Raw genomic sequence first — 56,049 nt, forward strand, 5'->3', positions numbered from 1 at the left:
CCTTTTTTCATCGGGATCGGGACGATTCTTACTCTCGTTCGCCGCCGAAGATGCCCAGCAGGGCCAGCAGGCTCTGGAATACGTTGATGATGTCCAGGTACAAGGCCAGCGTGGCGCTGATGTAGTTGGTCTCACCGCCGTCGATGATCTGCTTGAGGTCGTACAGCATGTAGGCGCTGAAGATGCCGATGGCCGCCACCGAAATGGCCAGCATGCCGGCGCTCGAACCCACGAAGACGTTGATGAGGGAACCCACCATCAGCACCACGGCACCCACCATCAGCCATTTGCCCATGCCGGAAAGGTCGCGCTTGATGACGCTGGCCAGCGTGGCCATGACAAAAAACACGCCGGCGGTGCCGCCGAAGGCCGTCATCACCAGGTCGGTGCCGTTCTTGAAACCCAGCACCATGGCGATCAGGCGCGACAGCATCAGGCCCATGAAGAAGGTGAAACCCAGCAGCACGGGCACGCCGGCAGCCGAATTCTTGGTCTTCTCGATGGCGAAGATGAAACCGAAGGCGCCGGCCAGGAAGACGATCATGCCCAAACCGCCACTGAGCGATTGGGTGATGCCGGTGGCCACGCCCAGCCAGGCACCCAGCACGGTGGGAACCAGGCTCAAGGCCAGCAGCCAGTAGGTGTTGCGCAGCACCTTGTTGCGCTGCGCCTGCGACATCGCATAGCCGAAGCGGCCGGATGTCTCCAGGGTGTGGACTTGGTCGTTCATATCGGTCATCTCCTTCAAAAGCTGCCAACAGCAGATGCGGTCATTCTAGGATGATTCAAGCCGCAGCCTGCAAATCACCACGGTTCTTATGTATTTGGTCATGGCAGTTTTGCATCGTCCGGCCACGGTGGGCCGGTAACTGCCGCTATGCTTGCGGGTCTTGTCACATTCCACTTTCGGACTCCACCATGAAAAGCAAACCCGTGCTCCAACTCGCTGATGTCAAACTGATTGCCGCTGCGGCAGAGGCCGAAGCGCTGAAGAACAACTGGGCGGTCAGCATTGCCATCGTCGACGATGGCGGCCACCTGTTGTGGCAGCAGCGCCTGGACGGCGTGGCCCCCATTTCGGCCCAGATCGCTCCGGCCAAGGCACGCACAGCGGCCCTGGGCTGCCGTGAAAGCCGCATCTATGAGGAAATGATCAATGGCGGCCGCGTGTCCTTCCTCAGCGCACCTGGCCTGGACGGCCTGCTGGAGGGCGGCGTGCCGATCATGAAGGACGGCCAGTGCCTGGGCGCTGTTGGCGTCAGCGGTGTGAAGTCGTCGGAGGACGCCCAGATCGCCCGCGCCGGCATTGCCGCCATCGGCCTGTAAGAAAAAAGGCCAGCCGGGGGCATCCCTGGCTGGCAAAACGACCCTGGACAAACGTGCTTGCTCCAGGTCGCCCACGATAAAAAACACTATTTGGTCAGGATCAGCTTGCCCTGGCGCGTGGTCTGCAGCCGGTAGAGTTCACCGTTGTGGCTGATCGTGATCGATTTGCCACCCTGCAGCAGGGCTGCGCTGTTAATGGCGGCCACCGTCTGCGGCGCAGCCGCTCCCAGGTTGCTTGGGTCCGGCTCGCAGGGGCGCGCGGCTGTCGGCTGATGCACAGAGGGCGAGTTCATTCTGCACACCGCCCTTAGCGTACCGGTTCGGTGATGAAGCCGATCTTGCGCAAGCCGGCTTGCTGCGCCATGGCCATGGCCTGCGCCACGCGCTCATAACGCACGTTCTTGTCACCGCGGATGTGCAGGTCAGGTTGCGGGTTCTTGGCCGCTTCGGCCTGCAGCAGGGCCGGCAGGGCTTCGTCGCTGACCTTGTTCTCGTTGATGAAGTAGGCGCCGCTGGCGTCGACCGACAGCTTCACCGTTTCGGGCTTGACCTGCTCCTGCTGGCTGGTGGCCTGCGGCAGATCCACATTGACCGCGTGTTTCATCACCGGCACGGTGATGATGAAGATGATGAGCAGCACCAGCATGACGTCCACCAGCGGCGTCATGTTGATCTCGTTCATCACCTCGTCGGTGTCGTCCTGGGTTCCGAAAGCCATGGTGTGATCCTTCAGGCCTTTTTCATCGGGACGATCTTGGCATCGCCACCGCCGACACGGGCGCCGGTCACGAAGTAGGCATGCAGGTCGTGGGCGAAGCTGTTGAGTGTGCCCAGAATCGCCTTGTTGCCGCGCACCAGCGCGTTGTAGCCCAGCACAGCGGGAATGGCCACGGCCAGGCCCAGTGCCGTCATGATCAGTGCTTCGCCAATCGGTCCGGCGACCTTGTCGATCGTGGCCTGACCCGCCAGGCCGATGCTCATGAGGGCGTGGTAGATGCCCCAGACCGTGCCGAACAGGCCGACGAAGGGGGCGGTGGAGCCGACCGAGGCCAGGATGGCCAGGCCGGCCTGCAGGCGGGCGGTGCTGTGGTCGATGCTGTTGCGCAGGCAACGTGTCACCCAGTCGCTCACGTCCAGGCTGTCGTGCAGATGGGCCTTGGTATTGCGGTGGTGGGCTGCGGCCTCGCGTCCTTCTTCCGCCAGATCGCGGAAGGGGTTCTCGCTCTGCGGGCCGAGTTTGGCCAGACCTTCGGCAAAGTCGGCGCTGTGCCAGAAGGCCTCGGCCTGACGAGCCAGTTTCTTGTAGCGCACGATGTCCAGCGCCTTCAGCACGATCACCATCCACGACGCCAGGGACATGCCCAGCAGCAGCAGGGCGACGAAACGGGTGACCCAGTCACCCTGAGCCCAGACATTGAACAAACCGAATTGCGATTCCATAAACACTCCAGAGACTTCAAACAACTATTCAAGAACAAAATTGATCGGGACGTTGAACCACATGGCCTCGGGCACGCCGCCGCGTTTGCCCGGCACGTAACGCCACTTGAGCACGGTGGTGAGCGCCGCCTGGTCCAGCCGGTCATACCCGCTGGAGGTCCGGATTTCGGCTTGCTGGGCCGTGCCGTCGACGCCAATCAGCACCCGCACCACCACCTTGCCCTGTTCACCCAGGCGTTTGCTCAAAACCGGGTAAGACGGTTTCGGGTTGTTGAGGTAGGCGGCGTCGCTGGATGGCAACTCGACCCGGGAAGGTGCCGTCGGTGTGGCCGGCCCGGTGGCCGCCGGCGCAGCCATGACCGGTGCGGCCGGTTGCGCAGTGCTCTGGCCCATGGGGGCTGCAGGCGCTGGGGCGGGTTCCGGTGTGGCCACAGGCAGGGGGGCGGGTGGCGCTTGGCGCTTTTGCGGCTGTTGCACCTGCGGCTTGGGGGCCGAGGGTTGTGGCGTGTCGGTTTTGGGGGCAGGCGGGCTGATGAATTCGCTCAGCACTTCGGCCGGCACGATCACTTCCACCGCCCGCTTGAGCAGCCCGCTCTGCAAGGCCCAGAGTGCTGCGATATGGAACAGCACCACACTGGCGGCGATGGCAAGGCGTCGATTCATGTAAGGAGCGGGAGCGTGACGTTCAGACAAGGTCATATTTTGAGCGGCAGCCAAGCCAGCGGCCAGGCTTATTTTCGGAGGACCCAGCAGGCCGAGAGGGCGACCAGAATCAGACTGGCGATGGTGGTGAAAAACAGCATCATGCGAAAATTATAAATGAGAATAATTCGTATTCGTGATATGGTCGTTAAATAGTTTGTCTTTTCTGGCGTTGCGGATGTCAGGCCGCTGGCGAGTACAGCAGACTGGGATTTGCCTGGTCCAGGCGACTGCAGCCGCACAGCGCCATGGCAATTTCCAGCTCATCGCGCAGCAGGCGCAGCACATGGGCCACGCCCACGGCACCCGCATTGGCCAAGCCGTGAATATAGGGCCGTCCGAGCAGGACCGCATGGGCGCCCAGGGCCATGGCCTTGAGGACATCGGTGCCACGGCGGATGCCGCCATCCACCAGGACCGGCATGCTGCCGGCCAAGGCCTCGACGATGCGCGGCAGCAGATGCGCCGTGGCCGGGGCCGTATCCAGGGTGCGCCCGCCATGGTTGGAGACGATGACGCCGCCCAGGCCGAGCCGGGCCGCCTGGCGTGCGTCATCGTCATGCAGCACGCCTTTCAGCAGGATGGGCAGACGGGTCTGGGCCTGCAGCCATGCCACATCGTCCCAGGTCGGTGCATGACGCAGCAGGCTGTCAAACAGGGCGCTTTGGCCAGGGTCCAGCGTCACGGCGGGGGACGGGGGCAGGCCGTCCAGGTTGACGGCACGCACACCCGGCGGTACGCGGAAGCCGGCGCGGCGCTCGCGGTCGCGCGCACCGCTGGTGGGCGCGTCGACGGTGAGCACCAGTGCCTCGTAGCCGGCCGCCTCGGCACGCTGTACCAGTTCACGCGTGAAGCCGCGGTCGTGCTGGAGGTAGAGCTGGAACCACAGCGGGCCACGCCCGGGCTCCGACAGCATGGCGTGTGCCACGGTTTCCAGCGGCAGGCTTGCCTGCGTGCTGAGCACCAGACCGGCGCCCAGTGCGGCGGCGGCATGGGCCGTGGCCAGTTAACCATCCGGGTGAGCCATGACTTGGTAGGCCACCGGTGCCAGCAGGATGGGGTGGGCCAGCGTACGGCCCAGCAACTGCACCCGGGTGTGGCCACCGGCCAGTGGCTGCAGCACTCGCGGCAGCAGCTGCAAGGCATGCCACGCCTGCTGGTTGGCACGCAGCGTGATTTCGTCCGCGGCTCCGCCGCAGAAATAGGCCCAGGCGTTGTCGTCCAGGCGTGTGCGGGCGTGGGCTTCGTGGTCGGACAGACTGACCACGTGCTCGGGCAGACGGGCGAGGGCAGGCATGCTGCTCATGGCTTCAGGTATCAGCCCACATGCGCAGCAGGTTGTGGTAGGTGCCGGTCAACGCGGTGGTCTCGGCGCATTCGCCGTGGCGCTCACGCAGTCGCAGCAGGTTCATGTCCAGGTCAAAGAGCAGGCGCCGCTGCTCGTCGCTGCGCACCATGCTCTCGACCCAGAAAAAGCTGGCGAGGCGGTGGCCGCGGGTGACGGGCAGGACTTCGTGCAGGCTGGTGCTGGGGTAGAGCACCATGTCGCCGGCTGGCAACTTGACGCGCTGGCTGCCGTAGGTGTCGGCAATGGACAGTTCGCCGCCGTCGTATTCGTCGGGGGAGGCCAGGAACAGGGTACAACTCACATCGGAGCGCACGCGCTGGTCGTCGCTGCGCGAGTGCATGACCGCGCCGTCAATGTGTTGGCCGTAGTAGTTGGTCTCGCCGCCGTAACGGTTGAACAAGGGGTTGAAGATCTTCTTCGGCAGGGCGGCCGAAAAGAAGATCGCATGGCGGTTGAGGGCCTGCCGCACCAGCGTCTGCAGCGCGCGCGCTGCTTCACTGGTCTGTGGCAGTTGTTCGTTGTTCTTGGCTTGCACGGCCTGCGGCCCGGCCGTGGCGCGCCCATCCAGCCACGAGGCGGTATTGAGGACGGTACGTGCCTGGTGCAGCTCTTCGGGTGTGAGGACGTTTTTCAGATGGATCAGCATGGCGGCGGCTTTGCTGGAGGGCCGGCGCGGGCCAGCCCTCGGGCGCTTTCCTGGTTGGGTTAGAACTGCATTTTCAGGGTCATTTGCACGGACTGCGGCGCACCGGGGCTGTAGAAGCCGCGGTACAGCGAGTCAGCATACAACTCGTTGGTGACGTTGGTGACATTCAGCTTGAGTGAGGTCATGTCGGTGATCATGTACTCGGCCATCAGGTCCAGCGTAGTGAAGCTTTTGGCGCTGACGTGGCGCGCCCCTTCCGGATTCTGCTTGTCACGGTAGTTGAGGCCGCCGCCGACGCGCAGTTTCGGTGTCAGGCGGTAGGTGGTCCACAGGCTGGCACTGTGCAGTGGCGTCAGACCGGGACGATCGCCTTTACCCTGGGCGCCGGTGCCATTGGCAGGGATGACCACATTGCTCTCGTCAATCTTGGCCTCGGGGATCCAGGTCCAGGACAGGAAGGCATCCCACTTGGGCGTGATGCGCCCGGCAATGTCGATGTCCAGGCCGGCTGCGTGGCGCTTGCCGGACAGCAGCTGCTGCGTGGCGGCAGTGTCAGGGTCGGTGTTGCGCTCGTTGTACTTTTCCGAATAGAACAGCGAGGTCGCGAGCATGAGCCGGCGCTCGAAGAGATCGAACTTGCCGCCGACCTCGAGGTTGCGGCTTTCTTCGGGCGGGGTGTTGGCGTCCTTGGCGCTCGGTCCTTGGACGGCGTACTGGTAGACGTCACCCGAGGTGTTGAACGAGGTGCCGTAGGACACGTGGTAGGACGCCGTGTCGCTCGGCTGGTACAGCGCACCCAGGCGCGGGCTCCAGAGCGAATCGGAGCGTGCGTTGCTCGCACCGGCGGCCGTGTAGTAGCTGGCGTTGAAGTTGTCGTTGCGCAGGCCGGCGATCAGCTTGACGGTGGGCGTCAGCTCCATGGTGTCCTGCACATAGATACCCAAGGTGCGGGCGTTGAACTTGTTCATGGGCGCATCGCCGCGCAGGTCGGGCCGAGAGTCGCCATCGTTGGGCGTGCCGACCGTCGTGAAGAGACCGCTGGTAACGCCCGGGAAGTTGTTGTTGCGCAGGGCGTCTTCGTTGGACCAGTCCACCCCGGTGATGACCTTGTGCTTCTTGCCCAGCCAGTTGAAGTCGTTGCTGTAGTCGCTTTGCAGCAGGGTCGTCGTGCTGATGCCGATGCGTCCCTTCGGGTTGCGTTGCAGGCCCGTGCTGTCCGTGATGGCGGCAACTGTCGTGGGGGCCGGCGCCCGGAACACGACCTGGCTGGACCACAGGTCACGCTCATAACGCCCATGGCGCAAGGTGGTCTTGAGTTCGCCGCCGTCCGAGAAGCGGTGGACATGGTTCAGCGTGCCGTAAGTGGCTTTGCCCTTGTTGTAGTCGCTGGCCAGGCCGTAGAAGTTCTTGGCATCGAGCTTGGTCTGGATCTCCCCGTTGCTGAGGATCCAGGGATGGTTGTAGTTGGGGCGGTTGTTGTACTCGAGGTAGTACAGGCCGACCGAGAACTCGTCCGTCGTGCCAATGCCCCAACGGTAGGTCGGGGCGATGCCCTTCTTGCTGACCTTGGCGCCCCAGTTGTCGGCCTCATGCGTCATCACATTCATGCGCAGTGCCGCGTCGTCGCCGGTCTTGAGGTTGAAATCGCCCGTGACACGCAGTTCATTGCCGGTGCCGACCGTGGTCTTGATTTCATGCGAATCCATCAGGAAAGGCTTCTTGTTGACCTGGTTGACGACGCCGCCGGTGGAGCCGCGGCCGAACAGCATGGAGGCCGAGCCTTTCAGCACTTCCACCCGGTCGTAGTTGAAGGTGTCGCGCTCGTAGATCGAGGAGTCCCGCATGCCGTCCACATAGATGTCGCCAGCCTGGACCAGCGAGAAGCCGCGCAGGCGGATGTCCTCTTCGCCGGTTTCGCCAGCCTGGAAGGTCACGCCCGCCGTGCTGCGCAGCACTTCCTTGAAGTCGTCGAGATTGCGGTCGTCCATCAGGCGCTCCGTGATCACGGTGATGGATTGGGGAATGTCGCGCAGCTTTTGCTTGCCCTTGCCGATCTCCGTCTCGGTCGCCCGCAGCGAGGTCTTGGAGGCCGGCGTTTCGGCCGCTTCCTTCACTTCCACGGTGGCCAGCGTCTTGCCGCTGTCCGGCACAGCCTGCTGGGCGAATGCGTTCATGGAGCCGGCCAGCAGCATGGCGCCCAAGGGCAGCAGGGCGGGGGATGCTATTGGATGTATAGCGCTCGACGCTGTAAAGACGGGGCGCTGGGCCGATTGTTTGCTGTTCTTTTTTCGCTGTGACATGGTTGTATCGCCTGGGGTGGATGGACTGGCTGGCTACAACCGGCGCAATTGCAAGAACTGCGTGGCATGGCTTGCTGCGTGAAAAGTAAAGTAAAGAAATTATACACAAATACAAATCATTCTCATTATGTTTATCAGAAAGTTATGGGCAAATCGGAGCGGCGGGCTGTTTGTGCGGCTGTGGCTGGGCCTGGCGCAGGCCATTCGCTCTTGCCGGGTTGTGCTTGGATGAGGCCCGGCCGACAGGCTGCGGACTGGCGTGGTGATCTTCACCAGCGGCGTCTGCCGGGCGGGCTGGCGGACCACACCGTCAAGCGGCGATAGGCGCCCAGAGTGAGCCTGTTAGGGGGACGTCAGGGCGTGCGCCTGACGGGCTGCTGTCTCAGTAAGTCAGCCGCTCGGGGCGGATTTCCTGCAGGATGGTGGTGGCGATCTCTTCGATCGACTTGGTGGTGGTGGACAGCCAGCGGATGCCGGCGCGCCGCATCATGGCCTCGGCCTCGGCCACTTCGTTGCGGCAGTTTTGCAGGGATGCGTATTTGGAATTTGGTCGGCGCTCGTTGCGGATTTCGCTCAGTCGCTCGGGATTGATGGTCAGGCCAAAGATCTTGCTGCGGTGCGGTACCAGCGCCGGGGGGAGCTGGTGGCGCTCGAAATCCTCGGGAATCAGCGGGTAGTTGGAGGCCTTCAGCCCGTATTGCATCGCCAAGTAAAGCGAGGTCGGCGTCTTGCCGCTGCGGCTCACCCCGACCAGGATGACGTCGGAGCTGGCCAGGTCGCGGTTGGATTGGCCGTCATCGTGGGCCAGCGAGAAGTTGATCGCCTCGATCCGGTCATGGTAGGCCTGGCTCTTACTGACGTCGCTGAAGCGGCCGATGCGGTGGTGCGACTTCATGCCCAGCTCGATTTCCAGCGGGTTGACAAAGGTGCCAAACATGTCGAGCAGCATGCCTTTGCAGCCTTCGGTAATGACTTTGTGGACATCCTCGTTGGCAAGGGTGGTGAACACGATCGGCTTTTTGCCCTCGACTTCGCCCGTGTGGTTGATCTGCCGCACGGCCTGGTGGGCCTTGTCCACGGTGTCGACAAAGGGCAGGCGAATACGCCGCATCTCGGTCTCGAACTGGGCGAGGATGGCATTGCCAAAGGTTTCAGCGGTGATGCCGGTGCCGTCGGAGATGAAAAAAACTGTGCGATTGGACATGGATACGGGGCAGGCGGTGGTGGCCGGGGGCGGGTGGTTGGGCAGGACAAGCCGGCCGAAGTTTTACCTGACGGAGCTTACAATACCGGCAATCCACCCGAATTTTCCATGCACTGCAACGCCCGACGAGAACAAGAGCAAAGGCTAGCCGTTGGCATGGGCGCCTCCAGTTCCCCGGAAGGACTGGCGCCAGGCGCGAACTGGTTTTTAACTTCTGGAGCTTTCCCATGTCTGCACTTTTCAGCCCGACCGCCCTGGTCGTACCGTTTGAAAACCTGAGAATGACCGACGTCGAGGCGGTTGGCGGCAAGAACGCCAGCCTCGGCGAAATGATCTCGCAGCTGCCGCAGGGTGTGCGTGTGCCGACCGGCTTTGCCACCACGGCCCATGCCTTCCGCGAATTCCTGAAGCATGGCGGCCTGGCCGACCGCATCAACGCCAAGCTCGATGCCCTCGACACCGAAGACGTGCGTGCGCTCGCGACCGTGGGCGCCGAAATCCGTGCCATGGTCGAGGCCCAGCCGTTCCCGGCCGATCTCGAAAAAGCCATCCGTGACGACTTCGCCAAACTGAGCGCCGGCAACCCGCAGGCCACCTTTGCCGTGCGTTCTTCGGCCACCGCTGAAGACCTGCCCGACGCCTCTTTCGCCGGCCAGCAGGAGACCTTCCTGAACGTGCACGGCATCGAAGAGGTGCTGCACAAGATGAAGGAGGTCTTCGCCTCCCTCTACAACGACCGCGCCATCAGCTACCGCGTGCACAAGGGTTTTGCCCATGCTGACGTGGCCCTGTCGGCCGGTGTGCAGCGCATGGTGCGTTCCGACCTCGGCGCTGCCGGCGTGATGTTCACCATCGATACCGAATCCGGCTTCGAGGACGTGGTCTTCATCACCTCCAGCTACGGCCTGGGCGAGACGGTGGTGCAGGGCGCCGTGAACCCGGACGAGTTCTACGTCCACAAACCCATGCTCAAGGCCGGCAAGCGCGCCGTGGTGCGTCGCAACCTGGGCTCCAAGCTGATCCAGATGGTGTTCTCCACGCCGGAAGAGAAGAAGGCCGGCGGCAAGCTGGTCAAGACCATCGACGTGCCGACCGAACAGCGCAACCGCTACTCGCTGACCGATGCCGACGTCGAGCAACTGGCCCAGTACGCGCTGGTTATTGAAAAACACTATGGCCGTCCGATGGACATCGAGTGGGGCAAGGACGGCACCGACGGCCAGCTCTACATCCTGCAGGCCCGCCCCGAAACCGTGAAGAGCCAGGCCGGCGCCACCGCCGAGATGCGCTACAAGCTCAAGGGCCAGAGTGCGGTGCTGGCCGAAGGCCGTGCCATCGGCCAGAAGATCGGTACGGGCCCGGTGCGTCTGGTGCACAACATCAGCGAAATGGACAAGGTCCAGCCCGGCGACGTGCTGGTGACCGACATGACCGACCCGAACTGGGAGCCGGTGATGAAGCGCGCGTCCGCCATCGTGACCAACCGCGGCGGTCGTACCTGCCACGCGGCCATCATTGCCCGCGAGCTGGGCATTCCGGCCGTGGTCGGCTGTGGCGACGCCACTGAGACGTTGAAAGACGGCACGCTCGTCACGGTGAGCTGCGCCGAGGGCGACACCGGCCGCATCTACGACGGCCTGCTGGAGATGGAAGTGACCGAGGTGCAGCGCGGCGCCATGCCCGAGATCCCGGTCAAGATCACCATGAACATCGGCAACCCGCAGCTGGCGTTCGACTTTGCCCAGTTGCCCAATGCCGGCGTCGGTCTGGCGCGCCTGGAGTTCATCATCAACAACAACATTGGTGTGCACCCCAAGGCCATTCTGGACTACCCGAACATCGACGCCGACCTGAAGAAGGCGGTCGAGTCGGTGGCCCGCGGCCATGCCTCGCCGCGCGCCTTCTACGTCGACAAGGTGGCCGAAGGCGTGGCGACCATTGCAGCGGCCTTCTGGCCCAAGCCGGTGATCGTGCGCCTGTCGGACTTCAAGAGCAACGAATACCGCAAGCTCATTGGTGGCAGCCGCTACGAGCCCGAGGAAGAAAACCCGATGCTGGGCTTCCGCGGTGCCGCGCGTTACGTCAGCGCCGATTTCGGCGAGGCGTTCGCCATGGAGTGCGAGGCCATGCGCCGCGTGCGTGACGAGATGGGACTGACCAATGTCGAGCTCATGGTGCCGTTTGTCCGCACGCTGGGCCAGGCCAAGAAGGTCATTGATCTGCTGGGCCAACATGGCCTCAAGCGTGGTGAGAACGGCCTGAAGATCGTCATGATGTGCGAGGTCCCGAGCAATGCCATCCTGGCGGACCAGTTCCTGGAGCATTTCGACGGCTTCTCGATCGGCTCCAACGACCTGACCCAGCTCACGCTTGGCCTGGACCGCGACTCCGGACTGGAGCTGCTGGCGGCGGACTTCGATGAACGCGATCCGGCCGTGGAAGCGATGATCAGCCGCGCCATTGCCGCCTGCCGCAAGCAGGGCAAGTATGTCGGCATCTGTGGCCAGGGGCCCAGCGACCATCCCGACTTTGCCCGTTGGCTGGTGAAAGAGGGCATCACCTCGATCTCGCTGAACCCCGACACGGTGGTCGAGACCTGGCGCAATATCGCCAGCATGTAAGCAAGATCGCAGGCAAATGGCAACGCTGAAAGTGATTGCGCTGTCATGAGGCAACCGGGCCATCTCTGCCGGAGGGCACGATGACGCCCGGTCGCTTCTCCCTGCGGGGCCTGCTCTTGCTGGTGTGGTTGGTTGCCGCCTTTGGCGGCATTTACTTTGCCCGCGACCTGCAGACGGTAGTCATCGGGTGGCCGCTCGGCTTCTGGTTCGCCGCCCAGGGCGGCGTTCTGGTCTTCATTGCCATCGTTGCCGTGTTTGCCTGGCGCAGCAACCGGAGCGAGCGCCACGGTGCGGCTGCATTTGACGACCAGGCCTATGCCGTCTACCAACGTCGGCTGCACCGCAGCTTCGCCAAGTACGTTGTCAGCCTGCTCGGTTTTCTGCTGCTGCTCGCGCTGGCTGAGCAATTGGGCCTCTCCAAGCAATGGGTGGGGGCCATTTTCCTGGCCGCCACGGTTGCCCTTTATGCGGTGATCGGGATCTACAGCCGAACGGCCGATGCCGATGAGTACTACGTCGCAGGGCGGCGGATTCCCGCCTTCTACAACGGCATGGCGACGGCGGCCGACTGGATGAGCGCGGCGTCCTTCATCAGCATGGCGGGCGGACTGTACCTGCAAGGTTTTTCCGGCACGGGGTCGCAGCCCGGCGGCCTGGCCTATGTGCTGGGATGGACCGGCGGTTTTTGCCTGGTGGCGCTGCTGGTGGCGCCCCATCTGCGCAAACTGGGTCTCTACACGATTCCGGATTATTTTGCCGTCCGCTTCGGTGGCCATTGGCCGCGTCGTCTTGCCGCGATGGCGGCCGTCCTTTGCTCTTTCACCTACGTTGTGGCCCAGATCTATGGGGTGGGCCTGATCACGTCCCGGCTGACGGGCGTGCACTTCGAGATCGGGATTCTGCTGGGGCTCGGCGGGGTGCTGGTTTGCTCGTTCCTCGGCGGCATGCGGGCCGTGACCTGGACGCAGGTCACCCAGTATGTGGTCTTGATCCTGGCCTTTCTGATCCCCGTGTCATGGCTGGCCTACAAGCAGCTCGGGAATCCGCTGGCGCCCTGGGTCTATGGCCAGCAGCTGGAAAAGATCACCCAGCTGGAAAACCAGCTGGCGGCGTCGCCATCAGAGCAGCAGGTGATCCAGGAATATGCGCGGCGCGCGCGGGAGTTCGAGCTGAAGCTGCGCAATGTGGAGGAGGCCCTGGACTCCGAGCGCAAGTTGCTCAAGGAGCGCTTGCGTCTGCTCAGTGAAGAGCGTGCGGACGTTGAAGTCATTTTCGCGGCCCGGCGTGAACTGGCCCAGTTGCCCAAGGACCCCGTCTCTGCGCGGGAGACCTGGACCCGGGCCATGCAGGAAAACCTCAACCGGGCCAAGGCGCTGGGGGGCATGCCGCCCCATGCCCAGCCTTTTGCCGGGGATCCGGATGGCACACCCGAGGAGCGGCAAGCGTTTGAGCTGTCGCGCCGGAACTTCCTGGCGCTGATGTTCTGCCTGATGGTGGGCACAGCCGGCTTGCCGCACCTGCTGACGCGTTTTTTCACCACACCGTCGGTGGCCTAAACCCGGACATCGGTGGCCTGGTCATTGGTCTTCATCGCCTTGCTCTATCTCGCCGCGCCGGCATTGGCGGTGCTGGTGAAATACGAGGTCATGAGCAACCTGGCGGGGATGAACTTCGAATCCTTGCCGCCCTGGATGGCGCAATGGGCCAAGGTCGACAGTTCCCTGCTGTCCATCAATGATGTCAATGGCGACCATCGCCTGCAGTTCTCCGAGCTGAGGCTGGGGGCCGACCTCGTGATGCTGGCCACCCCCGAAATCGGCGGTTTGCCTTATGTGGTGTCTGGCCTGGTGGCAGCCGGTGGTCTGGCGGCGGCCCTGTCCACGGCCGACGGCCTTTTGCTGACCATTGGCAATGCGCTGGCCCATGACCTGTACTTTCAGGGGCAGAACGACCGGGCAAGTGTGATGCGGCGCGTGATGCTGTCCAAATTCGCCTTGCTGGTGGTGGCCCTGGCGGCGGCCTATGTTGCGGCACAAAAACCGGCCGACATCCTCAACCTGGTGTCGATGTCTTTTTCCCTGGCGGGGGCGGCATTCGTGCCGGCCATGGTGCTGGGCATCTTCTGGCACAAGACTTCCAGGGTCGGCGTGGTGGCGGGCATGTTGGCCGGGGTCGGTGTGACGGTCTATTACATGGCGATCAATGCCGCACCCGTACGGCAGCTGCTGGGGCTGCAGGGTTCGGGCCTGTGGTTCGGCATCCAGCCCATTTCTGCCGGGGTATTCGGCGTCCTGGCGGGGGTTGCCGTCACCGTGCTGCTCAGCCTGGTGACGCGTGGCGGCCGCCAGGATGGACCGGACCAGCAAAATCTCATATAATGGAGAGCTTCACCTTGCCGCACCCATCAGACGCTGGGGCGGCTTTTCTGCCCGTAGAGTGCGGGTCATCCACAAGGAGTATCAATGCGTCATTATGAAATCGTTCTGATGATCCACCCGGATCAGAGCGAGCAGGTTCCTGCCATGCTCGAACGTTACAAGGGCATGATCACCGCCGGCGGCGGCAAGATCCACCGTGTTGAAGACTGGGGCCGTCGTCAGATGGTCTACATGATCAACAAGCTGGCCAAGGCCCACTACCTGTGCATCAACATCGAGGCTGACAAGGCTGTCATGGCTGAGCTGGAGCATGCATTCAAGTTCAATGACGCCGTGCTGCGTCACCTGACGGTTCTGAAGAAGAAGGCCGAGACCGGTCCTTCCTCCATGATGAAGACCGTCGAGCGTGAAGACGCCCGTAAGGCTCAGCAGGCGGAATTCCAGGCCTGATCTTCCCGATAGCGAGGAGTGAATCCCAGCGCCAACCAGCTCATCCTGACTGCCTGTATCGCCGAGGTCGCCCCTTTGCGCTACACCCCGGCCGGATTACCGGCCCTGGACCTGAAGCTCGAACATGAGTCGATGGTGCCGGAAGCAGGGCAGGACAGGCAGGTAAAGGCCAGTGTCAAGGCGGTTGCCTTTGGTGCCCTGGCCGAGCGGCTTGCAAAGCAGGCCATTGGCAGTGTCTGGTGCTTCAGCGGTTTTGTCGCCACCCCTCGTAACGGCAAGAGTCTGGTGTTCCACATCCGAGAGTTCAGTCAAGATTAATTTCAGGAGGCCCCCATGGCCACGTTCAAAAAATTCAACAAAGACAAGCGCCCGAAGCGCAATACCCAGTCGCTGCTGTTCAAGCGCAAGCGCTTCTGCCGTTTCACCGTCACTGGCGTCGAAGAAATCGACTACAAGGACATCGACACGCTGCGTGACTTCATTGCCGAAAACGGCAAGATCATCCCGGCCCGTCTGACCGGCACCCGCGCGATCTACCAGCGCCAGCTCAACACCGCTATCAAGCGCGCGCGTTTCCTCGCGATGCTGCCGTACAGCGACCAGCACAAGATCTAAGGAGTCGACCCATGCAAATCATTCTGCTCGACAAGGTCGTGAACCTGGGTAACCTGGGCGAAATCGTCAAGGTGAAAGACGGTTATGCCCGCAACTTCCTGATCCCTTCCGGCCGCGCCCGCCGCGCCACCGAGGCCAACAAGGCCGAGTTCGAAGCCAAGCGCGCCGAACTCGAAAAAGCGGCTGCCGCCAAACTGGCTGAAGCGCAAGGCCTGGGCGAGAAGCTGGCTGGTACCACCATCAAGCTGACGCAAAAGGCCGGTGTGGATGGTCGTCTGTTCGGTTCCGTGACCAACTTCGACATCGCCGAAGAGCTGGCCAAGAACGGCTACAAGGTTGCCAAGGCCCAAGTGCGCATGCCCAATGGTCCGATCAAGACCATCGGCGACAGCACCGTGAGCGTGGCACTGCACACCGACGTGGTGGTTGACATCACCGTTTCCGTGTACGGCGAAACCGCTTAAGCTGCGGCTCTCTCCACCAAAAGCCGCCAGGGCCTGTCTCTGGCGGCTTTTGTCTTTGTGATGGGTGTTTTCGCCCATACATGCATTTGCACAGATTACCCACAGCTTGTGGGTCAGTTGTCCCCAGCATGTTCCTCGACGATCGCGTGCCGAGGGCTTAGCATTGGGGATTACAAGGAAACCTTCATTCATGTCCGCCGTATTGACCCCCGTAGATGACGACTACGGACAAGACCGCCAAGTTGCGCAACTGCGAGTCCCGCCGCACTCGATCGAGGCCGAATCCAGCGTGCTCGGGGGCCTGCTGCTGGACAACGGTGCCTGGGACCGGGTCGGCGACCTGCTGGGGGAGGGGGACTTCTACCGCTACGAGCACCGGCTGATCTATGCCGCCATCGCGGCGCTGATCAACGCCAGCAAACCGGCGGACGTGATCACGGTGTTCGAGCAGCTGCAAAGCCAGGGCAAGGCGGAGGAGATCGGCGGCCTGGCCTATCTCAACTCGCTGGCCCAGTACGTGCCCAGCGCCGGCAATATCCGTCGTTATGCCGAAATCGTGCGCGAGCGCGGCATCCTGCGCAAGCTGGTGGCGGCGAGCGACGAGATCGCCACCAACGCCTTCAACCCGCAGGGGCGGCCGGTGGCGGCCATCTTGGACGAGTCCGAGCAGAAGATCTTCAACATCGGCGAGGAAGGTTCGCGCATGAAGCGCGGCTTCCAGTCCATGGACACCCTGGTGGTGGACCTGCTGGACCGCGTGCAGGAGATGGCCGACAACCCGAATGACATCACCGGCGTGCCGACCGGCTTCTACGATTTGGACCGCATGACCTCCGGCCTGCAGCCGGGCGACATGGTGGTGCTGGCGGCGCGTCCCTCCATGGGCAAGACGGCGTTTGCCATCAACATTGCCGAGCACGTGGCGCTCAATGAAGGCCTGCCGGTGGCGGTGTTTTCCATGGAAATGGGTGCCGCCCAGCTGGCGGTGCGTATCGTCGGCTCCATCGGCCGCATCGACCAGGGCCATCTGCGTACCGGCAAGCTGACCGATGAGGAGTGGCCGCGCCTGACGGAAGCGATCGAGAAGCTGCGCACCATCTCGCTGCACATTGACGAGACCGCCGGCCTGACCGCCAGCGAGCTGCGCGCCAATGCCCGCCGGCTGGCGCGCCAGTGCGGCAAGCTCGGCCTGATCGTGGTCGACTACCTGCAGCTCATGAGCGGCACCAGCGGCGACAACGAAAACCGCGCCACCGAACTGGGCGAGATCTCGCGCGGCATGAAGATGCTGGCCAAGGAACTGGGCTGCCCCTTGATTGCGCTGTCACAGCTCAACCGCAGCGTGGAAACGCGCCCCGACAAGCGCCCCATGATGAGCGACCTGCGCGAATCCGGCGCCATCGAGCAGGACGCCGACATCATCATGTTCATCTACCGCGACGAGTACTACACCAAGGACGCCTGCAAGGAGCCGGGGGTGGCCGAGATCATCATCGCCAAGCAGCGTAACGGCCCGACCGGTACCGTCAAGCTGGCCTTCCTGAACCGCTTGACGCGCTTCGAGAACCTGGCCGCCGGCTACGGCAGCGGCGATTTCTAAACAAAAACGGGGCCGAGGCCCCGTTTTTATTGCGCAAGAAGCTACTCTTTTTATAGCACTTCGGAGGCAAAGTCCGCCAGGCGCGAGCGCTCGCCGCGCGCCAGCGTGATGTGGCCGCCATGCGGCCAGCCCTTGAACTTGTCCACCGCGAAGGTCAGGCCCGACGAACCTTCGGTCAGGTAGGGCGTATCGATCTGCGCCAGGTTGCCCATGCAGATGATCTTGGTGCCGGGGCCGGCGCGTGTGATCAGCGTCTTCATCTGCTTGGGTGTCAGGTTCTGCGCCTCGTCGATGATGACGTACTTGTTCATGAAGGTGCGGCCGCGCATGAAGTTCATGCTCTTGATCTTGATGCGGCTGCGGATCAGTTCGCTGGTGGCGGCGCGGCCCCATTCACCGGCACCGGTGTCGGTCTTGGACAGCACCTCCAGGTTGTCATCCAGCGCGCCCATCCAGGGGCCCATCTTTTCTTCTTCGGTACCGGGCAGGAAGCCAATGTCCTCACCCACACTCACCGTGGCGCGGGTGACGATGATCTCGGTGTAGCGGCGGTCGTCCAGCACCTGGGTCAGGCCGGAGGCCAGCGCCATCAGCGTCTTGCCGGTGCCGGCGGTGCCGGTCAGGGTCACGAAATCGACTTCCGGGTCCATCAGCAGGTTCATGGCGAAGTTCTGCTCGCGGTTGCGCGCAGCCACGCCCCAGACGGCATTCTTGAGGTGGGTGTAGTCCTTCAGTGTCTTGAGCACGGCGGTCTTGCCGCGGATTTCGGACACGCGGGCGTACAGGCTCGGTTCGCCCGGTGCTTCGAAGTAGACGAACTGGTTGATCAGCAGGCTGGGCACGATCGGGCCGTTGATGCGATAGAACGTGTGCGGGCCCTGCTGCCAGCTCTCCACGGTCTGGCCATGGGTGGTCCAGAAATCGGCCGGCAGGGCCAGCGAGCCGGCGTAGAGCAGGTCGCCGTCGTCCAGCGTCTTGTCGTTCTGGTAGTCGTCGGTGGCCAGGCCCAGGGCCCGGGCCTTGACGCGCATGTTGATGTCCTTGGACACCAGCACCACCTCACGCGGCGCGTACTGCTGGCGCAGCGCCTCCACCACGCCCAGGATCTGGTTGTCGGCCTTGCCCTGCGGCAGGCTGGTGGGCAGTTTGTAGTCCAGCGGCTGGGTCTGGAAGAACAGCTTGCCGCCGGCCTCGCGGTGGCCGGTGGTGTCGAGCTTGAGGCCGGCCGCGATGTCCGCGCCCTGGGCATCTGCCAGACCGTCGAGCATGCGGCTGGTCTGGCGCGCGTTGCGGGCGACCTCGGTCATGCCTTTCTTGTGGCCGTCGAGCTCTTCCAGCACGATCATGGGCAGGAAGATGTCATGTTCCTCGAAGCGGAACAGGCACATCGGGTCGTGCATCAGCACATTGGTGTCGAGCACGAACAGCTTGCTCGGACCGCTGGCGCGGCTTTTCTTCGGCTCGGGCGGGCTTTGCGTGGCCGGTGCCGTGCTGCTCACGGGGGCGGCCTTTGCCTTGCTGCCGCGCGAGGTCTTGGGGGCGGCCTTGGCCCGGCTGGGCGGTACGGGAGGCGCTACTTCGGCCGCGGCCCCGCCGGCATGCTCAAACAGGTCGCGGGCTTGCGGCTTGCGGTCGGCGGGAGGTGCTTCGAAGGCGGTCGCTGATTCTCTGGATGACCGGGGCTTGCTGCGGGCCGGTGCATCAAAAGCGTCGGGAGACAGCAGGGCTGCGCGCTTGGTAGGGGCGGGAGGCAGAGGCATGGGGCGTAAGGCTCGCAAAAAGGTTAGCGGATGCCGCCGAAAAAGCAAAAAAGCCGCCTGGTAAACCTGGGCGGCTTTTTTCGGGGAGCTTCGTCGCTGTTCTCAACGGCATAAATTCATTATGCATGAGCTGGGCTAACTCCGCATTACATGTTGCTGCAACGCATCAAAGGCGGGGTGCCGCCCGGTTTTCAGCTTAGGCGGCAGCGGCTTTCTTGAGCGCCTTGACGGCCTTCAGCACTTCGTCCACATGGCCCGGCACCTTCAGGCCGCGCCATTCCTGCTTGAGCTGACCATCGGTGCCGATCAGGAAGGTGCTGCGCTCGATGCCCTTGACCTTCTTGCCGTACATGATCTTGTTCTTGACCACGCCGAACATGTGGCACATCTTCTCTTCGGTGTCGGCGATGAGTTCGAAGGGCAACTCCAGCTTGGCCTTGAACTCGTCGTGGGACTTCATGTTGTCGCGCGAAACACCGAACACGGTGGCGCCGGCCTTCACGAAATCCTTGTACTTGTCGCGGAACTGCATGGCTTCCGTGGTGCAGCCGGGCGTGTTGTCCTTGGGGTAGAAATACAGCACGAGGGTCTGGCCGAGGTGGGAAGTGTTGGAAACCTTGATGCCGCTGGTGGCATTTGCTTCAAATTCCGGGATAGGTTTGTTTACAACGATCGCCATAAGCCTTAAATCTTGTGTGACAGGAGCTGTCGTATGGTGGTCGGGGTTGACGCTGTGACAGCAGGGTGGCGCCCCCGACTCAATTTATCAATTTTACCTTGAAATCGATAACCTGGTGGGGGTGGGGGCGCTAGGGGCTTTCCAGTAGGAGGGCGGCGACCACATGCCGGCCTTCGCCGGCCAGGATGTTGTAGGTGCGGCAGGCGGCTGCCGTGTCCATGGTCTCGACGCCGATGCGCCGCTCAGCCAGGGCCTGCAGCCAGGCCGGCTGGGGAAAGCGCAGGCGGTCGCCGCTGCCGAACAGCACCAGCTCGGGACCGATGTCGGCCAGCCGGGCGAAGTGCGCGGCGCTCAGATCGCTGTAGCGCGCGCAGTCCCAGTCGAAGCGCTGACCACGCGAACCGACCACCAGGCTGGTGGTGATTTTTTCCCCGTCCAGCCCGATCCAGCCCGGGCCGTAGCCGCTGATGGTCTGAACGTCGAATTTGTCGGGTTGGAGTTTCATAGGCAGAAGGGAACTGTGGTCAAATTATAGGTTTCGCCCCGCTTTCAGCATCCCGGAGGGACTTTGAAAACCATACGTAAATCTGCCAAGCTGTCCAACGTGCTCTACGACATTCGCGGCCCCATCATGGATGCGGCCAAGCAAATGGAGGAAGAGGGACAGAAGATCATCAAGCTCAATATCGGGAACTTGGCGGCTTTCGGTTTCGACGCGCCGGAGGAAATCCAGCAGGACATGATCCGCAACCTGCCCAATTCGGCAGGTTATTCCGACAGCAAGGGCATCTTCGGGGCGCGCAAGGCGGTGATGCACTACACCCAGCAGCAGGGCATGAAGGGTGTGACGCTGGACGACATCTACCTGGGCAATGGCGCCAGCGACCTGATCGTCATGGCCACCAACGCGCTGCTCGACGAAGGTGACGAACTGCTGTTGCCGGCCCCTGACTACCCGCTGTGGACAGCGGCCACCAGCCTCTCGGGGGGCACGCCGGTGCACTACCTGTGCGACGAAGAGAACGGCTGGATGCCGGACCTCAACGACATCCGCAGCAAGATCACGCCACGCACCAAGGGCATCGTGGTCATCAACCCGAACAACCCTACCGGCGCCCTGTATTCCGAAGAACTGCTCAAGGGCATTGTCGACATCGCACGCGAGCATGGCCTGGTGATCCTCGCGGATGAGGTGTACGACAAGGTGCTCTACGACGGCGAACACCACGTTGCGCTGGGCAGCCTGTCGGAAGACGTGCTCACGCTGACCTTCAACTCCCTCAGCAAGTCCTACCGTTCCTGCGGTTACCGCGCCGGCTGGATGGTGATCTCGGGCGACAAACGCGGCGCACAGGATTACATCGAAGGCCTGAACATGCTGGCCAACATGCGGCTGTGCGCCAATGTTCCGGGCCAGTGGGCGGTGCAGACAGCGCTGGGGGGCTACCAGAGCATCAACGACCTGGTGAAGGAGGGCGGCCGGCTGCGCCGCCAGCGCGACCTGGCGTACGAGCTCATCACCGCCATTCCGGGGGTGACGTGTGTGAAACCCAAGGCGTCGCTCTACATGTTTCCCCGGCTCGACCCCAAGATCTACCCGATCGAGGACGACCGCCAGTTTTTCCTTGAGCTGCTGCGCGAGACCCGTGTGATGCTGGTGCAGGGCAGTGGCTTCAACTGGCCCAAACCGGACCACTTCCGCATCGTGTTCCTGCCGTATGAAGACGATTTGCGCGAGGCCATCGGCCGCGTGGCCAAATTCCTTGAAAACTACCGAAAGCGCCACGCGCGCGCCTAATTTTGAAGACGGCGCGCCAGCGCCAAAAACTGAGTCAAAGATGAAAGCAATACAAGTAGGCCTGTTGGGCATCGGCACTGTGGGTTCGGGCACCTTCCATGTGCTCAAGCGCAACCAGGAAGAAATCAAGCGCCGCGCCGGCCGCGGCATCGAAATCACCATGGTCGCCGACCTCGATGTGGCGCGCGCCCAGAGCGTCGTCGGCCCGGACGTGAAGGTGGTGAACGACGCCCGCGCCATCATTGCCAACCCCGACATCGACATCGTGGTCGAGCTCATCGGCGGCTACGGCATTGCCAAGCAGCTGGTGATGGAGGCCATTGCCGCCGGCAAGCACGTGGTCACCGCCAACAAGGCGCTGCTGGCCGTGCATGGCACCGAAATCTTTGCCGCCGCCTCCGCCAAGGGCGTGATGGTGGCCTTCGAGGCGGCTGTGGCCGGTGGCATCCCGATCATCAAGGCGCTGCGCGAAGGCCTGACCGCCAACCGCATCCAGTGGATCGCCGGCATCATCAACGGCACCACCAACTTCATCCTGTCCGAGATGCGCGACAAGGGACTGGACTTCGATGTTGTGCTGAAAGAAGCGCAGCGCCTGGGCTACGCCGAGGCCGACCCGTCCTTCGACATCGAAGGCGTGGACGCCGCGCACAAGGCCACCATCATGTCGGCCATTGCCTTCGGCATCCCGGTGCAGTTCGACAAGGCCTATGTGGAAGGCATCACCAAGCTGGGTGCGCAGGACATCCGTTACGCCGAGCAACTGGGCTACCGCATCAAGCTGCTAGGCATCACCAAGCGCACCGCCAAGGGTATCGAACTGCGCGTGCACCCCAGCCTGGTGCCGAGCAAGCGCCTGATTGCCAACGTTGAGGGTGCCATGAACGCCGTGGTGGTCAACGGCGACGCCGTCGGCACCACACTGTATTACGGCAAGGGCGCCGGCTCCGAGCCCACGGCCAGTGCGGTAATTGCCGACCTGGTCGACATTGCCCGCCTGCACACCGCCGACCCGCTCAACCGCGTGCCGCACCTGGCCTTTCAGCCCAACACACTCGACCAGGCCATGAGCAACCTGCCCGTGCTGCCCATGAGCGAGGTGGTGACGAGCTACTACCTGCGCCTGCGCGTGGCCGACGAGGCCGGTGTGCTGGCCAAGGTCACCGGCATCCTGGCCGAGGCCGGCATCAGCATCGACGCCGTGCTGCAGCGCGAAGCCGACGAAGTGGGCGGCGAGGGCTCCACGCAGACCGACCTGATCATCCTGACGCACGACGCGCGCGAAGGCACCATGAACGACGCGCTGGCCAAGCTGCAGGCGTTGCCGACGGTGCTGGCACCGATCGTTCGCATCCGCAAGGAAGAGCTGGCCTGATGAAATACCTGAGCACCCGCGGTCACGCTGACCGCAAGCGTTTCTGTGAAATCCTGCTCGAGGGCCTGGCGCCCGACGGCGGCCTGTACCTGCCCGAGTCCTACCCGCAGGTGGACGACGCCACGCTCACCAGGTGGCGCAGCCTGCCGTATGCCGATCTGGCGTTCGAAGTCCTGTCGCTCTACATCGACGACATCCCGGCCGACGACCTGCGTGCCATCTGCCGCAAGACCTACACCGAGGCCGTCTTCGGTACGAAGGAAATCGTGCCGCTGCGTCCGCTGGAAAACGGCCTCTACCTGGAAGCCCTGTCCAACGGTCCGACGCTGGCCTTCAAGGACATGGCCATGCAGCTGCTGGGCAATCTGTTCGAGTACGAACTGGCCCGTCGCGGCGAGCAGCTCAACATCCTGGGCGCCACCAGTGGCGACACCGGCAGCGCGGCCGAATACGCCATGCGCGGCAAGCAGGGCGTGCGCGTTTTCATGACCAGTCCGTATGGCCGCATGAGCCCGTTCCAGCAGGCGCAGATGTTCAGCCTGCAGGACGCCAACATCCACAACCTGGCGGTCAAGGGCGTGTTCGACGACTGCCAGGACATCGTCAAGGCGGTGTCCAACGATCTCGACTTCAAGCGCCAGTACAAGATCGGTACCGTCAACTCCATCAACTGGGCACGCCTGGTGGCGCAGGTGGTGTACTACTTCGCCGGCTACTTCCAGGCGACGAAGAACAACAGCGAGAAGGTCAGCTTCACTGTACCGTCCGGCAATTTCGGCAACGTCTGCGCCGGCCATGTGGCGCGCATGATGGGCCTGCCGATCGACAAGCTGGTGGTGGCCACCAACGAGAACGACGTGCTCGACGAGTTCTTCCGCACCGGCGTCTACCGCGTGCGCGGCAGTGCCGACACGCACGAGACCTCCAGCCCGTCGATGGACATCTCCAAGGCCTCGAACTTCGAGCGCTTTGTGTTTGACCTGTTGGGCCGCGATGGTGCCAAGACCAAGGCCCTGTTCGGCGAGCAATTGAACAAGACCGGCCAGTTCGACCTGAGCCAGGACCCGGCCTTCGCCCAGGCGCACCAGCGTTATGGTTTCTCCAGCGGCAAGAGCACGCATGCCAACCGCCTGGCTACCATCAAGGACACGTTCGAGCGCTTCGGCGGCATGATCGACACCCACACCGCCGACGGCCTGAAGGTAGCGCGCGAGCACCTCAGCGCTGGTGTGCCGATGATCGTGCTGGAGACGGCGCTGCCGATCAAGTTCGCTTCAACCATCGTCGAGGCGCTGGGACGTGAACCCGACCGGCCGGCCAAGTTCGAGGGCATTGAAAACCTGCCCAAGCGCGTGACGGTGCTCGAGGCGGACGTGCAGGCCGTCAAGGCCTACATCGTCACCCATTGCAAGTGAAATAGGGCTTTTGCCCTTTTGGAATAAGCGTGACCAGCTATCAAAAACATAGCGTTCTGAAGGTGGCCGCATGAAGGTCATCGGCTTTGCCGGCTACTCCGGCTCGGGCAAGACCACGCTGGTCGAACGTCTGATCCCCGAACTCAAGCTGCGCGGGCAGCGCGTCTCGGTGGTCAAGCACGCGCACCACAAGTTCGACATTGACCACCCGGGCAAGGACAGCTGGCGCCACCGCGAGGCCGGCGCCTTCGAGGTGGTGATCGCCTCTGACCGCCGCATGGCGCTGATGCGTGAATTCGAGCAGCCGACCGAGCTGTCGGTGCACCAGTTGATAAGTGAACTCGATGACCGCGTGGACTGGGTGCTGGTCGAAGGCTACAAGCGCAGTGACCTGCCCAAGATCGAGGTCTGGCGCGCGTCCACGGCCAAGCCGGTGCGTTACCCGGATGACGATTTCATCACCGCCATCGCCACCGACTCGCCCGGCCAGCTGCCGCAGCCGACCGGGCTTGACGTGCTGGACCTCAACGACGCGGGGGCCGTGGCCGACTGGCTGCTCCAGCACGCCGAACGTTTTGACTACAGTCCCGAGTTGTACGCCCTATGAACGCTCCACGTCCCCCCTTGAAAGCGCTGGACGAGGCACTGGCCGAGTTGCTGAGCCACGCCCAGCCGCTGGCCGGTATTGAAGACATCACCACCTTCGACGGCGATGGCCGTGTACTGGCGCGCGACATCACCTCGGCGCTGCACGTGCCGCCGCAGGACAACAGCTCCATGGACGGTTACGCCGTGCGCTGCGCCGACGTGCGTGAGGCCGGTGTCGTGCTGCCGGTGTCACAGCGCATCCCGGCCGGTGCCAGCGGTGCGCCGCTGCAGCCCGGCAGCGTGGCGCGCATCTTCACCGGCGCACCGGTGCCGGCGGGGGCTGACGCCATCGTCATGCAGGAAGAGTGCGAGGCCGCAGGCGAGGGCAGTGTGCGCGTCAATGCCGTGCCTAAGCCGGGCCAGTGGATCCGCCGCGCCGGCGAAGACGTCACCCGTGGCGCCGTGGTGCTATCAAAAGGGGAGCGGCTGGCGCCGTCTTCACTGGGTCTGGCGGCCAGTATCGGCATGAGCACGCTGCCGGTGGTGAGCCGCCCGCGCGTGGCCTTGTTCTCCACCGGCGACGAACTGGTGATGCCGGGCGACATTGCGCCCGAGCAGATGCCGCCCGGCGCCATCTACAACTCCAACCGCTTCTTCCTGCGCGCGTTGCTGCAGCGCCTGGGCTGCGAGGTCACCGACTACGGCATCGTGCCCGACCAGCGCGACGCCACGCTCGACGCCCTGCGCGACGCTGCACAGCAGCACGATTTGATCCTTACCAGCGGCGGTGTGTCGGTGGGTGAGGAAGACCACATCAAACCCGCGGTGCAGCAGCTGGGCGAGCTCGACCTGTGGCAGATCGCCATCAAACCCGGAAAGCCGTTTGCCTACGGCAAGATCTACCGCGATCAAGCTGCCGGGGCGCGCAGTGCGCAGGACGCCTGCCACTTCGCCGGCCTGCCGGGCAACCCGGTCTCCAGTTTCATCACCTTCCTGGTGCTGGTGCGGCCCTTCCTGCTCAAACTACAGGGCGTGACAGACGTGGCACCGCCTCGCATGGCGCTGCCGGCGCACTTCGACTGGCCGCGCGCCGACAAGCGCCGCGAGTTCCTGCGTGTACGCCGCAATGCCGCCGGCGGGCTGGAGCTGTTCCCCAACCAGAGCTCCGGCGTGCTGACCTCGGCCGTGTGGGGCGACGGCGTGGTCGACAACCCGGCCGGCCAGACCATAACCAAAGGCGACACCGTGCAGTTCATTTCTTTTGCGGAGCTGATGGGATGAAGGTCAACGTCAAATACTTCGCCTCCATCCGCGAGCGCATCGGCACCGGCAGTGAGCCGCTTGAGACCACAGCGACCACGCTGGGCGCGCTGCGCGACGAGCTGATCGCCCGCGGCGGCGGTCATGCCGAGAGCCTGGCCCGCGGCCGCGCGGTGCGCGTGGCGCTGAACCAGGTGATGAGCGATGAAACCACGCCCTTGACCGAGGGTGCCGAAGTCGCCTTCTTTCCCCCCGTCACCGGAGGCTGACATGGCCAGCCTCGTCTCGATCCAGACCGCAGACTTCGACGTCAACGCCGAGATCGCGGCCCTGCGTGCGCAGGACAAGCGCGTTGGTGCCGTCTGCAGCTTCATTGGCACCGTGCGCGACCGCAACGATGGCAGTGCGGTCAGCGCCATGGAACTGGAACACTACCCGGGCATGACGGAGAAGGCCATCGAGGCCATGATCGACGAAGCCTTCAAGCGCTTTGACATCTACGCTGCGCGCGTCATCCACCGTGTCGGCCCGCTGCAGCCGCTGGACCAGATCGTGCTGGTGGCCGTCACCTCGGCCCACCGCGGCGAGAGCTTCCAGGCCTGCGAGTTCCTGATGGACTACCTCAAGACCCAGGCGCCGTTCTGGAAGAAGGAACAGACGCCCGAGGGCGCACGCTGGGTTGATGCCCGCGTCAGCGACGACAAGGCGCTGGCCAAGTGGGGCATTGCCTCCGGCAACCTGTCGGTTTAAGGCCAATGGGGGCACGCTGCGTGCCCGGCCGCATGCGCACCCGCCCTGGATCGAACCGAATTTGATGTTCGTCAAGAACGTTTTGGCTCCCATCCCTTGAAATTCACGGCAGGCACCCAAAGCTGCGGTGCAATCGGAGGATTTCATGCGAGTAGACAAACTGACCACCAAATTCCAGGAAGCCCTGGGCGAAGCACAGACGCTGGCCCTGGGCAATGACCACGCCTATATCGAGCCGGCCCACCTGCTGGTGGCCATGCTGCGCCAGCAGGACGGCCCCAAAGCCCTGCTGCAGCGCGCCGGCGTCAATGTGCCGGGCCTGACGGCTGCGGCCGAAGCCGCCGTCAAGAAACTGCCGCAAGTCGAAGGGCAGGAGCAGGTGCAGGTCGGGCGCGACATGGTCACGCTGCTGCAGGCGGCCGAGAAAGAGGCTATCAAGCGTGGTGACCAGTTCGTTGCCAGTGAACTGTTCCTGCTGGCCGTGGCCGACCACAAGGGTGACATCGGCCACCTGGCCAAGGCCAACGGCCTGACGCGCAAGTCGCTGGAGAGTGCCATCGACGCCGTGCGCGGCGGCCAGTCGGTCGACAACCCGGAAGCCGAAGGCCAGCGCGAAGCGCTGAAGAAATACACCCTGGACCTGACCGAGCGCGCCCGTTCCGGCAAGCTCGACCCGGTGATCGGCCGCGACGACGAAATCCGCCGCGCCATCCAGGTGCTGCAACGCCGCAGCAAGAACAATCCGGTGCTCATCGGCGAGCCCGGTGTCGGCAAGACCGCTATCGTTGAAGGTCTGGCGCAGCGCATCGTCAACGGCGAAGTGCCCGAGACCCTGCGCGACAAGCGCGTGCTGGTGCTGGACATGGCCGGCCTCTTGGCCGGTGCCAAGTACCGCGGCGAGTTCGAAGAGCGCCTGAAGTCTGTGCTGAAGGAAGTGGCGCAGGACGAGGGCCGCATCATCCTCTTCATCGACGAGCTGCACACCATGGTGGGCGCCGGCAAGGCCGAAGGCGCCATCGACGCCGGCAACATGCTCAAGCCTGCGCTGGCACGCGGCGAGCTGCACTGCATCGGCGCCACCACGTTGGACGAATACCGCAAGTACATCGAGAAGGACGCCGCGCTGGAGCGTCGTTTCCAGAAGGTGCTGGTGGGCGAGCCGACCGTGGAGCAGACCATCGCCATCCTGCGCGGTCTGCAGGAGAAATACGAAGTGCACCACGGCGTGGACATCACCGACCCGGCCATCGTCGCCGCGGCCGAGCTGAGCCATCGCTACATCACCGACCGTTTCCTGCCCGACAAGGCGATCGACCTGATCGACGAGGCCGCGGCCAAGATCAAGATCGAGATCGACTCCAAGCCCGAAGTCATGGACAAGCTGGACCGTCGGCTGATCCAGCTGCAGATCGAGCGCGAGGCGATCAAGAAGGAAAAGGACGAGGCTTCGCAAAAGCGCCTGGCGCTGATCGAGGAAGAGATCGGCCAGCTGCAGAAGGAAGCCGCCGACCTGGAAGAAATCTGGAAGGCCGAGAAGGCCCAGGCCCAGGGCAGCCAGACCGTGCGTGAAGAGATCGAGAAGCTCAAGGCCCGCATCGGCGAGCTGACGCGCAAGGGCGACTTCGCCAAGGTGTCCGAGCTGCAGTACGGCAAGCTGCCCGAGCTGGAAAAGCGCCTGAACGAAGCCCAGGCCAAGGAAGCCGCAGGTGAGGGGGCTGCCGGCAACAAGCTGCTGCGCACGCAAGTGGGCGCGGAAGAAATTGCCGAGGTGGTGAGCCGTGCCACCGGCATTCCCGTGGCCAAGATGATGCAGGGCGAGAAAGACAAGCTCTTGCAGATGGAAACCAAGCTGCACGAGCGTGTGGTGGGGCAGGACGAAGCCATCAGCGCCGTGGCCAACGCCATCCGTCGTTCCCGCTCCGGCCTGTCGGACCCGAACCGCCCGACCGGCTCCTTCCTTTTCCTCGGCCCCACCGGCGTGGGCAAGACCGAGCTGTGCAAGGCGCTGGCCGGTTTCCTGTTCGACAGCGTGGACCATCTGGTGCGCATCGACATGAGCGAGTTCATGGAGAAACATTCCGTGGCCCGCCTGATCGGCGCGCCTCCGGGTTACGTGGGTTACGAGGAGGGCGGCTACCTGACCGAAGCCGTGCGCCGCAAGCCCTACAGCGTGCTGCTGCTCGACGAGGTGGAGAAGGCCCACCCGGACGTCTTCAATGTGCTGCTGCAGGTGCTGGACGATGGTCGCCTGACCGACGGCCAGGGCCGCACCGTGGACTTCAAGAACACCGTCATCGTGATGACCAGCAACATCGGCTCGCACCTGATCCAGAGCATGGTGGGCCAGCCGTATGACGAGATCAAGGACGCGGTGTGGGGTGAGCTGAAGAACCACTTCCGCCCCGAGTTCCTGAACCGCATCGACGAGACGGTGGTGTTCCACGGCCTGGATGCGCAGCACATCGCCAGCATCGCCAAGATCCAGCTGCAGCAGCTGCAGGACCGCTTGGCCAAGATGGAACTGGAACTCAAGGTGTCCGACAAGGCACTGGGCGAACTGGCCAAGGTCGGCTTCGACCCGGTGTTCGGCGCCCGGCCGCTCAAGCGCGCCATCCAGCAGCGCATCGAGAACCCGCTGTCCAAGCTGTTGCTGGAAGGCAAGTTTGGCCCGAAGGATGTGATCGACGTGGACACGGACCCGGTGCGCAATCCGGGGCAGTTCAGCTTCGAGAAGGGCTGAGTGTCAGCGGCCGGGTGACTGGCCGCGCTTCAAACGAGAAACCCGCCTCTTGCGTGAGCAGAAGGCGGGTTTTGTCATGTATGAGGCATGGTTCAGAATCTGGTTTCGGAGGGAGATCATGAACGAATACTCGCAGCGCCAATTCGACGCATTCTTTTCGGCGATTGCTGGATGGCGGGATGCGTACCGAAACGTAAGGCTTCATTACATTGGCGTATCTGCCGAATCTGGAATTTCCCTTGTCGCGGCACGGATCTATTTGGATGTTGCCGCCTCTGAGCCAGTGAAGGCTATATTCCGTGCGGGGAGGGTCGTCGCGGGCCAGTGGCAGATTCCTCAGAGTGTCCACGCCGTTGAGAACGTTGTCCAGGAATTGGTAAGCGAGCGTGGTCTGAATATCCCCGAGGTTGGGCGGCTCAAATTGGAGAGTGATGAGCGCCAAGAGGCATTTGTGTCGCCTCCCATACTTCTGCATCCGGAAGGGCTCAACACAGGAAGTCGTTTGGCGGTTCTTACGGTTACCGGAAAGAATTTCGGTGAGTTGGTGCCACAGCCGGACACGGATTGGCTCCTGAAAGCAGCGGATACTCCCTATGACTCTCTACAAGAACTGTGCTTCGATTACTCACTCGGTGTCCTGCGCGGCGATAAGTCGGCGCTAGAGGTGGTGGCGCGGACGGCTGTCCAAGTTCTCGGGCGTTCAACTGTAGTTGGAACACAAGCAGACCTTGGGGTATGGATGGGCAAAGGGCTTGATCGTAACGAGGTAAAGCTCGGATTTCGACTTCTAGACAATGGGAAGGTTGTTCGGAGAGATACGGTCTCAGGCCCGCAACTCACGTGGACGGAAGAGAGCGATGCACTGATCGGCACCATGCAAATGGAGGTGCCAAGTGGAGCGATCATTCAATGCATCGCCTCTTATTCAGGGCATGCCCAGAATGTGCAATGGCTTGCCGACCCTACCATCTTTAAGAATCCACGGGCCGCAGTTTTCGAGTTGATCGATTCTCGAGGCGAATTGTTGCGGAGCTTTCTGCAGCCTGAATTCCCTCTCCGAGGAAAGGCGGCCGATGATTTCGAGTCGGGTATAGCTTGGTTGCTTTGGATCCTTGGATTTTCGACGGCAGCATTTGGGACAAATGCGAAGTCTACTGATGCATTCGATACCGTCGCGGTTACGCCCAACGGAGACATCGCTGTGATCGAAACAACACTGGCCTTGCTAAGAGCGGACTCGAAACTATCTAAGTTGTCAGCTCGTGCCGCGCGACTGCGTGAAATGTTGGCGCGATCAAATATGAAACACATTCAGGTGTTGCCAGTGATCGTAAGTGCTATGACCGCAGATGAAGTGAAAGCCGATATTCCAGCAGCAGAGGAGAGCGGTATCCTCGTGCTGACACGTGAGAACATCGTTTCTGCACTTGAACTTGAGTTGTCTCGGTATCCCAATGCGAATGACCTATTTGCGCGAGGAATCGCACAAATTGAAGAGAAACAAAGAGCGCGCCTGCAATCTCGAAGTAGGTAATCAGAAATTCTCTAACGATAGGTTTATTGACGCTTCTTCGTGCGTTTAGCCTTTCGCGTTCGTTGGCACGTCCGACTTGCCCAGATTGGTGAACCATGAGTCAAAGCGTTTGCTCTCACTCCTGAAACAAATCCGCCATCTGCGACCGCAACCACCGGTTCGCCGGATCATGCTGGTAGCGCTCGTGCCAGTGCTGCTTGATCATGAAGCTGGGAAACGCAATGGGCGGTGCCAGCAGCTTCACCTGCGCAATGCGCACCAGCGTCTGGGCCACGCGCACGGGCACGGTGGCCACCAGGTCGGTGTTGGCCAGCAGGTTGCCCAGGCCCGGCAGGGTGGGCAGGGTCAGCGCGATGTTGCGCTGGATGCCCCGGCGTGTGAGTGTCTTCTCCACCAGCTCCTGCCCAGTGCCGGCGGCGGTGACGACGACGTGGCTTTCGCGCTTGTAGAGGCCTTCCGTCATGCGCGCGCCGATGCGCGGGTGCGCCTTGCGCACGACGCAGGCGAAGTTCTGCTGGAACAGGTTCTGCTGGAAGAAGCCGGCCTCCAGCTCCGGCATGAAACCCACCGCCAGGTCTGAGTCGCCGGACTCCAGCAAGCTGGCGGTGTCCGGCGTGATGCGCAAAATCTCGATCTGTACAGATGGTGCGAGTTCGTTGACGCGGTTGATCAACGAGGGCAGGAACTCCAGGTGGCTGAAGTCCGTCATGCTGATGCGGAACTTGCGCTCCGAGCGTGCCGGGTCGAACACCACCTGTTGCCGCGTGGCAGCCTGCAGGATCTGCAGCGCCTGGCGCAGTGGCTTGACCAGCTCCCGTGCATGCGGGGTGGGTTCCATGCCCTTGGAGGTGCGCACGAACAGGGGGTCGTTGAACTGCTGGCGCAGGCGGCCCAGGGCCAGGCTGACGGAGGTCTGGGGCAGGTCCAGGTTCTGCCCGGCACGGGTGACGCTTTTGGTCTTGTAGATCTCGTCGAAAATGGTGAGCAGCCGCATGTCCATTATTCAAATTCCCGCTGATGTTTATTTTGATTATGCGATGGACGCAATAATGGTCTGCGATTAATCTTGCACCTGCTGTACCGTGTGCGCAGCTGCCACCCGTGGCGGCACTTCGTTGCAAGAACCATCCCGTTGAGTGAACAAGGAGTTTTCCATGCCTGTCCATCTGCAAAAACGTGCCTGGCTCGGTGCCCTGGCCTTGCTCGGCCTGCTCGCCGGCACGCCGCACGCCTTGGCAGAGCCCTGGCCGAGCAAGCCGGTGCACCTGCTGGTGGGTTTCCCCGGCGGCTCCACGCCGGACGGCGCGGCGCGAGCCATTGCCGAACCGCTGTCCAAGGCGCTGGGGCAGCCGGTGATCGTCGAGAACAAGGTGGGTGCGTCGGGCAACATCGCCACCGGCCAGATTGCCAAGGCCACGGACGACCACACGCTGGGCATCGTCATCAACGGCAACCTGACCTCGGCCAAGATGCTGTTTCCCCAGCTGCCGTACGACCCGGCGCGCGACTTCACCTACCTGACGCTGATCGGCACCGCACCGCTGGTGCTGGTGGCGCAACCCGATGCGCCCAGCGGCAAGGCCTTCTTCAGCGCGGCCGTGGCCGCCGGTGACAAATGGAACTACGGCTCGGTCGGCACCGGCTCGGTGGCGCACCTGGGCATGGAGCTGCTGAAGGCGCGTGTGCCGGGTCTCGCCGTGGTGCACGTGCCTTACCAGGGCAACCCCTTCGTGGTGACGGGCCTGCTGGGCAAGCAGATCGAGATGGCGCTGATGCCGCCGGGCATTGCGCAGCCGCAGATCAAGGCCGGCAAGCTCAAGGCCATCGGCATCACCAGCGGGCGCAGCACGTTGGCACCGGAGATTCCGCCGCTGAGCGACGCCGGCGTGAGGGACTTCCAGCTGGAGGTGTGGACGGCCCTGGTGGGGCCGGCCAAGCTCAGCAAGGCGGCGCAGGACAAGCTGGCCAGCGTGCTGCCGGCCGTGCTGCAGGACGCCGGTGTGCGCCAGAAGCTGTTCAGCCAGGGCTGGCAGGCACCGGCCTCCGCCTCGTCGCTGGCGCTGAAAGCGCGCGTGCAGGACGAAGCGAAGATCATGCAGAGCATCATCACCAGCCGCGGAATCAAGATCGAATGAGCGGCGCGGCAACGATGCAGGAGCCCAGCCGCACGCTGCCGGTCTACGGCGAGTACGACGTGGTGGTGGTGGGCGGCGGGCCGGCCGGTCTGGCGGCCGCGGTGAGTGCCGCGCGCCACGGGGCGCGCACGCTGCTGGTGGAGCGCTACGGTTTCCTGGGCGGCATGGGCACGGCGGGCGGGGTGACCAACTTCGCCGGCCTCTACGGCCGGCGCAACGGCGAGATGCAGCAGCTGGTGCATGGCGTGGTCAATGATCTGATGGCGCGCATGGACGCTCTGGGCGGCCTGAACAAGCCGCAGGACGGCATGCAGGGGCGCATCCGCGTGCGTTCCTACGACACTTCCATCTACAAGTGTGCGGCCGACCAGTTGCTGCTGGCCGCCGGCGTGGAGATGCTTTTCCATGCCTACGCGGCATCCGTCCTGATGGAGGGCGACCGCATCCAGGCCCTGGTGGTGGAAACCAAATCCGGCCGCCAGGCCGTTCGTGCCCAGGTGTTCGTCGATTGCTCGGGTGACGCCGATGTGGCGGCCTTCGCTGGCGTGCCTTATGAGGTGGGTGACGGCCATGGCAGCGGCCTGTTCCCGACCACCATGTTCCGCGTCGGCCATGTGGACGCGACGGCTGCGCTGGCCGCTGTGGGTGAGTTCAGCGCAATCAACGACTACATGGCGCGCGCGCAGGCGGCGCACCCCGGCCGTTACGCCTTTCCCCGTATCGGCGCCATTCTTCGCCCGCAGATCAACCCGGCCGAATGGCGCGCCAATGTGACGCAGGTGAAGAATGCGCAAGGGCATGCCATGAACGGCGTGGATGCGCGTGAGTTGAGCGCAGGCGAGCTGGAAGGCCGGCGCCAGGTCGTCCATTACTTTGAGTTCCTGCGGGAGCAGGTGCCCGGCTTTTCCAAAGCGCAGATTGTGGAGATCGCGCCGCAGGTGGGCATCCGCGAGACGCGGCGCATCGAAGGGCTGTATGCGCTGACCGGTGAGGACATTCTGGGCTCGGCACGCTTCACTGACAGCATCGGCATCAACGCCTGGCCCATGGAGTTGCACCAGGATGGCCGCATTGACTGGGGTTTCCCGCGTGATGCGGATCGCAGCTACAACGACCTGCCGTGGCGCATGCTGGTGCCCAGGACGGTTAGCAACCTGCTGGTGGCCGGGCGCTGTGCTTCGATGACGCACGAAGGCCAGTCGGCGGCGCGTGCCAGTGGCGGCTGCTTCGTCATGGGGCAGGCGGCGGGCACGGCGGCAGCCATGGTCGGCGGGCAGGCGATGCAGTCGCTGAACGTGGCCCGTTTGCAGGCGCAATTGACGCACGATGGGGCGCTCATTGAACGTTGATTGAGCGCTGGGGCGGCAGCGCCGAAGCGCATGGCTGTCGCAGGTAGGGTGCGCTATGAATTCAGGAGCGTTTCGCGCTTGTTATTCAATGGCTATCGCTCTATGCGATGTGAAAATTTCCCGTTCGCCAGCGTGGCCGGTGACGGTTTTTCACGTGTGGGAGACTGGGCCGGATGGCCCGCCGTCAGTTGTTCAGCGTCTGCTCGACGGCAGACTTGGCTTCCTCAAGGCTGATGAAAAAACGCGTTGCCTGCGGTGTGGCTTTGGGCAGATGCGCGGGCGGCGCCCACAGCCGGCCGTCGAGCCAACTGGCGGCCCAGCCACCGATGTCCTTGCCCTTCAGGGCGCAGACAGGTTGGCCATCCAGCAGTGCCGTCCAGGTGGGGGGTGTTTCTTTCCAGGCAATGGCAGTCATAAGCGCGTCACCAACGATGTGAGTAATTTCTGCATTCTAGGGGGGCGCGGCTGAACGGCCAAGCGCCAGGGCGACAAGGCGGCCGGCCGGCTTGCGCAGGCGGCTGGTGATGGCCACAATGGCCCGTGCCATTCGCTAGACGAAGGGCCTTTGCATCACGAGGAGAGCCCGATTCCATGAGCACCCTGATCTATACGCACCAAGCCTGTTTCGACCACCAGCCCGGCCCGCACCACCCCGAGTCCCCCGAGCGGCTGGAGGCCGTGCTGGCCGCGCTGAAGACGCCCGACTTTGCCGATGCCGTCTGGCGTGACGCACCACGGGGCACCTTCGAGCAGGTGCTGCACATCCACACGCCCGATTACGTGGAGGATGTGCGGGCCGCATTGCCTGCCGAGGGTTACCGTGCGCTGGACGCCGGCGACACCATCCTGTCGCCCGGCTCGCTGGAGGCGGTGCTGCGCTGCGTGGGCGCGGCCTGCGCCGGCGTGGATGACGTGGTGACGCAGCAGGCGAAGAATGTGTTTTGCGCCACGCGCCCCTGCGGCCACCACGCCGAGGCCGACAAGGCCATGGGCTTTTGCGTCTTCAACCAGGCGGCCATTGCCGCGCTGCATGCGCGCCAGCAGCACGGCCTGCAGCGGGTGGCGGTGGTGGACTTCGACGTGCACCACGGCAACGGCACGCAGAACTCGTTCTACGACGACCCGGACCTGTTCTACGGCTCCTGCCATCAGGGCCAGTTCTACCCCGGCACCGGTGCACGCCACGAGACGGGCGTAGCCCACAACATTGTCAACGTGCCGTTTCCGCGCGGCACCGGTTCAGCGGCTTTCCGCGCCGCCATGACGGACGTGATGCTGCCGGCGCTGCGCGAGTTCGCGCCCGAGCTGCTCATCATCTCGGCCGGCTTCGACGCCCACCAGCTGGACCCGCTGGGCGGCCTGCAGTTCACCGATGACGACTACCACTGGATCACGCGCGAGCTGATGGCGGTGGCCGACGAGACGGCGCAAGGCCGCGTGGTGTCGGTGCTCGAAGGCGGCTACAGCCTGGAAGGCCTGGCCAGCGGCACTGCCGCGCACGTGCGCGCGCTGATGGGGCGCTAGCGCCCCCACTTGCGACGCAGCTGCTCTTTCTGCTCGTTGGTCAGAATGGCGTCGATCCGTTTGCGCGCCTTGAGGGATGACTCGAACATTTCCTTTTGCGCATCCACCATGGTGTTGAAAGCCTTGCGGGCCTCCGCCTCGTCCAGCCCGCCGGGGCCGAACATGTTGTTCATGTGGAAGCCTTGCTGCTGCATGTTGCCCATGAGCTGCCAATGCGCCTTGGCGGTTTCTTCCTGGATCTGGTCGATCTTCTTGCGCTGATCCGCGCTGAGGTCGAGCCCCCAGTAGTCACCGCGCCCGGCATAACCGCCCATCATGCCGGGCCCCATGCCGTAGCCATAGCCGCCTTGACCATAGCCGCCCATCATGCCCGGGCCCATGCCGCCGCCATAGCCTCCCATCATCCCGGGGCCCATGCCGTAGGGCTGGGACCAGGCCGCGCCGGCGAGCAAAAGGCCGGCCGCCATCGTAGTCAGTACTTTTTTCACATCCATCTCCTGTGCAGTTGATAGGCGCTGAATCAAGACGGCGGGAAGCTGCGCCCCGAACCCTCCCCGGTATCGGCATTCTCTTCCTGCTGGCGCTGCCGTGCGCATGTCCCCACTCGGCGTGCAGGCATCTTGCGTTTGCTCGACCACAGGCGCGTGGACCACACGCTGCGCCTCAAGGCCGCCAAGCGTTTTCACACTGCGGTGCCAGCATTCCTGGTGGACAAGCGTTGAACTAGGCCGTCTGGGCGTCGGTTCACGCTGTGACTTCATTGAGGTGCTGCGATTGCTACTGAAACGATAGCTGCGGGCGCATATTTATCAAGCTCTTGAGGCCTGTTTTATGCCAGAAGACAGAAAACCCGCCATGGCCTGTGCCAGGGCGGGTTTTCTTCTGGGGCCGTGGGTCGGCGCCGCTGGCTGAACGTGCCGCCTGCGGTGGCACAATCGCCCGTCCTCGTCGGCTTGCCATGGTGTGCAAGCCTCTCAAGTTCCGGGCCTTGGCCACCACGTTTTCTTTCGCATGACATTTCCACTCCAGGGCACCCTCGGCATCGACTTCGGCACCTCCAATTCGGCCATCGCCTGGGCCGATCCGCAGGGCGCGGCACGGCTGATTCCGCTGGAAGGCCAGGCCACCGCCATGCCGACGGCGGTGTTCTACAACAGCGAAGACCTCAGCACCCATTTCGGCCGCGACGCCGTGACGCAGTACCTCGAAGGTGCCGAGGGACGGCTGATGCGTTCGCTCAAGAGCCTGCTGGGCAGCCCGCTGCTGCTGGAGACGACTGTCGTCAACAACCGGCAGGTGAGCTTTCAGGACATCATTGCCACCTTTCTGGCCACGCTGCGCGAGCGCGCCACGCAGGCGCTGGGCGCCGCGCCGACGCGCGTGGTGATGGGGCGGCCGGTGCATTTTGTGGACGACGACCCCGCGCGCGATGCGCAGGCGCAGGCCTCGCTGCTGCAGGCAGCGCAGACAGTGGGCTTTACCGAAGTGTCGTTCCAGCTGGAGCCGATTGCCGCCGCGCTGGACTACGAGCGCCGCCTGAACAAGGAGAGCACGGTGCTGGTGGTGGACTTGGGGGGCGGCACCTCGGACTTCACCGTGGTGCGCCTGGGGCCTGAGCGTATGACACAGGCCGACCGCACACAGGATGTGCTGGCCACCACCGGCGTGCACATCGGCGGCACGGACTTCGACCAGAAACTCAGCCTGGAGCAGGTGATGCCGCTGCTGGGTTACCGCCATCTGGGGCCGCAGGGGCGCGAGGTGCCCAGCCGCATCTTCTTTGACCTCTCCACCTGGCACCTGATCAACTGGCTGTACCAGCCGCGTGCCCTGAGCGACGCCCAGGCGCTGTGGACCAACTACGCCGATGTGCGGCTGCACCAGCGCCTGATGCATGTGCTCAAGCATCGCCTGGGCCATCGCATTGCCTACGAGGTGGAGCAGGCGAAGATCCGCTGTTCCCAGCAGGACGGCGATACCGTGCTGGACCTGTCGGAAGTGGAGGCGAATCTCGCCGCGCCGATGGGCATGGCCGACATGCGCGAGCACCTGCAAGCCTTGCTGGCGCGCACCGTCGCCTGCGCGCGCGAATGCGTGCAGAAAGCCGGCTTGACGATTGGTGCGCTGGACGCCATCTACCTCACGGGTGGTTCATCGGCCTTGCGGCCGTTCCAGCGTGCGCTGCAAGCCGAGTTTGCCGGTGTGCCGTTGGTGGAGGGTGACCTCTTTGGCGGCGTGGCCTCGGGCCTGGCCTACAGTCGGCCCTGAGCTGTGCTCACGGCCCGGTGAGGGCGTTCAGCGGTAGAACGCTTCGACCTTGCCCTTGAGCTTGATCATCAGCGGGTTGCCCTTGCGGTCCACCGTCTTGCCGGCGGGCACCTTCACCCAGCCTTCGCTGATGCAATATTCCTCGACGTCCATGCGCTCCTTGTCGTTGAAGCGGATGCCGACGTCATGCTCGAACACGGCCGCCACGTAGTGCGGGCTGCGCGGGTCGATGGAGAGGTGGTCAGGCAGGGCGGGGCGTTGCGTGGTGTCGGTCATGGAAATCGCTTGTCAATGAAACGGGTCGGGCTCGGTGTTCAGTTGCCCAGGCCGGCAAAGATGTTCTGCACATCGTCGTTGGCGTCGATGGCGGCCAGGAAGGCTTCCACCTCTTCCAGCGCCTCGGCGCTCAGGCTGGCCGGGTCCACCGGGTTCTTGGCCTTGTAGCCCAGCTTGGCGGACAGCACGGTGAAGCCCTGGGCCGGCAGGGCGCGGCTCACGAGGTCGAGGTCGGTCGGGTCGGTCAGGAACAGCGTGGCGCCGCCGTCTTCGCCCGGTTCGAAGTCCTGCGCGCCGGCTTCGATGGCGGCCAGTTCGGGGTCGGCACCGGCGGCCGCAGGTTCGGCTTCGATCATGCCGACGTGGTCGAAGTCCCAGGCCACCGAGCCGGAGGTGCCCAGTTGCCCCTTGCGGAACAGCACACGCATTTCAGGGGCGGTGCGGTTGACGTTGTCGGTCAGGCATTCCACCATCACCGGCACGCGGTGCGGTGCGAAGCCTTCGTAGATCACGTGCTCGAAGTTGACCGCTTCACCGGTGAGGCCGGCGCCTTTCTTGATGGCGCGCTCCAGCGTGTCTTTGGGCATGGAGACCTTGCGGGCCTGCTCCACCACCAGGCGCAGGCGGGCGTTCAGGGCCGGGTCGGCGCCGTTGCGTGCGGCCACCATGATTTCCTTGGCCAGCTTGCCAAACAGTTTGCCTCTGGCATCGGCGGCCTGTGCCTTGCCTTTTGCTTTCCACTGCGCGCCCATGTCGGATCTTTCTTGCGGTTGCGGCGCGCCAGGGCGCCGGGTTTGTCGGGTCGGGGCCTGCGCGCAAATTCAACAACGCAGCGCAGGACCGGGGGCCCTGTTTATACACCCGCAGGCGTGCCGTTTACCTTGATGTGTCGCAGAGGGATGGGCGCATGCGGCAATGGCCGGCGGTCAGCCCTCAAAGACGCTTCAGCCACGCGAGGCGCTGGTGGATCTTGTCGCGCCAGCCAGGCGCCATGCCGGGGAGCTGGGCCAGCGCTTCAAGCGCCGTGATCGACGGCCTGTGCTCGGCCCACAGCCGCATGGCGTCGTGCAGCGTGGGGGAACCGGATGCCGCTTGAACCAGCACCAGCGTGTCCCCAGGGCTGACGGTGCCAGGCCGCGTGACGCGCAGGTACCAACCGGTCAGGTGGCTGCTCGCAATCAGGGCCGCCACACCTTCGCAGGCCAGCCGCTCGTCGATCTTCCAGCAGGGGGTGCGCGGCTGGCTGACCTGGAGCAGGGCGCTGCCCAGTTGCCAGAGGTCACCGATGCGGACATCGCGTTCGTCGATGTCGGCCGCCGAGAGGTTTTCTCCTAGGGCGCCGGGCACCAGGGCCGTGGCAATCTCCGGGAAGCTGCGGGCCAGACTGGCGTAGTGCCGGGCCGGGTAGAGGTGAACGGCCTTGTCCGGTCCGCCGTGCACACGCCGGTCGGCTTGCTGGTCACCGGTGAAGCCTTCTTCCGTCAACTCAAGCGGCCCCGCAACGGGGCGCTTGAACATGCCGGTGGGACGGCCGGACGCTGGCAGGGGCTGGATGCTGCCGGTGAAGAGCGCGACCTGTGCCATAGACTTCTGTGCTGGTCTCTTGTTCAGGACCGCTTGGGAATGTTCAGGCCCTTGGCCACGGCCGGCCGCGCCACAAAGGCGGCCAGCACGCGCGTGACGTTGGGGAAATCCTGGATGCCCACCAGGTCGCCGGCTTCGTAAAAGCCGATCAGGTTGCGCACCCAGCCGAAGGTGGCGATGTCGGCAATGGTGTATTCCTTGCCCATGATCCAGTCGCGACCTGCGAGGCGGTGGTCCAGCACCTTCAGCAGGCGTTTGGTTTCGGCCACGTAGCGGTCGCGCGGTCGTTTGTCTTCGTAGTCCTTGCCGGCGAACTTGTGGAAGAAGCCGAGCTGGCCGAACATGGGGCCGATGCCGCCCATCTGGAACATCAGCCACTGCAGGGTTTCGTAGCGGGCCGCCGGGTCTGTGGGCAGGAGCTTGCCCGTTTTCTCGGCCAGGTAGATCAGGATGGCGCCGGACTCGAACAGCGCCAGCGGTTGGCCGCCCGGACCATTGGGGTCGAGGATGGCCGGGATCTTGTTGTTGGGGTTGAGACTGAGGAACTCCGGCGAGAGCTGGTCGTTGGTCTCGAAGCTCACCAGATGCGGCTCGTAGGGCAGGCCGGTCTCTTCCAGCATGATCGAGACCTTCACACCGTTGGGCGTGGGCAGTGAATAGAGCTGCAGCCAGTCAGGGTGCTGGACGGGCCATTTGCGGGTGATGGGGAAGTCGGCGAGGGTGGTCATGGTGGTCAGGAAATAAGGGTGATGCCAATGTAGCCCAAGCCTGCGTGACGTGCAGAGTGGGTGGCCGACAACACCCAGGCTGTCAGGGGGATGGTATTTTTGCTATTGAATCGATAGCTGGAGGCGCATATTCTGAAAGGTCTAGTGGCCTTTTCCTTCGTGAAAATCGTGGCAGGCCGGCATCAGCGGTGCGGTCGAGACCTGCAGCGTGGTGTGGTCGATGCGGAAACGCTCGTGCAGCGCCTCGCTGGTCTGACGCAGGAAGTCATCACCCGCATGGCCTGCGGGCATGACCAGGTGCGCGGTCAGCGCCACCTGCGTGGTGCTCATGGCCCAGACGTGCAGGTCGTCCACCCGTGCCACGCCCGGGCGCGCGGCCAGCCAGGCGTGCAGGGCCGGCAGGTCGATGTGCGGCGGCACACCGTCGAACAGCAGGTGCAGCGACTGGCGCAACAGGCCCCAGCTGCCGACCACGATGACAACGGCGATGCCCAGGCTGATCACCGGGTCAAGCCAGGCCCAGCCCTGCCACAGGTAGAGCGCACCACCGATCACCACGCCCAGCGACACCAGCGCATCGGCCGCCATGTGCAGGAAGGCGCCGCGCACATTGAGGTCGTGCTCGCGCCCGCGCAGGAACAGCAGGGCGGTGGCAGTGTTGACCACGATGCCCATGGCCGCCACCGTGATGATGGTCCAGCCTTGCGTGGCCTCGGGGGTGCCCAGCCGCTGCAGGGCTTCCAGGGCCAGTGAGCCCATGGCCACCAGCAGCAGCACGGCGTTGGCGAAGGCGGCCAGGATGGAGGCGCGCCGCCAGCCATAGGTGTGGCGTACATTGGGTTGCAGCCGGCCTGCCAGGGCGGCCACCCAGGCCAGCAGCAGGCCGGCGACATCGCTCAGGTTGTGGCCGGCATCGGCCAGCAAGGCCAGCGAGTTGATCTGCCAACCGTAAAAGGCCTCGATCGCCACAAACGCCAGGTTGAGGCCGATGCCGAGGGCAAAGGCCCGGCTGAAGCTGGCCGGAGGCGTCGGGTGGTGATGGCCATGCGCATCGTGGTGGTCGTGCGCGTGATCGTGATCGTGAGGGGAATGGACGCTCATGCAAATCGGTCAGGGTGTGGGTGTCTTGCACAGTATGCCGTGCGGCGTTTGCCCACGTCGGGCGCAATGACCTTGGGCTACGATGGCGGCATGTCGAACACCTCCTCAAGCCCTGTGACGCCGGTCAGCCTGCGCCAGGATGCCAGTTTGATCGGCCTTATTGGCCTGGCGCACCTGATCAGCCATTTCAGCCAGCTCCTGCTGCCACCGCTGTTTCCGTGGTTGAAGGGGGCGTTCAACGCCAGTTATGCCGAGCTCGGTTTCCTGATGACGATCTTTTTTGTCGTCTCCTGCACGGTGCAGACGCTCTCGGGCTTCTGGGTTGACCGTTACGGCCCGCGGCCGGTGCTGTACGCAGGCCTGGGCCTGCTGGCGTGTGCCGCCTTCGGCTTCGCCCTGAGCACCAGCTACCTGATGTTGATGCTGTTTGCCGTGGTGGCGGGTGCCGGCAACGGTGTGTTCCACCCGGTGGACTACACGCTGATCAACCGCAAGGTCAGCGCGCCGCGCCTGGGCCATGCCTACAGCGCACATGGCATCAGCGGCAACCTGGGCTGGGCGGTGGCGCCGGCCCTGCTGGTGCCGCTGGCGCTGCTGTTTTCCTGGCGGGTGGCATTGGCGGCCGCCGGCACCCTGGTGCTGGCGGTGCTGGCCCTGTGCTGGGTTCAGCGCTCCCGGCTGGCCCTGTCTGCCAGCGCGCCGGTGGGGCGGCCGACGGCCGGCGCCGTTGCCGAGAGCAGTCTGGCCTTTCTGCGCATTCCCGCGGTCTGGATGTGCTTTGCCTTTTTCTTCATCTTCGCCATGGCCTTGAGTGTGGTGCAGGCCTTCGCACCGGAAGCGGCGCGCCAGCTGCATGCGGTGCCGTTGAGCCTGGTGGCGGTGTGCCTGACGGCCTACATGGTGGCCAGCGCCAGCGGCATGCTGGTAGGCGGCTTTCTGGCCAACGACCCGGCGCGCAGCGAACGCGTGGTGGGCGGCGGTTTTGCCGTGGCAGCCAGCGTTTCGCTGCTGCTGGGCCTGGCTTCGCTGCCGGCGGTGGCGGTACCGCTGCTGTTTGCCCTGATGGGGTTTGCGGCCGGCTTTGCCGGCCCGTCACGTGATCTGCTGATCAAGCGCTCCACACCGGAGAACGCCAGCGGCCGTGTCTACGGCGTGGTGTATTCGGGGCTCGACATCGGCCAGGCCGTCTCACCGCTGATCTTCGGCGTGCTGATGGACCAGCAGGCCTGGCGCCTGCTGTTCGTCGGCTTGGCGCTGGTGCAGCTCACGCTGGTGGTGACGGCCTTCCGCGTGCGGCGCGTGCGGCGCACTGTGGCGGTGGCGGCCTGAAGTCGTTTGGCCGGGCCCACTCGGCAACGGCGCTCCTGATCCAGACCACCAGGGCGTCGCTGGCTTTGCATGGGCACTGAAGCACCCGGCACCAGCATCAAAGCAGCCGGAAGGCCAGGATTGCCACAAGGGTCGGGGGCAAGGCGGCGATCAGCAGCCCCAGCGGCTGGATGGTGTTGTCGGAGAACTTCTCCTTCAGGATGGCCGCCCCAGCGGGGTTCGGCGCATTGGCAATCAGCGTCAGCCCTCCTCCGGTGACAGCGCCCGCCACAAGTGCGGTCTTGAACTCCAGACTCAAACCGTTCACCAGCGAACCCAGATAGGTCAAGGCAGCGTTATCCGTGATGGCCGTCAAGGCGGTGGCGCCGAAGAAAACGGTGTTGGCATCCATGCCCATCAGAACAGGCTCCAGCCACCACTGCTGCACCCCGCCCAGCACCACCAGGCCTGCCAGGAAGAAGGCCACCAGCAAGGCTTCCCGGAGGATGAGTTGGTCTTGGTGCCGCTGGTAAGCGGTGGTGAACCCCAGAAAGAAAAGGAACAGGCCCATGAACACGGCAGGGTGGTGGGCGAACACCACCACCGCGGCCAGAAAGAAAAGATGCACCAGCACGACCGACAGCGGGACAGGGGCGGTCGACGTTGTCGGCTGGGTTGCCATGTGCCCGAGTTCACGCCGGAACAGCAGCATGGCGCAGCCAGCGTTGACGAAGACGGCGATGGCAGCCTTCCAGCCGAAGTTCGCAACCATGAACCAGATATCCCAGTTCCACTTGGCTGCCACCATCAGGACGGGTGGTGCGGCAAAGGGGGTCAAGGTGCCGCCGATGGAGACATTGACGAACAGAACCCCGAGGGTGACGTATTTCAGCTTGGTGGAGACTTCGCGTGCAAACAGGGTGTCGCGCAACATCAGGGCGGCCAGGGTCATCGCCGCGGGCTCGGTGATGAAGGAGCCGAGGATGGGCACACAGGAGAGCAGCAGGAAGTAAAGCGCCATGCCTGGCGGCAAAGGCACGTAGCGGGCGATGAAACGGACGGCCGCACCGGCAAATTGAAGAATGGGGCGTGTGCCCGCAATCACCATGATGGCAAAGACGAACAGGGGCTCGGTGAAGTTGCGGGAATCGAGGTAGGCGGTGGCCTCCTGTTTTCCACTGAGGCCGAACATGAAGAGCATCAGAACCATTGCCCAGAAGCCGAAGACGACCTCGACCTCACCCAGCAGATGCCAGATGCCCGCATGGCGCGTCTGGGTGTGGGCCAGATGCTCGAAGAATTTGGTTGAGAAGGTGTGCAGAACAGCCAAGCCGAAGAGCGTGGCGCCAATCATCTGAATGAGGGTAGGAGATGTCATAGGTCATGCCAAAGCTGCGAGGCGGCCCGACCTTCGCATGAACCTGCTGCAGTCAACTGCAGCACCCGTTTGCAGTTTAGCGCATGTGTTTTTTCACTGCGTCCAGCAGGGAGTCGGCCAACGTGCCATCCTGTGCCGCGCTAGAAGAGATAGTGCAGTGTGAACATCACATTCGTCTGTTCGGACCAGACCCGCACGCCGTTGGCCCAGACCTGTTCGGCTTTTTCAACCGTGTCCGACCAGAAATGATCACCCGTAGTCTCGATGCGCAGGTATTCAAACGTCACGCCTGCCGTCAGGTGCTTGTTCAGCGGGGCAGACAGTCCCACCTGCGCGTGCCAAGCGTTGCCGCGTGTGTCTTCATAGGTCATGCGGATGCCTCTGCGCAGCAGGTGGTGGTCCCGGTTTTTCCCGAAGACGATGGCGCCATCAATCTGGCTGGTCAATGTCAGGCCCGGCACGTTGACGTGTTTGCTCAAGTCATAGGCCATGCGCGCACCCAGGAAGTATTGCCAATACTTCTGGCTGAACCGGATTGCATCACCGTGCAGGGGGTCCGCAGCCCGGCCCGGATCGGCCGGATAGACCTGCAGGCCCTCGCGCGCGAGCAGGTTCAGATCCTGCCAACGCATCCCCACCACCGGCCGCACATCAAGCCCTTGGGGCAGGCGCAGCCAGTCGTTTACCCGCATGTCGGCATCCAGGCGCGCCATGTAACTCGGCTCAAACAGCATGCCGGATTCCGAATAGACATCCTTCACGTTGACGGGATGTGTCTCACCGGTCCAGTCGGAATCCTTGAACCGCTCGTCCGAGCGTTGCGACATGTTGCGCAGGAGTTCGCCGCTGACGGTGAACCGGTCGAACTTGCGGCTGACGGCCAGCCCGCCGAACCAGCCGTTCATGGGGAATTCAAGTCGGCTCAACGGTGCTTGGTGCGGCGGGTCGGGGTTGCCAAATTCGTAGGAGGTATGGCTGCTGAAATAGCGTTTGGTGACGACGTCGACCGTCCAGTCCCCCAGCTCGGCGGCATGGCCAAGCACGGGGAGGACGAAGATCAGCAGGGCGAGCAGCTTCAGCGCGGACGTCATGAGGCAATCAGTCTGCCATGACTTGTGCCGCCATGATTTGATGCACCACAACGGCCATGGCCAGCTGGGGTGCGCCCCTTCGGGCTTTGTGGGCGTGTTCGAAAGCCGTCAGCCGATCATCAATGCACACGGCTTTCGTGACGGGCGGTCAATGCTGGGCTGGGGCGCCGCCGGCCTTGGCATTGGCGTCCATGCCACCCTTGGCTTTCCAGGCGGTGAAGCCGCCGTCCAGAATTTTCACGTTGTCCCAGCCGGCGACACGCAGGGCAAAGCCGGCTTGGGAGGACAGCGTTCCGCCATTGCAATACAGCAGCACGGTCTTGTCTTTCGGGATCTGACTGCTTTTGGCCAGCACCTGCCGCCATTCGATGTTGATGGCGCCCGGGATGTGGTCCTTGGCAAACTGCCCGGCATCACGTGTGTCGATGACCAGCATCCTGGCGTATTCACTTCTGGGAATCTGTTCCGGAAAAATCGTGGCGCCGCCGTAGTCCACAAACTCCAGGTAAGCGGCCATTTCGTCGACGGCAGCGGCCTTGTTGTCGGCCCAGGCGCTGGGCGCGATGAGCGACAGGCCGATGCACAGCGCGGGGGAGATTCTTTTCACGGGCAGGTCTCTTTCATTTAAATAAGCATTGGCTAATGTAGCAAAGACTGTTCCGTGAAGGATGATTGAGCTGAAGCCGCATGTCATGGGGGAAGTGCGCCTTTGGCGCCACGCAGACAATGAAACAAAGATCCCGGCTCAGGGGCCCGGAAGATGCGGTCAGAAAAGCAGAAGGCCGCGCGAGATGCACTACACCGCGCTGCGATGGCGGGCGATACAGGTGTCGAGCACTTCAGCGCAATCGCGCTGCCACCAGTTGTTCGTCGAGAAGATCTCTACCTCGCTGTAGCCGGCGAAGCCGGCGTCTTCCACCCAGCTACGGATACGCGGGATGTCGATGACGCCGTCGCCCATCATCCCGCGGTCGTTCAGCAGGTCGGTGGTGGGGGTGAGCCAGTCACACACATGGAAGGCCAGCACGCGTTGCTGCTCACCGGCGCGCGCGATCTGTGCCTGCAGCTTCGGGTCCCACCAGGTGTGATAGATATCGACTGCCACGCCCAGCGCACGTGGGCCGGCCGTCGATGCAGCGCTGACTGGGTCGAGCAGGTCGCAGACGTCGAGCGCCTGCTCCAGCGTGTTGATGCAGGCGCGGTCGGCCGCGTACATCGGGTGCAGCGGCTCAATGGCCAGCGGCATGGCTTGCGCGCGCGCGTATTCCAGCAGCTCGGCAATGCCATCCGTGACCTGGTTGCGCGCCAGGGCAATGTCCTTGTGCGCCGCCTGGCCGTCCAGCGCGCCGGGCAGGCCGCCCACCACCAGCACCAGGCAGGCGGCGTTCAGCTCGCAGGCTTCGTCCAGCGCACGGCGGTTGTCGTCGCGCGCAGCTTTCAGGCCGGCCGCATCGGCCGCCGGGAACATGCCGCCGCGGCAGTAGCCTGAGAGTTCGAAGCCATGTGTCTTGACCAGCTTCGAGACCGTGGCGAGGCCCGCCGCATGAACCTGGTCGCGCCAGGGCGAGATGGCACGGATGCCGCGCCGGGCGCAGGCTTCCAGGATGTCGGGCAGTGGCAGGTCGATACCGCGTTGCTTGCGCACGGTGGCGGTGTTGATGGACAGCCAGCGGTGGTCGGCAGAGAAATCGCGCATGAACGTCCTTGTGTTGCTCAGTCGTCAATGCCGTGCAGTGCCAGCAGCGTTTTCATGCGGCGCACAGCCAACTCGGGTTGCTCCAGCAGGCAGGCGGCATCGGCCAGGCGGAACAGCTCGGCGAAGTGCAGCAGCGAACGCGTGCTCTGCTGACCGCCCACCATGGTGAAGTGGCTCTGGTGGCCGTTGAGCCAGGCCATGAAGACTACGCCGGTTTTGTAGAAGCGCGTCGGTGCGGCAAAGATGTGGCGTGACAGCGGTACGGTGGGGCCGAGGATGGTTTGAAAGCGTCCGGTGTTCCCCTGCGCCAGCTCACCCAGGGCGGCGCTGGCGGCCGGTGCGATGGCGTCGAAGATACCCAAGAGCGCATCGCTCTGGCCATGCACGGTGGCGCTGCCAGCGCCATCACCGGCAATCAGCTCGGCGTAGTTGAAGTCGTCGCCGGTGTACATGCGCACGCCGTGCCCATCGGCCCCGCCGGTGGTGGGAAGCCGCCGGCGCATGGCGATTTCCTTGTCCTTGTCGAGCAGCGAGATCTTGATACCGTCCACCTTGTCGGCGTGCGCCGCGATGATGCCCAGGGCCGTGTCCATGGCGCAGTCGAGATCGAGGCTGCCCCAGTAGCCGCTGAGCGCCGGGTCGAACATGTCGCCCAGCCAGTGCAGCACCACGGGTTGCCTGGCCTGCGTGAGGATGCGGTCATAGACGCGCTCGTAGTCGGCGGGGCCCTTCGCCACACGGGCCAGTGCGCGGCTGGCCATGACGATGAGCTTGCCGCCTAGCTTCTCGATGGCCTCCATCTGTGTTTCGTACCCGCGGATCACGTCGTCCACGCTTTTCACCTCGTCCAGCACCAGATGGTCGGTACCGCAGCCGGAGGCCACGAAGGCGCCGGGCATGTCTTTCGCGGCATCAAGCGAGCGGCGGATCAGCTCCAGCGAGGTCGGCCAGTCCAGGCCCATGCCGCGCTGTGCGGTGTCCATGGCTTCGGCCACACCCAGGCCGAGCGACCACAGGCGGCGGCGATAGGCGATGGTGGCGTCCCAGTCCACCGCGCACTGCAGCCACGGGTCGATGGCGGCGCGCGGGTCGGCCACCACGTGGGCGGCCGAGTAGGCGATGCGGTTGAATTTCACGCCCGGCGTGGGCTGGATGGGGGTGGCGCCGCTGAGCTGGTAGGTCTGCAACTGGCCTGCCTGGGTGGGCAGGGACAAGGTCAATGGCATGGAGATTTCCTTGGCGATGGCAGGGTAGGGGCGATGAAGTCAAGCATCAAATCGGCCCCAGGTCCTTGAAAAATAAGCGCAGGCAGCTATCAAACTTGTAGTGAAGGCACGTCGACCCAGCGACGCTCCTGCCAGCTTTGCAGCGCGGCTTCCACCAGCTGCACCCCTTTGGCGCCTTCGGGCAGCGTCCACTTGTAAGGCTCGTTTTCCACCACATGGCGGATGAAGTGTTCCCACTGGATCTTGAAGCCGTTGTCGTAAACCTGTGTGTCCGGCACTTCCTGCCACTGCTCGAAGAAGTTCATCATCTGCTTCTCGTCCGGGTTCCATACCGGGCGCGGCGTGGCCACGCGGCTTTGCGCGCGGCAGGAGGACAGCCCGGCCACGGCCGAGCCGTGCGTGCCGTCGACGTGGAAGGTGACCAGGTCGTCGCGGCGCACGCGCGTGGCCCAGGACATGTTCATCTGCGCGATCACGGGCTCGCCGTTGTGGCCGATGAGTTCGGCCGTGGCGTAGGCCGCGTCGTCGGCGGTGGCCTTGTACGGTTTGCCGCTCTCGTCCCAGCGCTCGGGGATGTGGGTGGCGGCTATGCAGGAGACCGACTTCACTTCGCCAAACAGGTTGTCCAGCACGTAGCGCCAGTGGCACATCATGTCCAGGATCATGCCGCCGCCGTCTTCTTTGCGGTAGTTCCAGCTCGGGCGCTGGATCGGCTGCAGGTCGCCTTCGAACACCCAGTAACCGAACTCCAGGCGCACGCTGAGCATACGGCCGAAGAAACCGGCGCGGCGCAGCATGTCGAGCTTGCGCAGGCCGGGCAGGAACAGCTTGTCCTGAACGGCACCGTGCTTGAGTCCCGACTGCTCCGCCAGACGCGCGATCTCCACCGCCTCGTTGAGGTTGGTGGCAATCGGCTTCTCGCAGTAGACATGCTTGCCGGCGCGGATCGCTTTGGCCAGCAGGGCGGGGCGCATCTGCGTGGTGCCGGCGTCGAAGAACACCGTGTCATCGGGGTTGGCCAGGGCCTGGTCGAGGTCGGTGCCCCAGCGCGTGATGCTGTGTGCCTTTGCCAGGGCTTCCATCTTCTCGGCGTTGCGGCCGATCAGGATCGGGTCGGGCATCACCCGGTCGCCGTTGGACAGGGTGACGCCGCCCTGGGCGCGGATGGCAACGATGGAGCGGATCAGGTGCTGGTTCATCCCCATGCGGCCGGTCACGCCGTGCATGATGATGCCGAGTCTTTGGGTAGGCATGTCGTGGGTCTCTTCTCTGGGTTCTCTGGGGGGTTACTGGGGTTGCAGGCCAGCGGCCTTGACGAGCTTGGCGTTGCTGGCAATCTCGTCCTTGATGTAGGCGTCGAACTGTTCAGGCTTCAGGGTCCAGGCATCGGCACCGAGCTTGGCAAAACGCTCCTTCACGTCGGGCGCGGCCAAAGCCTTCACCACTTCGTCGTGCAGGCGGTTGACGATGTCGCGCGGTGTTTTGGCCGGCGCCATCATGCCGATCCAGAAGTTGAATTCGGAGCCCGGCACACCGGCTTCGGCGGTGGTGGGCACGTCTGGCAGGGCGCCCGTGCGGCGTGGCGAGCCGACAGCCAGCGCAAGCAGCTGGCCGCTCTTGATCTGGCCGATCACCGGGGCCACGGGCGAGAAGTAGTAGTCCACCCGGCCGGCCATCACTTCGGTCACGGCTTCGGCCGAGCCCTTGAACGGGATGTTGGTGGCCTGGATGTTGGCCGCCATCTTGAACTTCTCGGCGTTCAGGTGGGTGGCGCTGCCCTGACCGGCGGAAGCGAAATTCAGGCTGCCCGGCTTGGCGCGCGCGGCGCTCAGCAGTTCGCCCAGCGTCTTGATGTTTTTCGACGGCGCGATCACCAGCACGTTGGAGAGCGAGGAGATTGGCGTGATGCCGGCGAAGTCACCCACGGTGTCAAATGGCAGCTTGGCAAAGGTCGAAGGGCTGACCGTGTGCGAAGACGAGTGGATCATGATGGTGTAGCCATCCGGTGCTGCCGTGGCCACGGCAGCCTGGCCGATGGTGCCGCTGGCGCCACCGCGGTTGTCCACCACCAGCGGCTGGCCCAGGCTGGCCCCCATCTTGTCGGCGATGGCGCGCGCGATGATGTCCGTGGTGCTACCGGCCGCAAAGGGCACGATGACGCGGATCGGCTTGTTCGGGTAGCCGTTCTGGGCGTTACCTTGCAGGGGCAGCAGGGCGGCTACGCAGCTGAGCGTGGCCAGGGCAAGGCGGGCAAGTTTCTTCATGATGTCTCCTGGTTCTGGGCATGAATGGTCGTACACCACGGCAGGCCCCCGGTGCCTCAAGGGCGCGGGTGTTGGGTGTCTTTGGGGCCTGTCGGCTGCTTAATTCACTAAAAGGTGAATAGAGCCATTCTAGGAAGCCAGGAGACGGCGCGTCAAGCGCCCTTCGTCTTCAGTTTCTCAGGACATACCCTAGGATGACATCGCTCATGTGCGACAGCCGCTCGTGCAGGGCTTTGGGTGTCATCAAATCGCGGCCGAAGATGGCCGACAGGGTGTGCTGGTTGTTGAGGTAGAAGTAGGCCATGCCGGCGATCGACACGTAGAGCTGCACCGCATCGATGCCGCCGCGGAAGACGCCGTCGCGCCGGCCGCGCTCCAGGATGTCGGCTAGTGTTTCGATCAACGGCAGGTTGGTCTTGCGCGCGCGCTGGGACTGGGCCAGATGGCGGCCGTGCTCCAGGTTTTCACTGTTGAGCAGGGTGAGGAACTCGGGGTGCTCCAGGTAGTAGTTCCAGGTGAATTCGGTCAGGCGGCGAATGGCCTGCGCCGGTGGCATGTCGGTCAGATGCAGTTGCTGCTCGGCGGCGCGGATGTCAGCGTAGGCGCTTTCCAGCACGGCCAGGAAGAGTTCGTCCTTGCTGCTGAAGTAGTAGTAGATCAGGCGCTTGTTGAGCCCGGCGCGCTCGGCAATGCGGTCCACCCGCGCCCCGGCCAGGCCGTGCTGGGCGAACTCGTCGCGTGCAGCCAGCAGGATGGCCTGTTGCGAGCGGTCGGCATCGCGCGAGCGCGGTTCTTCGGCGGCTGGGGTGGGCTTACGCATGGTGGCAAATTTAACTGATTGGTGAATTAACTCAAGTGTGGCAATTGATCGGCAAGGCGCATTGTCGTCGCGACCGTGACCCGTCAAGGGGCCGGTGCACGGAGATAATCGGCGCGATTCAATGCAACAACACGGGAAACATACATGGCCAAGCAAGTAGCGGGACACCTGATTGTCGAGTGTCTGATCAAGCAAGGTGTCGAGGTGGCCTTCGGGGTGCCGGGCGAGAGCTACCTGGCGGTGCTTGACGGTTTCCACGCCTACCGCGACCAGATCCGCTTCGTCATCAACCGGCAGGAGGGCGGTGCCGCCTTCATGGCCGAGGCACAGGGCAAGCTCACTGGCCGCCCGGGGGTGTGCTTCGTGACGCGCGGCCCCGGCGCCACCAACGCCTCGATCGGCGTGCACACCGCGTTCCAGGATTCCACCCCCATGGTGCTGTTTGTCGGCGACGTGGCCAGCGACATGCGCGACCGCGAAGCCTTCCAGGAGGTCGACTACGGTGCCTTCTTCGGCCCCAGTACCAAGGGCTTTGCCAAGCGGGTGGAGCGCATCGACGATGCACGCCGCATCCCCGAGTACGTGGCGCGCGCCTTCGCCACCGCCATGAACGGTCGCCCCGGCCCGGTGGTGCTGGTGCTGCCGGAAGACATGCTGGTGCAGGAGGTGGACGTGGCACCGCTGCCGCGCCTCGATGCCGTGGAGGCTTGGAGTGATCCCGGGGCCTTGCGCAGCCTGCGCGAGATGCTATTGAAATCGGAGCGTCCTCTGGTCATCGCCGGCGGTGGTGGCTGGACGCCGCAGGCCGCGCAGGCACTGCAGCGTTTTGCCGAGAACTGGAAGCTGCCGGTGGCCAATGCCTTCCGGTTCCAGGACACGTTTGACAACCACCATCCGCAATACGCGGGCGATGTGGGCATTGCGCTCAACCCGAAGCTGGCACAGCGCGTCAAGGACAGCGACCTCATCATCGCCATCGGTCCGCGCTTGGGGGAGATGACCACCGGCGGCTACACGCTGCTGGAAGCGCCGCGTACCCGGCAGAAGCTGGTGCACATCCACGCCAGTGCCGAGGAACTCAACCGGGTCTACCAGGCCGATCTGGCGATCAATGCCACCATGAATGCCGCAGCGCGTTCACTCGAAGTGCTGAGCGCACCACCCTCGGTGCCGTGGGAGAGCTGGACACAGGGCTGTCAGGCTGACTACCTGGCCAACCTGCAGCCGCAGGCGTTGCCGGGCGACATCGACATGCCGGCCATCGTCGCCACGCTGCAAAAGCATTTGCCGGCGGACACGGTGGTCACCAATGGCGCCGGCAACTTCGCCAGCTGGGTGCACCGCTTCTGGCGCTATGCCGGCCTGGCCCGGGGCCACAAGACGCAACTGGCGCCGACCAACGGCGCCATGGGCTATGGCGTGCCGGCCGGCATTGCGGCCGCGATCCTGACTGGCCGCACGGTCTTTACCATCGCCGGCGATGGCGACTTCCTGATGAACGGGCAGGAGCTCGCCACGGCGGTGCAACACGGCGCCAAGACCATCATCGTGTTGCTCAACAACGGCATGTACGGCACCATCCGCATGCACCAGGAGCGCGAGTACCCGCAGCATGTGAGTGGCTCGCAGTTGCAGAACCCGGACTTCGCCGCGCTGGCGCGTGCCTACGGCTATGCCGGTGTGCGCATCACGCGCACCGCTGAGTTCGAAGCAGAGCTGAAGGCGGCCGTGGATCGCCCGCAGGGTACGCTGATCGAGATCACGCTTGACCCGGACGTCATCACCACGCGCGGTACCTTGAGCGCCATCACGCAGGCGGCGCTGGCCAGGAAGTGATTTTGCTGAGAGAGGGCGCCTTGTCGTAGGGAGCGCCCAAGAAAAAAGGCCGACTTTACAGTCGGCCTTTTGCGTAATAGGCGAACCTGATTACTTGAGGTGCTTGCCGATCAGGCCAGCCATCTCGAACATGGACACTTGAGCCTTGTTGAAGACTTCCTTCAGCTTGGCATCGGCGTTGATCATGCGCTTGTTGACGGCGTCTTGCAGCTTGTTCTTCTTGATGTAAGCCCACAGCTTGCTGACCACTTCAGTGCGCGGCAGCGGGCTGTTGCCCACGATGGAAGCCAGTGCGGCGCTGGGGGTCAGGGCCTTCATGAACGCGGCGTTCGGGGTGCGCTTCTTGGCGGGGGCCTTCTTCACAGCGGCTTTCTTGGCCGGAGCTTTCTTGGCGACGACCTTCTTGGCCGGAGCGGCTTTCTTGGCCGGAGCGGCTTTCTTGGCCGGAGCCTTCTTCGCGACTACTTTTTTAGCCGGAGCTTTTTTAGCAGCGACTTTCTTTGCCGGAGCAGCCTTCTTTGCGGGCGCCTTTTTAGCCGGAGCTTTCTTTGCAGTTGCCATGATTGATTGTCCTTCTAGAAGTTGATTAATCACCAGCGAAGAACTGCTTCTGCACTGGCATTGCGGATGCTACTGGAGAAAAATCGCATCTCCAAGCGAAAAATCGCTTTTTCTCCTCTGAGATGTTGTTTTTTTCATCGTAAGTCGCAAGGCAGTTTCACGCGGAAAATAGCGCCGGCTTCATCTGTGCCCCCCTGACGGGGGCATTCACACCACCTTCACCGAGAGGAAACGACCCCAAATGAGCACCCTTTTTGCGACCTGTGACCTGTGCGACGACTTCAAGAACGACAGCTCCGGAGACTTCCGCGTGCTGCCGCCGGTGTTTCACGATTTCGGTGCCGTGCGCGCCTTCTGCGGCCCGGTGGTCACGGTCAAATGCTTCGAAGACAACTCGCTGGTCAAGGCGATGGTCGACTCCGCCGGTGAGGGCCGCGTGCTGGTGGTTGATGGTGGCGGCTCGCTGCGCCGTGCGCTGCTGGGCGGCAACCTTGGTGCCGCCGCAGCGCGCAATGGCTGGGCCGGCGTGGTGATCGATGGTTGCGTGCGCGACGTGGCCGAGCTGGCGACACACCAGGTGGGTATTCGCGCGCTGGCCAGCATGCCGCTGCCGACCGAGAAGCGCAACGAGGGGCAGCGCGATGTGGCGGTACAGGTCCAAGGTGTCTGGGTGCGCCCGGGCGACTGGCTGTATGCCGATGCAGACGGCATCGTGGTCAGCCCCAAGCCCCTGGTCTGAGGTGTGCGGTGCGGGCGTTTCGCCCGCATCGTGTGTGAACGTGTGCACTGCCGTGTTGCGTCTCGTCACGCACGCGTGAGGAGGTGGCGCATGTTGTTGCCGGGATGCTTGCACCCCTGCGTCAACGCTGCCTGCGGTGGCATTTCAAAATGCATTTCTTTATTTCGCATTGAGAAATATCGACATGATGCGTTGCGGCAAATTTTCTCAATACGAGATATGAGATTTCATATCGCAAATTGATGCATGTAAGTCATTGATTTTCATGGGTTAAATTTATGTCTTCTATAAGACATAAGAGGTGTACAAAGTCTTATAGAAGACTTAAAGTTCAGTCATCGGTTCTCGAAACGTGCCAATGCGCCAAGTGCAGCGGTGCCACCGACTGGTTTCATGTAACTCAAGGAGAAATCTCATGCCGAAAAGCCTGACTGAACAACTCAGCCGCGAACAGCAGATCGCTGCCCTGGAAAAAGACTGGGCCACCAACCCCCGTTGGAAGGGCATCGAGCGCGGCTACACCGCTGCCGACGTGGTGCGCCTGCGTGGCTCCTTCCCGATCGAGCACACGATTGCCCGCCGTACTTCCGAGAAGCTGTGGGACATGCTCCACACCGAGCCCTACATCAACTGCCTGGGTGCACTCACCGGTGGTCAGGCCATGCAGCAGGTCAAGGCCGGCGTGAAGGCCATCTACCTGTCGGGCTGGCAGGTCGCTGCCGACAACAACACCTACACCTCCATGTACCCGGACCAGTCGCTGTACCCGGTGGACTCGGTGCCGCGCGTCGTGGAAAGCATCAACAACACCTTCCGCCGTGCCGACGAGATCCAGCACGCCAAGGGCATTGATGCCGGCCACAAGGACTACATCGACTACTTCGCGCCCATCGTGGCTGATGCTGAAGCCGGTTTCGGCGGCGTGCTCAACGCCTTCGAGCTGATGAAGGCCATGATCCGTGCTGGCGCCGGTGGCGTGCACTGGGAAGACCAGCTGGCTTCCGTCAAGAAATGCGGCCACATGGGCGGCAAGGTGCTGCTGCCCACCCGCGAGTCCTGCCAGAAGCTGATCGCCGCCCGTATGGCTGCCGACGTGATGGGCGTGCCCACCCTGGTGATCGCCCGTACCGACGCGGAAGCCGCCGACCTGCTGACCTCCGACTACGACGAGA

The 56,049-nt window shown here is 63.7% G+C and carries 52 protein-coding genes and 2 pseudogenes (1 of these 54 only partly in view); 25 read left to right on the top strand and 29 right to left on the bottom strand.

Annotated features, from left to right (window positions below; all coding sequences use genetic code 11):
- Positions 1-28: 28 nt before the first annotated feature.
- Positions 29-730: a Bax inhibitor-1/YccA family protein gene (locus CDE01S_RS10005; RefSeq protein ID WP_066706530.1), complete on the bottom strand. Its 702-nt coding sequence runs from the start codon at positions 728-730 to the stop codon at positions 29-31.
- Positions 731-918: 188 nt separating this feature from the next.
- On the opposite strand from CDE01S_RS10005, the gene CDE01S_RS10010 reads away from it, so the two are divergent.
- Positions 919-1,326 (top strand): GlcG/HbpS family heme-binding protein, encoded by a 408-nt coding sequence (locus tag CDE01S_RS10010; protein WP_066706533.1) that lies wholly within the window; start codon positions 919-921, stop codon positions 1,324-1,326.
- Between the two features lie 86 nt (positions 1,327-1,412).
- On the opposite strand, the gene hemP is transcribed toward CDE01S_RS10010, so the two are convergent.
- From hemP to ppsR, 8 genes and pseudogenes are all read right to left on the bottom strand, one after another.
- Positions 1,413-1,619, bottom strand: coding sequence for a hemin uptake protein HemP (gene hemP / locus CDE01S_RS10015; RefSeq protein WP_066706536.1), 207 nt, complete (start codon positions 1,617-1,619; stop codon positions 1,413-1,415).
- Positions 1,620-1,633: 14 nt separating this feature from the next.
- Positions 1,634-2,044 carry an ExbD/TolR family protein gene (locus CDE01S_RS10020; RefSeq protein WP_066706542.1) on the bottom strand — a complete coding sequence of 137 codons (411 nt, stop codon included), beginning with the start codon at positions 2,042-2,044 and terminating at the stop codon, positions 1,634-1,636.
- Between the two features lie 11 nt (positions 2,045-2,055).
- On the bottom strand, positions 2,056-2,766 hold the full coding sequence (locus CDE01S_RS10025) for a MotA/TolQ/ExbB proton channel family protein (RefSeq protein WP_066706545.1): 711 nt from the start codon (positions 2,764-2,766) through the stop codon (positions 2,056-2,058).
- A 24-nt stretch (positions 2,767-2,790) separates the two neighbouring features.
- A complete protein-coding gene (locus tag CDE01S_RS10030) occupies positions 2,791-3,465 on the bottom strand; it encodes an energy transducer TonB (RefSeq protein ID WP_066706548.1) in 675 nt (224 codons plus the stop codon).
- A 184-nt stretch (positions 3,466-3,649) separates the two neighbouring features.
- A pseudogene (locus CDE01S_RS10035) lies at positions 3,650-4,774 on the bottom strand (alpha-hydroxy acid oxidase).
- 4 nt (positions 4,775-4,778) lie between these two features.
- Entirely contained in the window at positions 4,779-5,462 is a 684-nt protein-coding gene (locus CDE01S_RS10040) for a Fe2+-dependent dioxygenase (protein WP_066706552.1), read from the bottom strand.
- Between the two features lie 59 nt (positions 5,463-5,521).
- A complete protein-coding gene (locus tag CDE01S_RS10045; RefSeq protein ID WP_066706554.1) occupies positions 5,522-7,762 on the bottom strand; it encodes a TonB-dependent receptor in 2,241 nt (746 codons plus the stop codon).
- Between the two features lie 382 nt (positions 7,763-8,144).
- Entirely contained in the window at positions 8,145-8,966 is an 822-nt protein-coding gene (gene ppsR, locus CDE01S_RS10050; RefSeq protein ID WP_066706556.1) for a posphoenolpyruvate synthetase regulatory kinase/phosphorylase PpsR, read from the bottom strand.
- Between the two features lie 227 nt (positions 8,967-9,193).
- Here ppsR and ppsA point away from each other — a divergent pair, with 227 nt between their 5' ends.
- The 7 genes and pseudogenes from ppsA to dnaB all read left to right on the top strand — a co-directional run bounded on the left by ppsA (position 9,194) and on the right by dnaB (position 17,094).
- Positions 9,194-11,587 carry a phosphoenolpyruvate synthase gene (ppsA, locus tag CDE01S_RS10055; RefSeq protein WP_066706560.1) on the top strand — a complete coding sequence of 798 codons (2,394 nt, stop codon included), beginning with the start codon at positions 9,194-9,196 and terminating at the stop codon, positions 11,585-11,587.
- A gap of 80 nt (positions 11,588-11,667) precedes the next feature.
- Positions 11,668-13,965, top strand: a pseudogene (locus tag CDE01S_RS10060) (VC_2705 family sodium/solute symporter).
- Between the two features lie 84 nt (positions 13,966-14,049).
- Entirely contained in the window at positions 14,050-14,415 is a 366-nt protein-coding gene (gene rpsF, locus CDE01S_RS10065; protein WP_066706563.1) for a 30S ribosomal protein S6, read from the top strand.
- An 18-nt stretch (positions 14,416-14,433) separates the two neighbouring features.
- Positions 14,434-14,733 (top strand): primosomal replication protein N, encoded by a 300-nt coding sequence (priB, locus tag CDE01S_RS10070; RefSeq protein ID WP_066706570.1) that lies wholly within the window; start codon positions 14,434-14,436, stop codon positions 14,731-14,733.
- Positions 14,734-14,748: 15 nt separating this feature from the next.
- On the top strand, positions 14,749-15,030 hold the full coding sequence (rpsR, locus tag CDE01S_RS10075; protein WP_066706571.1) for a 30S ribosomal protein S18: 282 nt from the start codon (positions 14,749-14,751) through the stop codon (positions 15,028-15,030).
- A gap of 11 nt (positions 15,031-15,041) precedes the next feature.
- Entirely contained in the window at positions 15,042-15,494 is a 453-nt protein-coding gene (gene rplI / locus CDE01S_RS10080) for a 50S ribosomal protein L9 (RefSeq protein WP_066706572.1), read from the top strand.
- A 190-nt stretch (positions 15,495-15,684) separates the two neighbouring features.
- Positions 15,685-17,094, top strand: a complete 1,410-nt coding sequence (gene dnaB, locus CDE01S_RS10085) for a replicative DNA helicase (protein WP_066706575.1) — start codon at positions 15,685-15,687, stop codon at positions 17,092-17,094.
- A gap of 50 nt (positions 17,095-17,144) precedes the next feature.
- Here dnaB and CDE01S_RS10090 read toward each other — a convergent pair whose 3' ends face one another.
- From CDE01S_RS10090 to CDE01S_RS10100, 3 genes are all read right to left on the bottom strand, one after another.
- Complete coding sequence (locus CDE01S_RS10090) at positions 17,145-18,854, bottom strand: PhoH family protein (protein ID WP_066706578.1); 1,710 nt, start codon at positions 18,852-18,854, stop codon at positions 17,145-17,147.
- A 196-nt stretch (positions 18,855-19,050) separates the two neighbouring features.
- Complete coding sequence (locus tag CDE01S_RS10095) at positions 19,051-19,533, bottom strand: peroxiredoxin (RefSeq protein ID WP_066706581.1); 483 nt, start codon at positions 19,531-19,533, stop codon at positions 19,051-19,053.
- A gap of 130 nt (positions 19,534-19,663) precedes the next feature.
- Positions 19,664-20,038 (bottom strand): Mth938-like domain-containing protein, encoded by a 375-nt coding sequence (locus CDE01S_RS10100; protein WP_066706584.1) that lies wholly within the window; start codon positions 20,036-20,038, stop codon positions 19,664-19,666.
- Between the two features lie 63 nt (positions 20,039-20,101).
- Here CDE01S_RS10100 and CDE01S_RS10105 point away from each other — a divergent pair, with 63 nt between their 5' ends.
- From CDE01S_RS10105 to CDE01S_RS10145, 9 genes are all read left to right on the top strand, one after another.
- Complete coding sequence (locus CDE01S_RS10105; protein WP_066706587.1) at positions 20,102-21,331, top strand: pyridoxal phosphate-dependent aminotransferase; 1,230 nt, start codon at positions 20,102-20,104, stop codon at positions 21,329-21,331.
- A gap of 40 nt (positions 21,332-21,371) precedes the next feature.
- On the top strand, positions 21,372-22,706 hold the full coding sequence (locus CDE01S_RS10110; protein ID WP_066706588.1) for a homoserine dehydrogenase: 1,335 nt from the start codon (positions 21,372-21,374) through the stop codon (positions 22,704-22,706).
- The gene (gene thrC, locus CDE01S_RS10115; RefSeq protein ID WP_066706591.1) at positions 22,706-24,121 is read left to right on the top strand and encodes a threonine synthase; all 1,416 of its coding nucleotides are present in this window, start codon (positions 22,706-22,708) and stop codon (positions 24,119-24,121) included. The genes CDE01S_RS10110 and thrC overlap by 1 nt, the downstream gene beginning before the upstream one ends.
- A 70-nt stretch (positions 24,122-24,191) precedes the next feature.
- Positions 24,192-24,728, top strand: a complete 537-nt coding sequence (gene mobB, locus CDE01S_RS10120) for a molybdopterin-guanine dinucleotide biosynthesis protein B (RefSeq protein WP_066706593.1) — start codon at positions 24,192-24,194, stop codon at positions 24,726-24,728.
- Complete coding sequence (locus tag CDE01S_RS10125; protein ID WP_066706603.1) at positions 24,725-25,990, top strand: molybdopterin molybdotransferase MoeA; 1,266 nt, start codon at positions 24,725-24,727, stop codon at positions 25,988-25,990. The genes mobB and CDE01S_RS10125 overlap by 4 nt, the downstream gene beginning before the upstream one ends.
- Positions 25,987-26,238: a molybdopterin converting factor subunit 1 gene (gene moaD / locus CDE01S_RS10130; RefSeq protein WP_066706606.1), complete on the top strand. Its 252-nt coding sequence runs from the start codon at positions 25,987-25,989 to the stop codon at positions 26,236-26,238. The genes CDE01S_RS10125 and moaD overlap by 4 nt, the downstream gene beginning before the upstream one ends.
- A 1-nt stretch (position 26,239) precedes the next feature.
- Entirely contained in the window at positions 26,240-26,719 is a 480-nt protein-coding gene (locus tag CDE01S_RS10135) for a molybdenum cofactor biosynthesis protein MoaE (RefSeq protein ID WP_066706615.1), read from the top strand.
- Positions 26,720-26,864: 145 nt separating this feature from the next.
- Positions 26,865-29,459, top strand: a complete 2,595-nt coding sequence (gene clpB / locus CDE01S_RS10140) for an ATP-dependent chaperone ClpB (protein WP_066706739.1) — start codon at positions 26,865-26,867, stop codon at positions 29,457-29,459.
- A 118-nt stretch (positions 29,460-29,577) separates the two neighbouring features.
- Positions 29,578-30,993 carry a hypothetical protein gene (locus tag CDE01S_RS10145; protein WP_157077099.1) on the top strand — a complete coding sequence of 472 codons (1,416 nt, stop codon included), beginning with the start codon at positions 29,578-29,580 and terminating at the stop codon, positions 30,991-30,993.
- A gap of 115 nt (positions 30,994-31,108) precedes the next feature.
- Here the strand turns inward: CDE01S_RS10145 and CDE01S_RS10150 are convergent, their stop codons facing one another.
- A complete protein-coding gene (locus CDE01S_RS10150) occupies positions 31,109-31,987 on the bottom strand; it encodes a LysR family transcriptional regulator (protein WP_245636151.1) in 879 nt (292 codons plus the stop codon).
- Positions 31,988-32,147: 160 nt separating this feature from the next.
- Here CDE01S_RS10150 and CDE01S_RS10155 point away from each other — a divergent pair, with 160 nt between their 5' ends.
- Positions 32,148-33,128, top strand: a complete 981-nt coding sequence (locus CDE01S_RS10155; protein ID WP_066706742.1) for a Bug family tripartite tricarboxylate transporter substrate binding protein — start codon at positions 32,148-32,150, stop codon at positions 33,126-33,128.
- Positions 33,125-34,477, top strand: a complete 1,353-nt coding sequence (locus CDE01S_RS10160) for an FAD-dependent oxidoreductase (protein ID WP_066706625.1) — start codon at positions 33,125-33,127, stop codon at positions 34,475-34,477. Before CDE01S_RS10155 ends, CDE01S_RS10160 begins: the two co-directional genes overlap by 4 nt.
- Before the next feature lie 184 nt (positions 34,478-34,661).
- Here the strand turns inward: CDE01S_RS10160 and CDE01S_RS10165 are convergent, their stop codons facing one another.
- Positions 34,662-34,892, bottom strand: coding sequence for a hypothetical protein (locus CDE01S_RS10165; RefSeq protein WP_066706628.1), 231 nt, complete (start codon positions 34,890-34,892; stop codon positions 34,662-34,664).
- A gap of 176 nt (positions 34,893-35,068) precedes the next feature.
- On the opposite strand from CDE01S_RS10165, the gene CDE01S_RS10170 reads away from it, so the two are divergent.
- On the top strand, positions 35,069-36,001 hold the full coding sequence (locus tag CDE01S_RS10170; protein WP_066706631.1) for a histone deacetylase family protein: 933 nt from the start codon (positions 35,069-35,071) through the stop codon (positions 35,999-36,001).
- Here CDE01S_RS10170 and CDE01S_RS10175 read toward each other — a convergent pair.
- The gene (locus CDE01S_RS10175) at positions 35,998-36,489 is read right to left on the bottom strand and encodes a Spy/CpxP family protein refolding chaperone (RefSeq protein WP_157077100.1); all 492 of its coding nucleotides are present in this window, start codon (positions 36,487-36,489) and stop codon (positions 35,998-36,000) included. The two genes, CDE01S_RS10170 and CDE01S_RS10175, sit on opposite strands and share 4 nt — an antisense overlap.
- A 523-nt stretch (positions 36,490-37,012) precedes the next feature.
- On the opposite strand from CDE01S_RS10175, the gene CDE01S_RS10180 reads away from it, so the two are divergent.
- Positions 37,013-38,269, top strand: a complete 1,257-nt coding sequence (locus CDE01S_RS10180) for an Hsp70 family protein (RefSeq protein ID WP_066706637.1) — start codon at positions 37,013-37,015, stop codon at positions 38,267-38,269.
- Positions 38,270-38,296: 27 nt separating this feature from the next.
- Here the strand turns inward: CDE01S_RS10180 and CDE01S_RS10185 are convergent, their stop codons facing one another.
- The 5 genes from CDE01S_RS10185 to CDE01S_RS10205 form a co-directional block, all read right to left on the bottom strand.
- Positions 38,297-38,545, bottom strand: coding sequence for a DUF3297 family protein (locus CDE01S_RS10185; RefSeq protein WP_066706640.1), 249 nt, complete (start codon positions 38,543-38,545; stop codon positions 38,297-38,299).
- A gap of 38 nt (positions 38,546-38,583) precedes the next feature.
- Positions 38,584-39,297, bottom strand: a complete 714-nt coding sequence (locus tag CDE01S_RS10190) for a YebC/PmpR family DNA-binding transcriptional regulator (RefSeq protein ID WP_066706644.1) — start codon at positions 39,295-39,297, stop codon at positions 38,584-38,586.
- Between the two features lie 181 nt (positions 39,298-39,478).
- The gene (locus CDE01S_RS10195; protein ID WP_066706646.1) at positions 39,479-40,129 is read right to left on the bottom strand and encodes an MOSC domain-containing protein; all 651 of its coding nucleotides are present in this window, start codon (positions 40,127-40,129) and stop codon (positions 39,479-39,481) included.
- Between the two features lie 23 nt (positions 40,130-40,152).
- A complete protein-coding gene (locus tag CDE01S_RS10200; protein WP_066706647.1) occupies positions 40,153-40,857 on the bottom strand; it encodes a glutathione S-transferase N-terminal domain-containing protein in 705 nt (234 codons plus the stop codon).
- A 141-nt stretch (positions 40,858-40,998) separates the two neighbouring features.
- Positions 40,999-41,958: a cation diffusion facilitator family transporter gene (locus CDE01S_RS10205; RefSeq protein ID WP_066706648.1), complete on the bottom strand. Its 960-nt coding sequence runs from the start codon at positions 41,956-41,958 to the stop codon at positions 40,999-41,001.
- Positions 41,959-42,048: 90 nt separating this feature from the next.
- Between CDE01S_RS10205 and CDE01S_RS10210 the strand changes: the two genes are divergently transcribed.
- Positions 42,049-43,287 (top strand): MFS transporter, encoded by a 1,239-nt coding sequence (locus tag CDE01S_RS10210; protein ID WP_066706744.1) that lies wholly within the window; start codon positions 42,049-42,051, stop codon positions 43,285-43,287.
- A 97-nt stretch (positions 43,288-43,384) separates the two neighbouring features.
- Here the strand turns inward: CDE01S_RS10210 and CDE01S_RS10215 are convergent, their stop codons facing one another.
- The 8 genes from CDE01S_RS10215 to CDE01S_RS10250 all read right to left on the bottom strand — a co-directional run bounded on the left by CDE01S_RS10215 (position 43,385) and on the right by CDE01S_RS10250 (position 51,741).
- Positions 43,385-44,644 carry a putative Na+/H+ antiporter gene (locus CDE01S_RS10215; RefSeq protein ID WP_066706650.1) on the bottom strand — a complete coding sequence of 420 codons (1,260 nt, stop codon included), beginning with the start codon at positions 44,642-44,644 and terminating at the stop codon, positions 43,385-43,387.
- Positions 44,645-44,784: 140 nt separating this feature from the next.
- Complete coding sequence (locus CDE01S_RS10220) at positions 44,785-45,735, bottom strand: acetate and sugar kinases/Hsc70/actin family protein (RefSeq protein ID WP_066706652.1); 951 nt, start codon at positions 45,733-45,735, stop codon at positions 44,785-44,787.
- A 148-nt stretch (positions 45,736-45,883) separates the two neighbouring features.
- Positions 45,884-46,342 carry a rhodanese-like domain-containing protein gene (locus tag CDE01S_RS10225; protein WP_245636152.1) on the bottom strand — a complete coding sequence of 153 codons (459 nt, stop codon included), beginning with the start codon at positions 46,340-46,342 and terminating at the stop codon, positions 45,884-45,886.
- Between the two features lie 189 nt (positions 46,343-46,531).
- The gene (locus CDE01S_RS10230; protein ID WP_066706655.1) at positions 46,532-47,431 is read right to left on the bottom strand and encodes a sugar phosphate isomerase/epimerase family protein; all 900 of its coding nucleotides are present in this window, start codon (positions 47,429-47,431) and stop codon (positions 46,532-46,534) included.
- A 17-nt stretch (positions 47,432-47,448) separates the two neighbouring features.
- Positions 47,449-48,657, bottom strand: a complete 1,209-nt coding sequence (locus CDE01S_RS10235) for a dihydrodipicolinate synthase family protein (protein ID WP_066706657.1) — start codon at positions 48,655-48,657, stop codon at positions 47,449-47,451.
- 89 nt (positions 48,658-48,746) lie between these two features.
- Positions 48,747-49,910: a Gfo/Idh/MocA family protein gene (locus tag CDE01S_RS10240; protein WP_066706660.1), complete on the bottom strand. Its 1,164-nt coding sequence runs from the start codon at positions 49,908-49,910 to the stop codon at positions 48,747-48,749.
- Positions 49,911-49,943: 33 nt separating this feature from the next.
- Complete coding sequence (locus tag CDE01S_RS10245; protein WP_066706663.1) at positions 49,944-50,921, bottom strand: tripartite tricarboxylate transporter substrate binding protein; 978 nt, start codon at positions 50,919-50,921, stop codon at positions 49,944-49,946.
- Between the two features lie 169 nt (positions 50,922-51,090).
- Positions 51,091-51,741, bottom strand: coding sequence for a TetR/AcrR family transcriptional regulator (locus CDE01S_RS10250; protein WP_066706666.1), 651 nt, complete (start codon positions 51,739-51,741; stop codon positions 51,091-51,093).
- Between the two features lie 144 nt (positions 51,742-51,885).
- Between CDE01S_RS10250 and CDE01S_RS10255 the strand changes: the two genes are divergently transcribed.
- Complete coding sequence (locus CDE01S_RS10255; RefSeq protein WP_066706669.1) at positions 51,886-53,577, top strand: thiamine pyrophosphate-binding protein; 1,692 nt, start codon at positions 51,886-51,888, stop codon at positions 53,575-53,577.
- A gap of 90 nt (positions 53,578-53,667) precedes the next feature.
- Here CDE01S_RS10255 and CDE01S_RS18160 read toward each other — a convergent pair whose 3' ends face one another.
- Positions 53,668-54,138 carry an SWIB/MDM2 domain-containing protein gene (locus CDE01S_RS18160; protein WP_084382830.1) on the bottom strand — a complete coding sequence of 157 codons (471 nt, stop codon included), beginning with the start codon at positions 54,136-54,138 and terminating at the stop codon, positions 53,668-53,670.
- A 241-nt stretch (positions 54,139-54,379) separates the two neighbouring features.
- On the opposite strand from CDE01S_RS18160, the gene rraA reads away from it, so the two are divergent.
- A complete protein-coding gene (gene rraA / locus CDE01S_RS10270) occupies positions 54,380-54,877 on the top strand; it encodes a ribonuclease E activity regulator RraA (RefSeq protein WP_066706675.1) in 498 nt (165 codons plus the stop codon).
- A 415-nt stretch (positions 54,878-55,292) separates the two neighbouring features.
- Positions 55,293-56,049: the 5' portion of an isocitrate lyase gene (gene aceA / locus CDE01S_RS10275; RefSeq protein ID WP_066706678.1), read on the top strand. 563 nt of this gene lie beyond the right edge of the window; only the first 757 of its 1,320 coding nucleotides appear in the window; the start codon lies at positions 55,293-55,295; the stop codon falls past the right edge of the window.

The organism is Curvibacter delicatus NBRC 14919, from assembly GCF_001592265.1.
GTDB classification, from domain to species: domain Bacteria; phylum Pseudomonadota; class Gammaproteobacteria; order Burkholderiales; family Burkholderiaceae_C; genus Hylemonella; species Hylemonella delicata.

Bases quoted from the DNA above. Each gene is read 5' to 3' on its own strand.
- CDE01S_RS10005 (WP_066706530.1), bottom strand. From the start codon at position 730: ATGAACGACCAAGTCCACACCCTGGAGACATCCGGCCGCTTCGGCTAT.
- CDE01S_RS10010 (WP_066706533.1), top strand. From the start codon at position 919: ATGAAAAGCAAACCCGTGCTCCAACTCGCTGATGTCAAACTGATTGCC.
- hemP (WP_066706536.1), bottom strand. From the start codon at position 1,619: ATGAACTCGCCCTCTGTGCATCAGCCGACAGCCGCGCGCCCCTGCGAG.
- CDE01S_RS10020 (WP_066706542.1), bottom strand. From the start codon at position 2,044: ATGGCTTTCGGAACCCAGGACGACACCGACGAGGTGATGAACGAGATC.
- CDE01S_RS10025 (WP_066706545.1), bottom strand. From the start codon at position 2,766: ATGGAATCGCAATTCGGTTTGTTCAATGTCTGGGCTCAGGGTGACTGG.
- CDE01S_RS10030 (WP_066706548.1), bottom strand. From the start codon at position 3,465: ATGACCTTGTCTGAACGTCACGCTCCCGCTCCTTACATGAATCGACGC.
- CDE01S_RS10040 (WP_066706552.1), bottom strand. From the start codon at position 5,462: ATGCTGATCCATCTGAAAAACGTCCTCACACCCGAAGAGCTGCACCAG.
- CDE01S_RS10045 (WP_066706554.1), bottom strand. From the start codon at position 7,762: ATGTCACAGCGAAAAAAGAACAGCAAACAATCGGCCCAGCGCCCCGTC.
- ppsR (WP_066706556.1), bottom strand. From the start codon at position 8,966: ATGTCCAATCGCACAGTTTTTTTCATCTCCGACGGCACCGGCATCACC.
- ppsA (WP_066706560.1), top strand. From the start codon at position 9,194: ATGTCTGCACTTTTCAGCCCGACCGCCCTGGTCGTACCGTTTGAAAAC.
- rpsF (WP_066706563.1), top strand. From the start codon at position 14,050: ATGCGTCATTATGAAATCGTTCTGATGATCCACCCGGATCAGAGCGAG.
- rpsR (WP_066706571.1), top strand. From the start codon at position 14,749: ATGGCCACGTTCAAAAAATTCAACAAAGACAAGCGCCCGAAGCGCAAT.
- rplI (WP_066706572.1), top strand. From the start codon at position 15,042: ATGCAAATCATTCTGCTCGACAAGGTCGTGAACCTGGGTAACCTGGGC.
- dnaB (WP_066706575.1), top strand. From the start codon at position 15,685: ATGTCCGCCGTATTGACCCCCGTAGATGACGACTACGGACAAGACCGC.
- CDE01S_RS10090 (WP_066706578.1), bottom strand. From the start codon at position 18,854: ATGCCTCTGCCTCCCGCCCCTACCAAGCGCGCAGCCCTGCTGTCTCCC.
- CDE01S_RS10095 (WP_066706581.1), bottom strand. From the start codon at position 19,533: ATGGCGATCGTTGTAAACAAACCTATCCCGGAATTTGAAGCAAATGCC.
- CDE01S_RS10100 (WP_066706584.1), bottom strand. From the start codon at position 20,038: ATGAAACTCCAACCCGACAAATTCGACGTTCAGACCATCAGCGGCTAC.
- CDE01S_RS10110 (WP_066706588.1), top strand. From the start codon at position 21,372: ATGAAAGCAATACAAGTAGGCCTGTTGGGCATCGGCACTGTGGGTTCG.
- thrC (WP_066706591.1), top strand. From the start codon at position 22,706: ATGAAATACCTGAGCACCCGCGGTCACGCTGACCGCAAGCGTTTCTGT.
- mobB (WP_066706593.1), top strand. From the start codon at position 24,192: ATGAAGGTCATCGGCTTTGCCGGCTACTCCGGCTCGGGCAAGACCACG.
- CDE01S_RS10125 (WP_066706603.1), top strand. From the start codon at position 24,725: ATGAACGCTCCACGTCCCCCCTTGAAAGCGCTGGACGAGGCACTGGCC.
- moaD (WP_066706606.1), top strand. From the start codon at position 25,987: ATGAAGGTCAACGTCAAATACTTCGCCTCCATCCGCGAGCGCATCGGC.
- CDE01S_RS10135 (WP_066706615.1), top strand. From the start codon at position 26,240: ATGGCCAGCCTCGTCTCGATCCAGACCGCAGACTTCGACGTCAACGCC.
- clpB (WP_066706739.1), top strand. From the start codon at position 26,865: ATGCGAGTAGACAAACTGACCACCAAATTCCAGGAAGCCCTGGGCGAA.
- CDE01S_RS10145 (WP_157077099.1), top strand. From the start codon at position 29,578: ATGAACGAATACTCGCAGCGCCAATTCGACGCATTCTTTTCGGCGATT.
- CDE01S_RS10150 (WP_245636151.1), bottom strand. From the start codon at position 31,987: ATGCGGCTGCTCACCATTTTCGACGAGATCTACAAGACCAAAAGCGTC.
- CDE01S_RS10155 (WP_066706742.1), top strand. From the start codon at position 32,148: ATGCCTGTCCATCTGCAAAAACGTGCCTGGCTCGGTGCCCTGGCCTTG.
- CDE01S_RS10160 (WP_066706625.1), top strand. From the start codon at position 33,125: ATGAGCGGCGCGGCAACGATGCAGGAGCCCAGCCGCACGCTGCCGGTC.
- CDE01S_RS10165 (WP_066706628.1), bottom strand. From the start codon at position 34,892: ATGACTGCCATTGCCTGGAAAGAAACACCCCCCACCTGGACGGCACTG.
- CDE01S_RS10170 (WP_066706631.1), top strand. From the start codon at position 35,069: ATGAGCACCCTGATCTATACGCACCAAGCCTGTTTCGACCACCAGCCC.
- CDE01S_RS10180 (WP_066706637.1), top strand. From the start codon at position 37,013: ATGACATTTCCACTCCAGGGCACCCTCGGCATCGACTTCGGCACCTCC.
- CDE01S_RS10185 (WP_066706640.1), bottom strand. From the start codon at position 38,545: ATGACCGACACCACGCAACGCCCCGCCCTGCCTGACCACCTCTCCATC.
- CDE01S_RS10190 (WP_066706644.1), bottom strand. From the start codon at position 39,297: ATGGGCGCGCAGTGGAAAGCAAAAGGCAAGGCACAGGCCGCCGATGCC.
- CDE01S_RS10195 (WP_066706646.1), bottom strand. From the start codon at position 40,129: ATGGCACAGGTCGCGCTCTTCACCGGCAGCATCCAGCCCCTGCCAGCG.
- CDE01S_RS10200 (WP_066706647.1), bottom strand. From the start codon at position 40,857: ATGACCACCCTCGCCGACTTCCCCATCACCCGCAAATGGCCCGTCCAG.
- CDE01S_RS10205 (WP_066706648.1), bottom strand. From the start codon at position 41,958: ATGAGCGTCCATTCCCCTCACGATCACGATCACGCGCACGACCACCAC.
- CDE01S_RS10210 (WP_066706744.1), top strand. From the start codon at position 42,049: ATGTCGAACACCTCCTCAAGCCCTGTGACGCCGGTCAGCCTGCGCCAG.
- CDE01S_RS10215 (WP_066706650.1), bottom strand. From the start codon at position 44,644: ATGACATCTCCTACCCTCATTCAGATGATTGGCGCCACGCTCTTCGGC.
- CDE01S_RS10220 (WP_066706652.1), bottom strand. From the start codon at position 45,735: ATGACGTCCGCGCTGAAGCTGCTCGCCCTGCTGATCTTCGTCCTCCCC.
- CDE01S_RS10230 (WP_066706655.1), bottom strand. From the start codon at position 47,431: ATGCGCGATTTCTCTGCCGACCACCGCTGGCTGTCCATCAACACCGCC.
- CDE01S_RS10235 (WP_066706657.1), bottom strand. From the start codon at position 48,657: ATGCCATTGACCTTGTCCCTGCCCACCCAGGCAGGCCAGTTGCAGACC.
- CDE01S_RS10240 (WP_066706660.1), bottom strand. From the start codon at position 49,910: ATGCCTACCCAAAGACTCGGCATCATCATGCACGGCGTGACCGGCCGC.
- CDE01S_RS10245 (WP_066706663.1), bottom strand. From the start codon at position 50,921: ATGAAGAAACTTGCCCGCCTTGCCCTGGCCACGCTCAGCTGCGTAGCC.
- CDE01S_RS10250 (WP_066706666.1), bottom strand. From the start codon at position 51,741: ATGCGTAAGCCCACCCCAGCCGCCGAAGAACCGCGCTCGCGCGATGCC.
- CDE01S_RS10255 (WP_066706669.1), top strand. From the start codon at position 51,886: ATGGCCAAGCAAGTAGCGGGACACCTGATTGTCGAGTGTCTGATCAAG.
- CDE01S_RS18160 (WP_084382830.1), bottom strand. From the start codon at position 54,138: ATGGCAACTGCAAAGAAAGCTCCGGCTAAAAAGGCGCCCGCAAAGAAG.
- rraA (WP_066706675.1), top strand. From the start codon at position 54,380: ATGAGCACCCTTTTTGCGACCTGTGACCTGTGCGACGACTTCAAGAAC.